A 57671-nucleotide genomic window follows, 5' to 3' on the forward strand; every position below is an offset into this window, starting at 1 on the left:
AGCAGAGTTTATAACAAGGTGGTCAATGGGACGCCAACTATGCTGTGCTCCGTTGCCGCCCATTACCACTGGCGTTAGGTGAATGTCGTAAATCTATACAAAGAGGTTAAAAATGAGAAAAATATTATTGCTTCCTGTAGTTCTCTTTATGGCATCTTGCGCATCCACAGATATGTCAGATGCACTACAAAACGGTAGGGGAGCAATACCTACGCATCAGTTTTCGGATGCAAATACCGTTGAAGAAATTAGAAATTTAAGGCCACAAGCCCAGCCTCCGATTAACGTGGCTGTAATTCCTCCTTACAGATGGAATTCTGTAGGTATTGAAGAAAGGAAAATAATAGAAAAATGGGGTGAAAAATTAAAAGATATTGGTTTTGTTAAATCTTTAGAAATAGTGCCGCAGTCCTTGAGGCCGACTTGCAATTACCGAGCAGACAGTGGGTGCTATTTAAAAGAATCTAGATTAGCGGGTGCGCGCCTTGGGGCGGACGCAATACTATTTTTGAATGACAGTACCGTAACAGACCAGTACGTTAACCCAGCCAGTATTCTAAATCTAACTATTGTTGCAATGTGGTTTGTGCCTGCCCACCACAGGGATTCATATTCTATTTATGAAGCGTCCCTTTTTGATATAGATAATGGTTATCTCTACACTGTGGCTGAGGGTTACGGTGAATATAAAACTGTTCGGCCTTACATGTACACCGATTGGAGCACTGGACAAGAAGAAGCTCGAATAGAAGCTCTCGAGAAACTGGGAGAAAAGCTATTTACTGTTGCGCAAGAAGCGGTCAATAAAGACAAATCACCTAACAAGTAAAGCAAGCCGACGCTGAAAAGCGCGCGGCTTCTTTAGGCGTTATGGGTAATGCGAGATATGCAATTCGAGCGGTCAAAATCCCTTTTAGTTCGGCGAATAGAAACTGTGATCCTGCTGCTATTCGGCGCCCTTGTGATTTTGAGTGTCTCAATGCTCGGAGGTTTCTGGTGGCTGTTTGAAGGCGGGAGCGAGTTTGAGGGAACCTGGTGTTTACTGATGATTACTGCTTTCGCTTTCAATCGCGTCCCCGTCGAAGGCGCTCGATGGTTTCATCGAAATGAGGTGAAGTATCTCTATCTCCCCGTCTGGGGTATAAACGCAATTGCCTACCTCGCAGGGATGCTTATTGACCCATAACAAATCAATTAAGTTCGTTCCCGGCCTGGCGGCCGTCCACCGGACGCCCTAGTCGGGCGCCGCTTATCATTGGCGTTAGAGGCTATGACTGAATACAGTATTTACGACATCATCGACCGTATTCGTTCCAGAACTGGAATGTATGTTGGTGAAGTAACGCTAAGCTCCATCAATGTATTTTTGACAGGCTACTGCGTCGCGATGAAAGATTCAGGTATACCTGATACGACGTCGCCAGCGTTTTTTCCCGATTTTAATATTTGGGTGAAAAATAAGTTGGGGTTTGATAGTTCCTGCATTGGCTGGTGCAGCATGATCCTTGCTTTTTCTGTTAACCCGGAAGCGCCAATACTCAGAGATTCAATCGACGAGATTTGCCGAATGGCAAAGAAGCCAGAGCATGACAAATCCGTCGACCTTTTCTTTTCTCTAGTTGATGAATATAAGCAAAAAAATATCTCTAACAATTTGTTGTAGGTCGTTCCGGCCTGCGGCCTCCACCGGACGCCCCTGGCGGGGCGCCGCTAAACAACAGCGTTAGAGTTTTGAGTGGTAATAATGAAAAATAGTAATTTTCGGCCTATTGGTATTCGCTGGCTGGAAGCTCTACCAAGAAAAATTCGCTGCTCATGAGGCCCGATGGGGAGACTACGAAGTAGAGAAGGTTGGTCGTTCTGTAGATGGCATGGAAACAATCAAACTTTCTCCATCCAAGGAGCCAGTGAAATCCAGCCCGGCTTCATATCAAAAATTTAAATGTGATGGCCGGCAGCATTGTAGCCAAATGACATCCAGAGAAGAGGCGGTTTTCTTCATAAGAAACTGCCCTAATACAAAAATGGATGGAGACAATGATGGTATTCCCTGTGAGAACGATTCCAGGTTCTGAGTCCGCCAACTCTAACAATCACAGGCAGTATGCTACGGCCCTTCGGGCCTCCGCGGGACGTCTTACCTTGTGCGCCCCTGCTGTGGGCGTTAGGGCTCTTGGCTATGAATCGATACTTTCTAGCATCGATATTGCTCATTTCACATTCTTCTTTATCTGCAGATATAGCTCGAATTGAGTCCTTATTGGCACAAGGGAATGCGGAAATTGGAAAAGGTAAGTATGAAGTGGCTTACCATATCTGTACGCAAGGCATCGTTGATTTGGGCAACGCGTATGTAAGCCCAAGTGCCATTGACGATACAGGTCAAAAGCTAGTCCTTGCTGAGGTGAGCGCTGAAGAAGGAAATTATAAAGTGGCTTCAGCTGTAAGCTGTAGCTCACTGAATAGCAGGGTATCCCTACATAAAAGCAACAAAGAACGCAGCAGTGATATCAAGCCCTAACAAGCGCAAGCAGTATGCTACGGCCCTTCGGGCCTCCGCGGGACGCCCAACGCTATGCACGTTTTGTGCGGGTCGCTGCGCTCCCAGTTTCGCACAAAATGTGCATAGCATTGGTCGCCCCTGTTACGGGCGTTATGTATTCGAGAAATGACTGAACTTCAACGAGCTATTTATGCTTTGGCTTTAAGCCCAGAAATCCAGCTGGGGCTGTTTCGTGATTTCGTATGTAAAGGAGAAGAGCTGGTTCTGGATTTTGAGGCAGCTTATGCAGAAGGATTGTCTTTGAGTTTAGCCTCAGCTTCGCAACGCTTAGCATTTGACGAGCTTGATAAATATTTAGAGAGCCACTCTGGCACGCAGTTTCAAGAACTTTACATGGATGATAGTCAACTATTTGATAATGTATTTTGGAGGCGAGTCAGGGTTCTGGCTAATCAGTGCATTTCATCAATGGGGTGGGAGTACCAAGCTCCGCCCAAGAGCGCCGCTATCTATGTCCGTGGGTAACATACATAACAAGGCGAGGCATTTCGTTCCGGCCCTGCGGGCCTCCACCGGACAGCTTACTTTGTGCACTTTATGCGCAGGTCGCTTCGCTCCCATTTTTGCGCATAAAGCGCCCAAAGCAAGCTGCCGCTGCTCGCGGCGTTAATGTTAAGACTTACCCACGTTTAAAGATGATTGACAGAAAACCTGGTGTTCGCCGATTCCTAGCTGAATGCTCAGGGAAGTCGGCAATTGCCGGACAGGTATGCATTCACGAAATTTGATATTGGTGCGATCCAGTAAGAGTTCCAGGTAGAATCTTAGGATTCAATGTACGATTGTTACGAGATAGAGCCGCCGCACCTTCGCTTTCTGGAGCCATACTTGGTGCAGGTTCCTGAGCGGGATTTTTAGCCTAGTTCTTATTTTGTGGAATCTCATGCCGGATAACAAGGCCATCGAATTCGTTACGGGCACGTAAGGCGTGGCCTGCACTGAACTTCCTGCGCATTGCGTCGGCCGACGTCTATAGCGTCACCATAAGGGTTGGGGGGCAGTGCGTTATTATTAATAACCAGAAGTTAATTCTACTTGTAATTATTCAGTATATTTTCACCTTGATACACATAGATCTGTGAAAAAATATTGTTAAGGAGATATAGTAACCTTGGCCTCTGGATTCCACGGCTACCGGGTGCTGGCCCTTTGGGTGCGCTCTATCGCTTCGGTGTAGTCTGTGTAGGGCCGGGCAGGGCAGGGCAGGCTGCCAGAGGTGTCAGCGCCTTTGATATAAGGCTGCGAGAGAAGAGCTGCAGCAAATGTGGAGCAAGTTTGAGTGTTGAGCCCTATAGCTCTCGCAGGCAGATTGCGCCGGCTCCTTGAGGTGCCTCTCGGGGGTGCATGTGCTACTCTCGGCGCACAAGAACCGGACGAAAACCCCAAGCAAGCGGCGTTAAAAAATATCTATTCATTAGGCAGAAATTCTTGTATGAGTGAGAAAGGCCATTGGGAACATGTTTATAAGACCAAGGCGAGTGATGAGGTGAGCTGGTTCCAGCCACATGCGAAGACGTCTTTAGATCTTATAAAAAAACTTGAGCCTGATCCTGAAGCGCACATTATGGATGTGGGTGGCGGCGCTTCATTGCTCGTGGATGACCTGATCGCTTCGGGATATCGTAATTTAAGTGTTCTGGATATATCCTCATCCGCTTTGGAGGTCACCCAAAAAAGGTTGGGCGTAGCGGCGAACAAAGTCCGTTGGATAGTGGAAGATGTTATACGGCTGAGTTTGCCTAAGCATTCTATTGATGTATGGCATGACCGGGCTGTGTTTCATTTTTTGACAACATCGGTGCAAAGGGATCAGTACGTAAAAACCGTATTGAATTCAGTAAAGCCGGGTGGGCATGTGATTGTGTCAACGTTTGCCACGGATGGCCCCGAAAAGTGCAGTGGATTACCCGTTCAGCGCTATAGCGCTGGATCCTTGCACGATCAATTTGGAGAGCCATTTGTGCTGCTGGGCCATGAATACGAAAATCACCGAACGCCTTTCGGCACTGATCAGCATTTTATTTATTGCTACTGCCGGGTTGTAGATGCCTAACCGCCAGTGTGTCACTGACATAACCGTTGGCGCTCGGTTATTTAACCCAGCTTTATGCTGAGTTCCAGCGCAGGGACGCGCTCGCGGGCATGTGCTGCCAGGCCGGATAGCACCGCCCGCAGATCTACTATCCAGCGCGCTCGAAATTAGCAAGTGCAGTGGTTTCAGCAAAGCTTGGCCTTATGTGTTGTCGTCTTGATACTGGAGGGCGACCCGAGCGGGAGCAGAGAGGCACAGGCGCAATTAGGTGTAAAGGCAGGCCTGGCAGAGAGGCTGCGGGGCATTCCGCTTCCCGGGGCGTGATATGCAAGAATTGCCGGGTCCATCAGGGATGATACGCTATGTTTGGGACAGCTCATATAATCTTCGCAGTCGCCGCTCTTGCGATCGGTGCCCTCGTTTTTCTGCAAAAAAAGGGTGGCGAGAACCACCGAATACTGGGTTACCTGTATAGCGCTGCACTGTTATTGGCGAATCTGAGTGCATTGCTGGTATACGAGGACTCGAAAGGCCCGGGTCCTTTCCATGTGCTGGCTTTGGTAAGCCTGGCGACTTTAAGCGCAGGGTTTGTTCCCGCGCTTTTGCGCAGCCCCCGAAATACCTGGATGTTGTATCACGCCTACTTCATGAGCTGGTCTTATGTGGGCCTGGTCGCGGTCGGGGTTGGGCAGTTCGCTACGATGCTTGCATTGTTTCCCGGTTTCGTTGCGGTTGGCCTGCCGGCTTTAGTAATCGCTGTTGGCGGGGGAGTGTTGATCCACAAGCAGGTGCCGCGTGCCCTGGTAGACCAAAGCAGACGATCAGTGAAGCCTGAATAGCGGCTACAATGTGAACCTCATGGTTACCCAGTGAAGCCATGTTGGCGTAAACGGGGCAGGGCGATGGCACTCAAAGAAGAAATAATAAGGCGAGAGAAAGCATTACTGCGCTTTGAGGTTAGAAGATCGCCTGGGGAGTTAACAAAACTGCTCTCAGCGGATTTCAGGGAAGTCGGTGCTGGCGGGGCCTATTTTGGTCTTGATGAAGTCCTGGCCTGCTTACCTGAGGGAAAAGGTTGGTCTGCCATGACCCGGGACTGGGAATGTCGCCAGCTGGCGGACGACATCGTGCAGACAGTTTATCGGGCTTTTATTGTCAATGACGGGGACGGCTCTGGAACCTTTTCCCGCAGAAGCTCACTGTGGAGGCTGGAAAACGGGTGCTGGAAAATGGTTTTTCACCAGGGCACCAGGGTTGACCCGTTTGAGCTCCAGCCTTCATGAGGTGGTACCGCACTGAGCTGGCCGGTAATTGTTCCGGGTGGAAGGCTACTGGCCGGATATGCTTGAATGCCCCTATATCATGATATCGCTGTAATTGTTTCGTGAGGATTTGTACAGGATGCCAGAATGCGGTTGCGGGGCGGGGCAGGCGGAGAAGCTCGAGAGAAGGACGCTGGTGCTGCTGTTGGTCATTAACGGCGGCATGTTTGTCATTGAGTTGCTGCTGGGATGGCTGGCGCAATCCACGGGTCTGATTGCCGATTCCCTCGATATGCTGGCGGATGCCGCGGTATACGGCTTGGCGCTTTATGCCGTAGGCAGGGGGGTGCTTCTGCAGGCAAGGGCGGCACAGGTCAGTGGTGTACTTCAGGTAATTCTCGGGCTGGGTGTATTGTTTGAGGTGTTGCGCAGGCTCCTGTTTGGCAGTGAGCCGCAAAGCCTGCTGATCATGTCCGTTGGTACCCTTGCCCTGCTGGCCAATATTACCTGCCTGGTGTTGATATCGCGGCACAGGGACGGGGGCGTACATATGCGCGCATCCTGGATATTTTCCACCAACGACGTCATCGCCAACCTGGGTGTGATTACTTCTGGAATCCTGGTGGCTGTTGTTGGCAACCGTTTCCCCGACCTGGTTGTGGGCACCATTATTTCACTGGTGGTGGTTCGCGGCGGGATCAAGATCCTGCGGGAAGCGAAAGAGGCACGGGACTCGGCGCTGTCCGCCCAAGGGGAGTAACCGGGTGCAAAGGCCGTTCAAAATCCGCCGGATAGCGGGCAGGTGCCTGCGCGGGCCTGCAGTGCCCTAGAAAGCGTAAGTGACTGCCCCGAAGCCCTTGATGAGCCGGTCATCATCGACAATGGGGCTGTCGGTAATATCACTGTCCAGGTTTTCCACCGCGATATTGAGTACCACGCGCCAGTTCTCGGTCAGTTCGTAAAAGCCACCCAGGCCCAGTTCGACGGTCACGGCGCTCCCGACATTGTAGGCGGGGCGGCCGGGCAGGGCGGCAGAGGCCGGTACACCGAAATCGTAATTCGCCAACTCGCTGCTGAGCCAGCTGACGCCGAGTTGCGGCGCCAGGCGCAGGTTGCCGAACTGAAAGCCCCGGGATACCCGGGCCACGGCGGTGCCGCCACCGATCTGGTCGAGCACGTCGTGTTCATAGCCCAGGTCGAACTCGAAGCCACTGGGGCCCTCGTAGACCAGGCCGAGCCCCGCCATCAATGTGCTGTCGCGGTCGCCAAGGCCCTTGAGAAAGTCACTGTCGTCTTCCTCGTAAGCACCCACCCGGTAGGAGGCGCTCAGCGCCACGCGCAGATCGTCACTGCCCAGTATCCCGTAGCGCAGGCTTGGGCCCACCCACTGCAGTCGCTCACCGAAGTAGGTGATGGCGGGTATGGGCTGGATGACGCTGGCATCCGACCCCACATAGGGGCTGCCGCGACCGATCACGCCAAGGCCCACGCCCCACTGGCCGGCATCGCCGAGGATGCTGTAAAGCGCGATATTGACGTTGTTGCTGTCGTTCCGCCGTACGGAGAAGCTTGCCTGCCGGAAGCTGGGCGGTCCCTTGGGCTGGTAGTTGTTGGACAGGCCCACCGGCTCACGGGGAATACCGATGAAGTTCCTGTCCAGGGCGCGGTTGTTGTTCTCGTCCAGGTAAGCGAGCACCGCCACTTCCCCGTCAGGGGCGTCCGGTATCACATAGGTTTCGCCGGGCTGGATGGTGTAGCGTACTTCCCGCGCGGCACCGCGGAATTTGCCGAATGCATCCGGGTCGTCGTAGACCTGCAACACCAGGGTGCCCGCCGGGGGCGGGTTCTGCAAACGGACCGTGATGTCAGCAGCGGCTGCGGTCCCGCACAGCAATAGCAGTGGCAGGGTGGCGGCAGTTGTTTTCATGGGCGTACAACGTCCCTGGATCAGTGGCCAATGCTTTCCTTTACGAGCATCGTAGATAAACAGATGAACCTGGCAAGGTGTGCCGTGCGGAAAGTTCAGTGACCCGCTGGCATGTTTCTGCCGTATGCATCCGTTGCCGCACCGGCGGGTGTTGGTCGCATGTATCCGACGGATGCAAAGGTGAACAGGCCGCAGTAAGCTGGGCGTTACGTTCGCCGATAATGACAAGAGACTACTGGAGATCCCTTGAATACAGCTGACGAAGGGCGCAGCCGCCCGTGCCGCGCGGCCATGACCAGCGCCGTACTCCTGGCCCTGACTAGTTTGTTCGGATGTGAACCGGCCAGCGAGGCAGCCGGGGCGCGGGGAGAGGGCCGGGCCCAGCCGGTGGTGACAGAGGCCGTGCTCTGGCAGCCACGACTGGTGCGGATTGAGGCCGTGGGCACCTCCCGCGCCGATAAAAGCGTCACCCTGTACCCGGAAGTGAGCGGTGAGGTGGTCGAGGTCACGCTGAAGGCCGGGGACCGGGTCGAGGCGGGCCAGGCCATTGTGCGGCTGGACGAGCGCGACCAGCGGCTCGCGGTTGAGCTGGCCCGGGTGGAACTGCAAGACGCAAAACGCCTCTACAGCCGTTACCGGCGGACGCAGGGGTCGGGTGCCGTCACCGAGAATGCCGTCGACGATGCCCGCAGCGCGGTGGAGCGCGCCAGGCTGAACCTGGATCGGGCCGAGGTGGCACTGGACCACCGCTCGATCGAGGCACCCTTTGACGGGTATGTCGGTATTACCAACATTGATCCGGGGGCCCGGGTCGATCCCTCTACGGCAATCACCACCATCGATGACCGCAGCACGCTGCTGGTGACGTTCCAGGTGCCGGAGCTGTTCCTGGGCCAGATCGACCAGGGGCAGGACATTGCCGTCGCCACCTGGGCCAACGGCGACCCGCAACACCGGGGGGAGGTCATCGATATCGACAGCCGGGTGAGCCCCGACACGCGGACCTTCACGGTCCGCGCGCGGGTCGATAATCGTGGCGACCGGTTGCGCCCGGGCATGAGTTTCCGGGTCACCATGAAGCTGGCCGCGGGCCGTTACCCGGTGGTGCCGGAGGTGGCCCTGCAGTGGGGCAACGATGGCGCCTTTGTGTGGGCCGTGGAGGGTGGCAAGGCGCGGCGGGTCCCGGCCACCGTCGTGCAGCGCCTCCAGGGTGCCATCCTGGTGGACGCGGACCTGCCCGAGGATATGGCGATTGTGACCGAGGGTACCCAGCGCATGCGTGAGGGAATGCCGGTAGCCAACATGGCGAGGTTGTAAGCCGTGGGCAGCGACAATACTCCCGGCGTCCATATTCAGCCGCACCGCAGTGACCTGGCCTCCCTGGCAATCCGCCGGCCGGTGTTGGTGCTGGTGCTCAACCTGCTGATTGCCATTGCCGGTATCGCCGCCTTCAGCGCGGTGGAAGTGCGAGAGCTCCCCGACGTGGATGTGCCGGTGGTGTCGATCCGCGGCGAAATGCCCGGCGCCTCCCCGGAAACCATGGATTCCGAGGTTACCAGCATTGTCGAGGGGGCGGTGGCCAGGGTATCCGGGATCAGGAATATCCAGTCTTCCAGCGAGGAAAACAACTTCCGTATCCACGTGGAGTTCAATGCCAATGTCGACCTGGATACTGCCGCCGCGGATGTGCGCGAGGCGGTGAACCAGGCCCAGCGGGACCTGCCCGAGGACGTGGAGCGGCTGGTGGTGGTCAAGGCCGCCGACCAGCCGGAGCCGGTGATCAACCTGGCGGTGACCAGTGACCGGCTGCGCGACGAGGCACTGACCTACATTATCGAGAAGGACATTGTGCCGGAGCTGATCTCGATACCCGGTGTGGCCGACGTGCCCATCTCCGGGCAGCGCCAGCGGGTGTTGCGGGTGGTGCTGGACCCGCTGCGCCTGACCAGCTTCGGCCTGTCGGTGAGTGATGTGGCGGCGGTGCTGGAGCAGGCGCCACTGGACGTGCCCTCGGGCAGTTTCCGCTCGGAAGACCAGCAGTTGCTGGTGCGTACCGACGCGTCTGCAGTGACCGAACAGCAGGTGCGGGATATCGTGATCAGCGGCAGTACCCGCATCGGCGATGTGGCGCATGTGGCGTTCGGGCCCGAGGATGTGCAGTCGCTGGTGTACCTGAACGACCGGCCGGTGATCGGCCTGGGCATCGTGCGCCAGGCCCAGAGCAACACCATCGATATCAGCGAACAGGTCCGGCGGGTGGTGGGGAACCTCAACCAGCGCTTCGACAACCTCGAGATCACCGTGACCGAAGACCGGGCGGTGTTTATCGAGGGTTCGGTGCGTGAGGTGGTCACCAGTCTCTGTTACACGGTTGCCATCGTACTCGCCGCCATCTGGCTGTTCTTCGGTAATATCCGCACCACCTTGGTACCCAGTACCGCTATTCCCATTGCCCTGGTGGGCACCCTGGCGGGCATCTGGCTGATGGGTTTTTCCATCAATATCCTCACGCTGCTGGCGATTGTGCTGGCCACGGGCCTGGTGGTGGACGATGCCATCGTGGTACTGGAGAACATCCAGCGGCACCGCGCCCAGGGGCTGGGCGCCCGTGCGGCGGCGGTGCTGGGCACGCGTCAGGTCATCTTTGCGGTACTGGCCACCACGGCGGTACTGGTCAGTGTGTTTATCCCCATCTCGCTGCTGCCCAGCACCGCCGGGCGCATGTTCCGGGAATTCGGCCTGGTGCTGGCCACGGCGGTGGCACTGTCCTCGGTGGTGGCTCTGACCCTGGTACCCGTGCTCACGGCGCGCATCGCCGGCAACCGTGGGGAGCACCCGCTCTACCATCGCCTGGCGGGTATTGGTGGGCGTATCGCGAACGCCTACCAGCGCAGCCTGGCCACCTGCCTGCGCTACGCGCGGGTCAGTTTTGGTGTGGCGCTGGCGCTCGCCGTCGGGGCGGGCGGGCTCTACCTGGTGCTGGGCAAGGAACTGCTGCCATCCGAGGACCGCGGGCTGATCCGCGTGGACGCCACCGGCCCGGACGGCGTGGGGCAAAACTATATCGCGCGTCAGGCCGAACATATCGAGGATGTGGTAAGGCCGCTGGTGGCGCGGGGCGATGCCACCGATATCATCACCTTGATCGGGCGCTATGACCCCAACCGCGCCCGGGTAACCCTGCCGCTGGCGAACTGGGAAGAGCGGGAGACCTCACAGCAGGCCCTGGCCGCAGAGATTGCCGGGCCGCTGGCGCAAATCCCCGGTGCCCGTATCCGCGTCAGCAGCCCCAACAGCCTGTCCCTGCGAGGCGGTGGGGGCGGCATCGAAGTGGCCCTGGTGGGCAACGATTACGGACGCATTTACCAGGCATCCCGGGAAATGGCCCGGGCCATCGAGGACCGCCTCCCGCACCTGAGCCAGCCGGATATCAGTTACCGGCCCACCCAGCCACAGCTGTCGATCGAGATCGATCGCCGCCGCGCGGCAGACCTGGGCGTGCCGCTGCAAAATATCGCCGTTACCCTCAGGGCGGTGGTCGACGGGCTCGATGTGGTGGACCTGAACGTGGGTGACCAGGCCGTGCCGATCATGCTGGAGGCTGCCAACAGTACGGTCTCGTCGCCGGAAGACCTGGTGAACCTCTACGTGAAAAGTGAGAGTGGCAGCCTGCTGCCGTTGTCCAGCATGGTCAGCCTGCGCGAGGAAAGTGTGGCCGCCGAGCTGGACCGCCACGGCCAGCGCCGCGCGATCGAGATCGATATGGGCCTGGCCCGGGGTTATCCGCTCGCCAGCGCGGTCGAAGAGCTGCGCGCCCTTGGCAGCGAGATACTGCCGGACGACGTGGGCATCCTGTTCTTGGGCGAGGCCGATACCCTGGAGGAGAGTTCCCGGGAAGTGGCGATGACCTATGCCATTGCCGCGCTGGTGGTGTTCCTGGTGCTGTGCGCCCAGTTTGAAGGGATCAGCAGCGCCCTGATTGTGATGACCACCGTGCCGTTCGGGTTGGCGGCGGCGGTGTACGCCCTGTTCCTGACCGGCACCACTGTGAATATCTTTTCCCAGATCGGCCTGGTGATGTTGATTGGCCTGATGGCCAAGAACGGCATCCTGCTGGTGGAGTTTGCAGACCAGCTGCGCGACCGCGGCCACAGCGTATACGACGCGATTACCGAAGCGGCGCGGGTGCGCCTGCGGCCCATTGCCATGACCATGCTTTCCACGGTGCTCGGTGGGCTGCCGCTGATTCTCAGCAGTGGGCCTGGCGCCGAGGCGCGCAGCGCCATCGGTTGGGTAATGTTCGGCGGCCTGGGCCTGGCGGCGTTGTTTACCCTGTACCTGACCCCGGTGGTCTACCTGGGCCTGGGGCGGTTCCACCAGCCGCGTTCCGTGGAGGGCAGCAAGCTGGAGGAGGAGCTGCAGGCGGCCACCGGCAATTGAGTTGGGCTCGGCATTTTGTTATCCGGCCGGCGGTGGTTCTCCTGTCGCCGGATTTTTTGAGCAGACCTGGATCCGCCGCCAGGAAAGGAACTGTCAGGATGATACCGGGAGGTGACCATGGCCAGTAAAAGCCCGGCCGGGCTGTCCGCGAATCGCTGGGTGACCTTCCTCGCCCATTTCCTGTTTATCCTCGCGGCCTGGACCGTTTTCATAAAATATCTCTTTCCCATCGGCTATGCGCTGGCGATCGGTGAGCCCTGGATGCGCTACATATACTGGGATTTCTGGCCGGTAGTCCATGTATGGCTGGGCTGGGCATTACTGGTGCGGCCCACTTACCTGTATCGCCTTGCGCTGGGGATAGCGGTGCTGGAGATACTGATTATCAGTATCAAGTTTGCCCACTTCCTGGTGCAGCCTGAGTGGACCATCTGGCGCACCAACTGGTTTGTGAACAAGGTGTTCGTCCTGGCCTGTTTTATCCTGCTGTTAACAACCGTCGTGCTGCGCCCGGGTCTTCTCAGGCCCGGGCGGCACTTCAATCCGGGAGGCAACACGCATGAAGGGAAACACGAAAGTGCGCACTGATCGCCGGCGGTTCCTTAAACTGCTGTCCTCCGCGCTGGCTGCCATGGCAATGTTGCCCGTGCTTTCACGGGCTGCAGCCGAAGGACTGGTTCGCAAGCCAATCCGCGCGACGGGCGAGAAGCTGCCGGTAATCGGGCTGGGTACCTGGCGGACATTCAACGTGGGCAGCGACCCGGAATTGCTTGATGCCCGCACGGAAGTCGTGCGGGCATTTTTCCGCCACGGCGGCGGGCTGGTGGATTCCTCCCCCATGTATGGCTCGGCACCGGATGTGATGGGCTACGCGCTGAAAAAGCTGGGTGTCCCCGAGTCCCTGTTTTCCGCCGAGAAGGTCTGGAGCCCGGCGGGTGGCTCTGCCCGGCAGCAGTTCCAGCAGCTCGCGGCGCGCTGGGGCCTGCCGGAATTCAACCTGCTGCAGGTGCACAACCTGGTGGACTGGCAACAGCAGCTGGAAGCCCTGCGCGAGCTGAAGGCCGAGGGCAAGATCCAGTACATCGGCATCACCACCTCCCACGGGCGCCGCCACCGGGAGTTCGAGCGGGTAATGGCATCCGGGGATATCGATTTTGCCCAGCTGACCTACAACATTACCCACCGGGAAGTGGAGAGCCGTCTGTTGCCGCTGGCCCGGGAGCGCGGGATCGCGGTCATTGCCAACCGGCCCTACGACGGCGGTCGCCTGATCAAGGGCCTGAAGCGCAGTGAAAAAGTTCCGGCCTGGGCGAGGGAAGAATGCGGCTGCCGGACCTGGGCTGATTTCCTGCTGAAGTTTATTGTCAGCCACCCAGCGGTGAACTGTGCCATTCCCGCCACCACCCGGGTCGATCACCTGAACGAGAATATGCAGGCGGGCCACGCCCTAATGCCATCCCCGGGCTGTCGACAGAAAATGGTCCGGCATATCGAGTCGCTATGAGTGCATGGTCCAGCTATCGGCTGGAGGATTTCATCCCGTTTACGGCGGATGTCTATTATCGCCTGCTGGAACGGATGGGAGAGGATTTCTGGCCGCTGCACCTGCTGACATTGTTGCTGGGCGGCACGGTGCTGCTCCTCGCCCTGCGCGGTCGCGCGCGCCTTGCCTGCCTGCTGCTCGCCCTGCCGTGGCTGTTTGTGGGCGTGGCTTATTTCATGCAGCGCTATGGAGAGCTTAACTGGGCAGGGCGGGATATCGGCTGGGCTTTTGTGCTCCAGGGAACCCTACTCGCCGCAGCCGGGGCCAGCGGGTTCGGCATTGATCGCCCGGCGCGAGCCATTGCCCCGGCAGTGATGCTCGGCATGTTGCTGGGGCTGCTGGGGCTGTTAGGGATGCCGTTGATCGCCCCGTTAGTTGGCTTCGACTGGTTCCAGGCGGAAACCTTCGCCATCCACCCTGCGCCCACTGCAATAGTGACCCTGGGGGTGGTACTGGTGTTATTCCGCGGCATTTTCCTGTGGGCCGCGGGGATAATTCCGCTGGCCTGGATAAGTGTCTCGGGTCTGACCCTGCTGGTGCTCGACGCCCCCTGGACCCCGGTCATGTTTGCGGCTCTGGCTGCGGGTGTCCTGGGCCTGGCGGTGAAAAGTGTGGCTGCATATAGGCGGCCGCCACGGGGTGGAGCCGCCTAGGACATTTTCCAGGGCACCGTCTGGGTCTCTTTGCCTTACCGGTTGAACGCATTGGTTCCGCTGCTGATGGGCCCGCTTACGTTTGAAGCGTCCCGATACCGGGCTTTGCGGGACTGGCGTGAAGAGGTTTTTGCATGCCGTGGCGGGGCGTGCATAATCCGGTACAAGGGATGCGCCGTAATGATTGCTGCCGGACGGAAACAGCCGAAGCAAAGGAGGATGCAAATGAAATCAGAGCTAGTGCAATGGTGGGGAGGGGTTCCCGCACCTGAAAAGCGCGCCTTGATCACCCTGGGCGTGATTGCCGCGGGTATCCTGGTGTTCTGTCTGGGCCTGCAGGCCGGTAAGGCACTTGCTGTCGCCACCTCGCTGTTCTAGTTCCCATGTTGCTGCTGTGCGCAGGGGCCGGGCAGCTTCTTATATGCCGACTTACAGGGGCGCGGTTCCTTTTCGATGTGGCTGTCGGGATACTCCACCTTCGTTGTGACTCCATGCGTAATGTGCGGATGCCCGCTATGATGGCGTGGTGGATTTTTGCAAATTGATTCGCGCGCGGGTCAGGCCCGGCGTGGATGGGGGGAAGAAGCGGCGTCACTCGCGGGATGGTAATGGCCCGCCCTGTGCCACAGGGGGCGCCGTCATTTTGCCTGAAGATGCGCCAGTGGATCGGGCCGGGCCTGTCCGCGGTCAGGCGGCCTTCGCCTTTGTCACCTGTTTACAGCATAGGGAGCATTAAAGTGGAATTTATCATCCTGTTGATCGTGGTGGTTGCCATCCTGGTGTTGCCCCTGAAGATGGCTGCCGTCATGCTCGGCGCGCGCAACACCGGCGCATTCTATTGCCTGTTCGCGCTCTTGCTGGCCGTGATCATCCAGCGCTTCGTGGGCGGCATGATCCCCGGGGTGACGGCGGAATGGGGCATGCTGATCACGATCCCGCTCGCCGCCATTGCCTATATGCTGGTACTGGGCACCGGCTTCCTGAAAGCCATCCTGATTGCCATCGTCCAGGGCCTGATCATGATCGGTGCGGTCATCCTGTTCGGCGGTCTGCTGGCAGCCTAGCGTAACAACCGGGATTACGCTCATTGTGCTGCTGGCGCCAGTGCCAGCTTGACGATGTCGCTCTCCGCCAGCATTGACCTGACGCCCAGCATCCGTGCCTCCCGCGGGTGCAGGTCGAAATGCAACCGGAATCGGTTGTGTGCCAGCAGCCGCTCCTCCCGCCTGCCATCGCCCAGCTTGATTCGCAGCACGAAGGCGTCGTTACGCGGTGTTCGGTGTAATACAACCAGTCCCCTTTGACCTGCCAGCGATTCGGCTGTGGTGATGCCACAGTACCGAGCATCCGGGTTGAAGCGGATTGGAGCGGGCTGTCCGGTAACCAGGTGGGGATGCCGGTGATCGTGAACAGCCGTCGTATCGCGATGCCTGTGACCATGTTGCCAGCGGGTTTGGTTCCGCTATCGGCACGCGGGTGGCGGACAGGCAGGACGCCTTACCCGCTGGCATGCCACCGCGCTGGTGGTGCTCAATTTGGCGCTGGCGCTTTATGTTCTGAGCTGGGGGTGGTGGGGCCCAGGCTGTGGGGCTAATCCCTGGCAGCATGGTGCGCGTGGTGGCTCAGGGTTGCTGCCCCCGGATGATGGTCAGCACAATCTCGCCCACGTTGAAGCCCCATTTACTCAGGCTGGACTCGTTGATCAATACCCGGTCGGATACCAGGTACATGCGATCATCGACATCCACCTCGATGGTGTCACCTTTCCACGGTACCTGCAGGGTGTAGCGGATAAACATGGCGTTGCCGCTGACGCGCACTGCCGCCGGGCCGACCACATCACCCGCTGAGCCGGTATATGTACGCACGCCAGTACTGTCGGTTACGGTGGGTACCAGGTGCCAGTCGCGGAACTGTACTTCGCCGTCGTCGAACACAAACCGTTCCTGCAGCAGGCCCTCACCATTGTTCCAGCTGCCCTTAAGTTCCGCAGTGAACGTGCGCGTGACGCGACCCGAGCGATCCTTGACAATACCGTGCGCAGTCAGAGGGCCGCGAAAGAATTCCTCCGCCACAAGCTGTGGCTGCCGGTCGCGATATTCGGAGATATCGGTGCTGGAGCAGGCGGCCAGCAGCAGGCTGGCCGCGAGAAGCAGGATTACACGGGGTATTGCGGTTCCGGGCATCGGGCTTTTCCTTTCGGCCATTAGTAAAAGCACTCTACGCAGGGCCCGAATACCCGGATCAGGCGGGACCGGGATCAGTCGAGGGAAAGCCCTGCCTGCTCGAGCTTCTGGCGCAGTGGCGCCAGTTGCCCGGCAAATTTCCGCCAGCGTCCCACAGAGCGGGCGTGGAGGGGCTGGCGCACCTGGGCGGCACTGGCGGTAGCAGCGGCGGCCGCGGAGCGGTGGAATTGCAGGCATGCTTCCTCGAACGGCAGGCCCAGGTAGTCCAGCAGTTGTTCAGTCTGCCTGTGCTGGTCCACCACCAGCACATCGTAGTCCACGTTGTACAGGCGATTGCCCAGTAGCGCCTGCCAGTGGTCCATCAGGCGCCGGTACTCCACGTAGTAGTCCGCCAGCTCATCCAGCCGGTAAGAATAGGGATAGGCATCGGCGAACAGCTGCTTGTAGATGGCGAAGCAGCTGTCCATCGGGTTGCGGTGCACGTGGACGAAGCGAGCCTGGGGGAAGGCCCTGGCCAGCAGCCCCAGGTAGAGGAAGTTGCCCGGTAACTTGTCGGTGAAGCAGGGTTCATCACCGCGCAGGTGGCGGATGCTCTCCAGGTAAGTGTCAGCGGCTTCCGCCGGATTGATGCCGGCAGCGGCCGCGGCGATCTCGGCATTGACCAGCCCGGACACCGCGACACCGCAGCTTCTTTTTACTGCCAGCGGCCACTGGTGCAGTTCTCCCAGGGGCTGAACTTGTGAGTGGCTGCCGAGGATCTGCTCCACCAGGGTACTACCGGAACGTGGCAGGCCCACGATAAATATCGGGGTCGCATCGTTATCGGCGGTTGTTGCCCGGTCCGTGGAGTCAAGCCAGTCCCGGTCGAATCCCCGCCGCAGGGTTTTGAACAGGGTCCGGTCGGCGGCCGGGGCGTAGCCGATACGGCGGCGCTGGGCCTCGGCGCCGGCATGGTAGTGGGTCCAGGCGCTGTTCCAGTCTTGCAGGTCCTCGTATTCCTTGCCGATGGCATAGTGCAGGAACGGCCGGCCGGGGTGATTGGTGCCGAGCCCGGATACCAGCTTCTCCATGGCCTCGATATGCCCCCGGTCCGTGGCCCGATGGATTTTCGACAGCTGCCAGTGGCTGCGGTAGTGGCCGGGATCCTGCTGCAGCGCCTGTTCGAGGTAGGCGCGGGCGCGTTCCTTTTCGCCCAGGAAAACCTCCACCGAGGCGGCATTGGAGAGGATGGCCATATCCGCCGGGGCCAGCGCGGCGGCGCGGCGGAACAAGGGTGCGGCCTTGTCCTGCTTGCCGATATGGCTGTAAACCGTCGCCACCAGGTCGAGCAGCTTGGCACTGTCGGCCAGCTCGGGAGCGCAGCGGTCCGCTTCCTGTTCTGCCTCCCGGTGCCGCCCGGCCTGTACCAGGCAGCGGGCGCTCTGGGCGCGTGCGTCGTGGCGCCCGGGATCCAGCTGCAGGACACGGTCGAAGGCCTTGAGGGCCATACCCGGCTTGCCGCCTTCGGCAGCAGCGAGGCCCAGCACCAGGTGGGCATCCGGCTGGTCCGGGTCGCGCTGCAGCACCTCGATACTCAGGCGGGTGGCGGTGCGCCAGTCCCGTCTCTGCACGGCGTCACGCACCTGTTGCAGGCGCGCGGCGATATCGGTGTCGGGCATGGAATCTGTACCTCTGGTCTGGTGGCTGGCACAGGGCTGCGCATCGCCCGCGCTTCCAGCCGATGTTAGCGGTTTTTACCCGGCGCTGGAAAACGGGCACAAAAAAAACGGGGCCGGGGCCCCGCTGAATCATCCTGTGAGAGGTGGTTGTCAGAATTCGTAAGAGAAATTGACCCCCATGGTGCGCGGCTGGCCGACGTAGTAGAACTGGCCGCGCTCACCGTAGCGCTTGGCACTGCGCACACCGGAGAAGTAATACTCGTTGGTGGCATTGTCCAGGAACAGGGACGCGCGCCACTGGTCGAGACGGTAGTCCGCCGACAGGTTGAAGACCCGGTAGGCATCCAGGGTTTCGTTGTCGAAGTTGTCGCCCAGGCTGTTCAGGCGGCTCTGTACCTCGTCCTTGAAGTAGGCATTGCCGCGCAGGGTGAGCTCACCGGTGGGAACGGGAATAAAGTAATCGAACGCGATGTTCGCCTGCAGGTTGGGAACCCCCGGGAAGGCGTCACCATCGAAGCCGTCGATTTCCGGAGCGTCGCCATTCAGCGCATGGTCGTAGTAGGTCACCCAGCCGCTCAGGGTCAGGTTATCGGTGACGGCCGCCTGGGTGGACAGCTCGATACCATCAATCTGGCCCTCGCTGGCATTCTTGGTGATATTGATTGCCGCTTCCTGGGACTTGGTGGGAACCTGGAGGTCGGTCCAGTCAATCCGGAAGATGGCCCCGTTGAAGATCACCGCGCCGTCGGCCAGGGTGGTGTGCCAGCCCAGTTCGTAGTTCAGGGCCCGGTCGGAACCAAAGGTGCGTTCGCTGTCGAGCAGCTGCGGGCCGGCGTTGGTGCCGCCGCGACGGAAGCCCTCGGCGACGGTCGCATACAGCATCACGTCTGCGGTGACATCGTAGGCCGCATTGAACTTGAAGACGGTATCGTCGATCTCGCCGCTACCGGAGACACACTCGGGTTCTACAGCATCGCGGGTCCAGTACCAGTAAACCGGCAACAGGTTGCAGTCGTAGGCGAAGGTCTCCTCCTGCTCGAAATAGCGTGCACCCAGGGTCATCTGCAGTTGCTCACTGGCGTGGAAGGTGGCTTCACCGAAGAGCGCGCGTTCCTCGAATGTGCTGTCGGCGAAACGCCAGTACTCCAGCTCCCCGTAACCGGTATCGATGCCGGCCCAGTCCTGGTAGCCCGGGGTATATTCGCGGGCGTCCAGCAGGGTGTCGGTCTCCTCGTAATAAACGCCGGCGATCCAGTCCAGCCAGTCCGGTGAATTGGCTTCAGTGGACAGGAAACGGGTCTCATGGACCAGCGACTCGGAATTGTTGTCGTCCACGGTGTAGCCGGAAAACTCCGGGAAATCACAGTAGCCCGGCCAGATATCCACGCACAGCAGGTCGGTCTGGTCGCGGTTGCCGGTGCCCTCGTACTCGGCGATGGAGGTGGTGGAGAAGATTTCCACCAGTTCGGTGTTCAGTCCCACCTCGAGGTTGAACAGGTCATCGCGGTTCTCGCGGACTTCCTCGTAGCGCAGCGCGGAGCTGAAGTCACCGCCGGTAAATTCCGGGTTCACCGCCTGGCGGCCGCCGGCAGCCTGGTCCTGCACGTAGTAGCTGGCCTGGGCAAAGAAAGTGTCATTGGGCTCCCAGCGCAGGGCGGCGCGGACGGAGTTGGTTTCCTCGGTGTTGGCGTCCTTGATGGTGCGCTCGGCGTTGCTTACGCCAGGTTCGACCAGCACATTCTCGTAGTCGACAAAACCGGCATCGTCGACGCGGGTGCCGGATACGCGCAGGGCCAGGGTATCGGACAGCGGCAGGTTGAAGACACCGCTCATCTCGGTGGATACACCATCGCTTTCGCTGTTCCGGTAGAACTCGGTGCTCACGGAGCCCTCGACTGCCTCGGTGGTGGGCTTGTTGAGGATGTAGCGCAGGGTGCCGCCCATGGCGCCGCGTCCGTACAGGGTGCCCTGCGGACCACGCAGTACTTCCACGCGCTCGATGTCTACCAGCTTGAAGTCGATCAGCAGCGGCGTGTCGTTGACGTAGCGGGAGATAATGTCCTTGCCGCCCTGGTTCTCGGAGGCCTGCAGCCCGCCCACGTTCATGCCGCGCAGGGTCACCAGGCCGGTGCTGCGAGCGCCCGCATCGATCATCTGCATGCCGGGGATGAACTGCGACATCTTGGTCAGGTCGTCGGCGCCGACATTCTGCAGGTCCTCACCGGTAACGGCAGTGATGTTGTAGGGGATTTCCTGGATCGACTCGGAGCGACGACTGGCGGTAACCGTGATTTCCTCCAGTTGTGTAGCGTTGCTGCCGGCCTCCTGGGCCTGCAGCGCGGCCGGGGCCACATTAGCGGCAATGGCCAGGGCGATCAGTTTCTTGCTGTATCTCTTCATGGGCGCACCTTGGATTGTTGTGTAGTTATGAATTTTTGTTTTCGCTCACGCGGCTCCGCCGTACGGTTGACGCAGTACACCTGCGGCATTCCTGAAGGGAGGAGTGAGCTTTTCAGTGGGGGTTGGTCCCGCCGGCTTAAACACCAAATACAACTCGATGATTTTTTGTGGGCAGGTCAAGAGGGAAAATCGTGGGGTTCCGCTACCGTGCCCGATAGCGTCAACTCAATTATCGAACCATTCGCTGAGGTGGAAGTCGCTGGAGCGCGCACAGAGGGGGTCGCCCACAGCCGGGTTGTAAATCAGCATAGCCATGTGTTCTTGTTAGCAATGAAAACCGTTGTACATAAGTGACCGGGAAGTGGCAAGCGCAAAACAGGCCGGATCTGGTGGCCTGTCCACAATGTGCAAGTTGTGGCGAAAAAAGTCAGGAAAGGCAGTCTGTCGGTCTCGCTCCGGGCTATTTTGCGAAGCGGGGCCGGTGATGCATGTCATTGTCGTAAAAGAAGGGAGAGAGCAAGGTGCAGAAAATACTCGAGTTCCGTCGACGCAGCTTCTGGTCGAGCCAGGTGGACATCGATGCACTAAACGAGAAAGTGTTGGAACTGAACCGCGACAGCTGGCGGGTGACGCAGGTCTGCCCCAACCGCAGCTTCGGCGGCCTGGTCATGTCCTACACCCTGTTGCTGGAGCGGGATGATTAGAGTGTAGGAGCCGTCACTGCCCGGCCGGTGTCTCAGGTGAGGGAGACCGACTGCCCGGGCAGTGGCAGTTGTGGCAGGTTTGAAACTGCCTGGATCAGGCCTTCCTTGTAGAGCTCCGCCGCCGCCTCCCTTTCACCCAGGGCGTGCAGCAGTCGCGCCAGCTCCGCGGAAGTGGCCGGGTCTGAGCGCAGGATGAGGCTTTTTTCGAAGTGCTGCCGGGCCTTGCCCCACAACTCGTTGCGCAGGCACAGTCGCCCCAGGCAGGTATAGAGGTCGGCATTCTCGCCGTACTCTTTCAGCCAGCCGTCGGCCACTGTCAGCTGGGCGCCGGCATCGGCGCCGGTCAGGCAACCGTAGAGGCGGCCCAGGTCCGCGCGCCACTCGTGGTTGAGGATCCAGCGCAGATGCTTTTCCGCCTCTTCGTCCCGGTCGACCCGGTGCAGTTGCTCGGCGTAGAGTCCGCGCAGGTCCATATTGCGCTGCCAGCGGCCGCTGAAACTCTGCCAGATATCTGACAGTTTCTCTGCGTTACGGCGCGCGCCGGCTTCCAGCAGTTGGTGCTGGTAGACCTCCTGCTCCAGCTGCTGCATTTCCTCTTCGGGCATATTGGCGTGCTTTTCCAGGTCCGGCAGCAGGTCGCGCAGGTGGTTCCAGTCTTCCAGTTGGTAGTAGGCCTGCTTGAGCATCTGCAGCACCGCCGGGTGCTTGGGTTCCACCTGTTTGGCGCGCTCGAGGCTGGCGATGCATTGCTCGTAGTGCTTGTCCAGCAGCTGCATCCGCGCCTGGCTCAGGGCCACCGCCAGCCGCGTATCCTCGCCGCTGGCCTCGGCCTTGGCCAGCAGCTCGTTGGCCTCGTCCCGGTAGCCCAGTTCAAAGGCGCTGCGGGCGGCTGCGAGGTAGTTGATCAGTGGGGCGTCGGAGCGTGGAGCGGATTTCAGCAGCTGGCGCCGGGCCCGGGCCCAGTTGCCCTCCATAAATTCCACCAGTCCGTTGGTGAGCCGGCGTCGCGCCACCCGGGTACGGCCAAAACGGATGCGGCTGACCCCGCCCTCGACACCCCGGAACAGGCTGCGCAGCAACCAGAACACGAGAAACAGCAGCAGCATCGCCAGGGCGACAGCGCCCACTGCGACCCACAGGTTCATTTCAATGCGCTTGCCGCCCACGGCCAGCAGCATATAACCCGGGTAGGTGCGGATCATCTCGGTCAGGAAGGCCCCGAAGAGCAGGAATGCCAGCGCGGAGAAGAGAAAGCGCTTCACGATGTTGCCCCCCTGTCCTCAGCTGGCCCCGGACTGGTGTTATGCAGTCGCTCGATATAGTCCTGCAGTGCTTTCTGGGAGGCATTCAGGTCGGGCAGTTGTGCCTCGATGGGCTCCTTGGCCAGTGCCTCGAGTTCGCGCACCAGGGCATCGCGGCGCTGGTTGGCGATGCCGTAATCCAGCAGCAGCTGGCGCGCACTCTTCAGGGAGTCGCGGTAGACGGTGCTGTCTGCACGCAATACCGCCAGCTGGGCTTGCTCCATGTTCAGCCGCAGGCTCTGGCGGAAACGTGCCTCGCTCTGCGGCGATAGCAATACCGGATCGATATCGCCATCGCGAATGCGCACCGAGTCTTTCAGGAAGGAAGTAAAGTTGTCCCAGCTGCGTTCCCAGGCCGGCTGCGCCGCGTCTGCGGTTTTTTCCTCGGCCTTTTCGGTTGGGCTTCCCATCGCCAGGTCGAATTCAGGCTGGATGCTGGCTTTGACCATCTGTTCCTGCAGCGCGCCCAGGCGCAGGTACAGACCCTGCTGGTCGATATCTTCCGCCATTTTCAGCGCGGTAATATCCCGTGCCAGTTGCTGCCGGACGCCATACAGGTCAGGGCGGTCCACGCGGCGCAGGATCTGGTCCACCTCCTCGAGCAATCCCATGGCTGCGCGGCTGTCCCGCTCGAGCAGCAGGCGCTGGTTGGCCAGTCGCAGCAGGTAATCCGCCTCCGCCAGCTGCCAGTCGGTGCGGCTGACATTGCCCAGCTCGCCCAGGCGGCTGGATTGCGCGGACAGTTCCCGCTGCAACTGGGCCAGCTGCTGGCGCATCTGGGCCATGGCCGTGCGCTGCTGGTTTAACTCCTGGATCATATTGGCCATGGCCTGCTGGGTGGCCTGTGAATCGGTTGGCGAGCCGGACTGGCCCGGTGCTGGCGAGACCTGGCCCCCGGGGCTTACCGGCTGTGGTGGCGCGGTTTGGTCGGGGGTGGGAAGGCTGGCGTCGGCAGCGGGCGCGTTATCGGCCTTGGGCGCCTCTGCGGTTGCCTCCTGTTCACCGCTGTCGCCCCCGGGCAGCAGTTCCAGGGCCTGATACACACCCGACTGGAATTGCGGCCAGTTATACCAGGCCCAGGCGCCTACGCCGCCGAGTATCGCGGCGAACAGGAGCAGCCAGAGCCAGCTGGTGCCGCGACCGGAGCGGTCGGCTTTCTTGCTGCCCCCGTCGCCGTTTTTCTTGTCCGCGGCCGCCTTGGCAAAGTTGCTCTTGGGCTCCGCCTTTTCCGTGACCACGGGCACATCTTTGTGATCCCCGGACTTTTTTGAGTTGTCGTCAGTCATGAGCTGGCAGGCACTGCAGTGAAAAATGTCGTGAAATTATAGCGACTCGCGGCATCGTTTATACGATGTCTGACGCGGATTTGAAATTTTTTACCGCTATCGGGGCGGCGAGCACCGCTCAGCGGGAAAAGATCGCTTCCAGGGCGCCCAGCATGGCGCGGTCGCCGGCGTTGGCAGCGGCTGTGGCGTCGGTAAATCCCAGTTCCCGGGCGTGTCCTGCCACCCGAGCGCTTGGGCAGACCAGGGCGACCTGGTAGAGCGCTTCGCGCCCGCTGGCGCGGATGCAGTGGGCCAGGTTGTCCAGTGTCTCGCCGCTGTGGACAGTGATGGCGTCGGGCCGGTGACGATAGTCCGCCAGTTGTGCTGTAGCCGTCGTCGGGAGCGTGCGGTGGTATAGCTCGCAGTAGTCGACGCGGGCACCGCGCTCGCGCAGGGTGTCGCCGATCAGGGTGCGGCCGCCGGCGCCGCGGAATACCAGCACCCGCTGGCCATCCACCTGCTGAAGGGACGGCAGTGCCAGCAGGCTTTCAGAGTCCATGCCGCCACCGGCACTGCTGCAGCTGACGCCGTGTTGTTCCAGGTCCCGTGCGGTGGCGGCGCCAATGGCGTAGTAACTGGGCCCGACGGGCAGCTGTGGCCAGTAACTGTCGAGCCAGTCGAATGCCAGCCGTACCGCGTTGCGCGAGACGAAAATGGCGTGCTCCACCTGGTCGAAGTCCAGGATCTGGTCCTTGATGCGCTGGTGCGCCGGGCCGGCTTCGACCGGTTCGATGGCCAGCATGGGAATGGTGTCTACCGTTGCTCCGGCGGCGGAGAGCTGCGCACACCAGTCCCCAGACTGGTGTGTCGGGCGGGTAGTGAGTACGCGCATACCGCGCAATGCACCGGTCATGGGATCAGAGTGCGGCGAGGATCTTGTCTGCGCCGCCCGCCAGCAGTTCCTCGGCCAGGGCAGTGCCGAGTACGGCGGCATCGGTGCGCGGGCCGCGGGTTTCTGCACTGACAATTTCGCGGCCGTCCGGATCACCCACCAGGCCGCGCAGCCACAGCTGGTCGCCCTCCAGTTCGGCGTAACATCCGATGGGGATCTGGCAGCTGCCATTCAGGCGCGCCACCAGCGCCCGCTCGGCCGCCAGGCGATCGGCGGTATCCGGGTGATGCAGTGGTGCCAGCAGGCGGTCGAGTTCGGGGTCCAGGCGGGACTCGATGCCCACGGCGCCCTGGCCGCCCGCCGGCAACATGATCTCGGGAGCGATAAAGTCGCGGATGCGCTCGCGCATCTCCAGGCGCAGGAGGCCGGCGGAGGCGAGGATAATGGCATCGAACTCGCCTGCATCGAGTTTGGCCAGGCGTGTATTGACGTTGCCGCGGAGGAACTTCACCTGCAGGTCGGGGCGGCGGGCGAGCACCTGGCACTGGCGGCGCAGGCTGGAGGTGCCGACCACGGCGCCCGCGGGCAGCTCGTCGATATGGGCGTAGTGATTACTCACATAGGCGTCGCGTGGATCCTCGCGCTCGCAGATTACCGGCAGGTGCAGGCCCTCGGGAAACTCCATCGGCACGTCTTTCATTGAGTGCACGGCGATATCGGCCCGGTCGTCGAGCATCGCTTTTTCCAGCTCTTTCACGAACAGGCCCTTGCCGCCCACCTTGGCCAGCGGGATATCCAGCAGCTGGTCGCCGCGGCTGGTCAGTGGCAGCAGTTCCACCGCGAGGCCGGGGTGGTGGAGCTCCAGCTGGTCCTTGACGAAATTGGCCTGCCACAGGGCAAGGGCGCTCTGCCGGGTGGCGATGCGGATGCGGTCTATAGCCATACTGCCTGGTTCGGTTGGGGAATGGGCCGGCAATTCTACCAGACGGCGGCGCTGGTGCGGGAAACCACGCGGCTCAGTCTGACGCACTCCGGGCGCGCAGCCAGTCCTCGAGGAATATGCGCGCGGCGATGGAATCCACCGGGTCTTCGGCGTAGTTGCCGCGGTGGCCGCGCTCGAACGCCTCCTCCTTGGCGGCGCGGGTGCTGAGGCGCTCATCCACCAGCTCCACCGGCAGGCCGGTGCGGCCGTGCAGCCGCTGGGAAAACTTGCGAGCGCGGGCGCAGAATTCGCTCTCGCTGCCATCCATGTTCAGTGGCAGTCCCACCAGCAGGTAGTGGGGCTGCCATTCGGCGATGACTTCCTGTACCCGGTCCCAGTCCGGCTTGCCGTCCCGGGCCGGCATTGGGGCGAGTTCGCGGGCGCTGCCCGTCAGGCTCTGGCCAAACGCCAGGCCAATGGAGCGGGTGCCGAAATCGAATGCCAGCGCGGTGACGGTTTTATCCGTACGGCCCATCAGGCGTGGCCCGCCTGCGAGCCGATACCGGAAAGGTCGATGCCGTGCCGGGCGGCGGCGGTTTCCCAGCGCTTGTGCAGTGGGGTCGCGAACAGGATTTCCGGCTCTGCGGGCAGGGTCAGCCAGGCATTTTCCACCAGTTCCTGCTCCAACTGACCGGGGCCCCAGCCGGCATAGCCCAGGGCCACCAGCACATCGTCCGGGCCGCGCCCGGTGGCGAGTGACTCGAGGATATCCCGCGAGGCAGTGAGGCTGATATCGGAGCTGACCTCGACAGTGGAGTCGAAGTGGGTGCCGGTGCCGTGCAGCACAAACCCCTGTTCCGGTGAAACGGGTCCCCCCAGGAGTACGATCTCGTCCCCTCGCAGGCTGGCGTCCTCCAGGGAGAGCTGCTCGAAGACCTCCTTCCAGTGCACCTTGCTCGGTACATTGACCACGATTGCCATGCTGCCGTCCGGGTTGTGCTCGCAGACGAAGGCGATGGTGTGCCTGAAGCGAGGGTCCTGCATACCGGGCATGGCCAGCAGGAACTGGCCCTTCAGGCTGGAGTGGGTCAGGTCGCTGTCGATGTTGTCTCGGGGCATAACGTCAGTCTAGTCGGAGTGTGCGGTGGCGCCGAGGCTCAAGCCTAGCCCCGTGAGGGCATCTTGCCGGCCGCGGTGGAAAACCCGGTCATTTCGAAGCGCCAGGTGCGGATGATTTCCAGCCGATCTGCTTCCTTGCGGATTTCCGTGGGGAAAGGGGCAAAGGGCGCGGCCAGCCGCACGATCTGCTGGGCGGCATCATCGAGCACGCGTTCGCCCGAGGATTCGAGGATTATCACCTCCTCAACTGCGCCCGTAGGCAGCAGCCGCACCATCATTCGCAGGCTGCCGGTAATCTGTTCCTGCAGCGCCTCCTCGGGAAAGTTGCTGTTGCCCACGGATTCCACTTTCTCGCGCCAGTCGTGCAGGTAGGCAGCGTCGGCGGACGCCTTGGTGGCTACCGAGGTGAGGCGACGCACCCGCGGCCGCTGGGCAATGGTCTGCCGGATCTTGTCCAGGCGGGCCTGCAGGCTGGCGATCTCAGGGTTTACCTGCGGCAGGTCGGTGGGTGCGTCGCCGCGCTTTTCGTCAGAGCGCTTGTCCTCGGCCGGGAGCTCCGGTGCCTCGCGGGGACTGTCGCCGACGGTGGTGATGAGCTGGCGACGCTGATCCGCCGGGCGCGCGGCCTGCTGCTGTGGCAGGGGGTTAACCTCCTGGATCCGGGTGTCGGCAATGTCCGCACGGCGGTTACTCGACAGTTCCCTGGGCGTGTCGGCAGTACCGCTGGCCTGCTGGTTGTGCTGGGCCAGGTAATCCGCATCCTCTGGCGCCTGGGCCGTGTGGTGCTGGGCCAGGGTCACTTCCAGTGTCGGCGGGGCCTGGCGACCTTCCGGTGCAGCAAATGCCACACCAAAGATGACCACGGCGTGAAACGCACAGGCGAGGAACAGGGCGAAGACAAAACGCTCGCCCTGGGGTGCCTGCGGATTGTTGTTACTGGCGGTCGAGTTCATACCGGTGATTGTGTACTGCTTATTATTTGCCCGCTGTTTTTCTCGGGTATCCCGGGTGCGGCGATCGCTGTTGTACAGCAATGGTGCCGGCAAGCGTGGCCGTCGGCGCCCAGCGCAAGGGCGATTTTGCCGGGGCGCACTCAGGCCGGCGGCCAGTTTATCCCTTTTTCTTCAGCTGGTCTGTGATCGCGTCCATCAGTAAGCCGCCGATATCGGTGCCGTAAGCCGCATCGATTTCACGGACACAGGTAGGGCTGGTGACATTTATTTCGGTCAGGTAATCGCCGATTACGTCCAGGCCAACGAACAGGAGGCCCCTCTCTTTCAGTGCCGGTGCCACCTGTTCGACAATCCAGCGGTCGCGGTCGGTCAGCGGCCGGGCCTCGCCGCGTCCCCCTGCGGCCAGGTTGCCGCGGGTTTCCCCCGCTTCCGGGATGCGGGCCAGGCAATACGGGACCGCTTCGCCGTTTACCACCAGGATGCGCTTGTCGCCGTTCTTTATTTCGGGGATGTAGCGCTGCCCCATGATCTGGCGCCGCCCATCGTCTGTCAGTGTCTCCAGAATCGCGCCGAGGTTGCTGCCATCCGGCTTGACGTGAAAGATGCCGGCGCCGCCCATGCCATCCAGGGGCTTGAAGATTACATCCCGGTGTGTGGCGTGGAAGTCTCGCAGGCGCTGGATGTTGCGGCTGACGATCAGGGGCGGGCAGCACTGGGGAAAGGTGGTGGCAAAAATCTTTTCATTGCAGTCGCGCAGGGATTGCGGGCGATTGACCACCAGGCATCCCTCACGCGCGGCACCCTCGAGGATGTAGGTGGAGTAGAGGTATTCGTTGTCAAAAGGGGGGTCCAACCGCATCAAGAGGGTATCGAGCTCTCCCAGCGGCATATCCTCAACGTCGCCAAGCGTGAACCAGTTTTCGGGGTTGTCGAAGACTTCCAGGGGCCTCCCGCGGCCCATGGGGCGGCCGTCCTCCAGGTAGAGGTCGCCTTGTTCGAAATAGCAAAGCCGGAAGCCGCTACGCTGTGCTGCAAGCAGCAGGGCGAGAGTGGTGTCTTTCTTGAACTGGATTTTGGCGATGGGGTCCATCACCACGCCGAGGGTCTGGCTCATAGATAGGGAGTTCCGTTGCTGGTCATCTGTGCCCGTGGTTAAAGTAAGGTTTGATCAGGGGAGTGGCAACCGTTTCGCGCGAGAATTGCCCAAAATGGCCCTGGAAGAAGGGTTGGCGATTAAATGTGCAGGCTGTCGGAACCCGCTTTGGACCGGTGGATTGTGCGTTAGTTCTATGTTAAAAGTTCCCCTTGGCGTGCGACCCTGGCGGTGAATGTGGATACTGCCAGGCCGCCCAGACCCTGCGAGTGGTTCGAAGAAACGGCGCGGCAGCAAATTAAGAGCGGTTACCAGTGCCGAAAATAAATATTCAGGGGAAACAACAACACTATGGAGCTGAACTGGGAAAGCCTGACGGTAATGGTGATCGATGACAGCAAGACGATCCGCCGCACCGCAGAAACTCTACTGCAAAAAGCGGGTTGTACCGTCGTCACGGCCACAGATGGCTTCGATGCACTGGCAAAAATTGCCGATTCCCGTCCGGATATCATCTTCGTCGATATCATGATGCCGCGGCTTGACGGCTATCAGACCTGTGCGCTGATCAAGAACAACAGCGAGTTCCGCGCTACCCCGGTGGTAATGCTTTCCAGTAAGGATGGATTATTCGACCGGGCGAAAGGACGGGTGGTTGGTTGTGATCAATATTTGACCAAGCCGTTCAGCAAGAGCGAACTGATGGGGGCCATATCCGCTCATGCGAAACCCCATCATGCGGCGTAAGGCTGGCGGGGACTTGTGTCTTCGGATGCTCAGCTGGCGTAACATAATCGGTTTGCCGGTTGCCCGCTGCGTCGGCGGTAAGTTGAAAGCGGGATAAGACAGCAATAAAAAATTAACGGGATGAGTGGCTGCCGGTCTCCGGTATCCTGTTCACCCACCAAGACCAGAACGACCGCTGCAGGCACTATGCACTTTTTGGGGAAGGTGACTTGCGCGGCCAGAGAATGTCACGGGGAAGAAATGGCTAAGGTATTGATTGTTGACGACTCTCCCACAGAGACGCACAAGCTGACGACCATCCTGGAGAAGAATGGGCACTCTGTGCTTACCGCGACCAGCGGTGAAACAGGCGTGGATGTGGCGCGCGAGCAGCGTCCCGACGTGATCCTGATGGATATTGTTATGCCGGGACTCAACGGCTTCCAGGCTACCCGCCAACTGAGCAAGGACGACCATACCACCGGTATCCCGATCATCATGGTCACCACCAAGGACCAGGACACCGATCGCGTATGGGGCATGCGCCAGGGCGCGCGCGCCTACCTGACCAAGCCCGTAGCCGAGAGCAAGCTGCTGGGTGTGATCGAGGAGGTGTTGGCTTAAGCCAGCGACAATCCGGTGCAGTCTGAACAGTCCCCCTATCTCGCGCTGGTTGATATTGCCAACCGCGCAAAGGCGCAGGCCGCAGGCCTGCCCGGCCGCCAGGAAGTAAAACCCTACTGGAGTGGTATCGGCTTTTCCCTGTTGGGGCACCGCTTCGTGGCGCCTATGGATGAGGTGGTGGAATTGCTTGAGGTCCCGCAACACACGTTTATCCCCGGCGCACAGCCGTGGGTGCGCGGTGTTGCCAATGTGCGCGGGCGACTGCTGCCATTATTTGACCTGGCGATGTTCTTTGGTGGCCACCTGAGCAGTAACCGGCAGCAGCGCCGGGTACTGGTGGTCGAGCACGGGAAAATTTATGCCGGGCTCATCGTTGATGAGCTGCACGGGATGCAGCATCTGGCGCTGGAGTATGCACGCCGTGCGCCGGGTGACCTGCTGGAACCTTTCGCACCCATGATCAGCGGGCAGTTCGTGCGACAGCAGGATCGCTGGCTGGTCTTCGATATGCTCGCTTTGATTAATGATTACCAGTTTATGGATGCCGCGGCCCACTAGGTGCCGCGGTATTTCTGTTTGTCCCGCAGGGGATTCATTCGCAACAGGTGTCGCCGGCAGGTTTGGCGTTTACTGCCGGGATACCAATCGATTTTCGGTTCAACAGTGGTGAAAATAAGTCGGTCCCAAGCCTAGCGGGGCCCGCCAGGAGTAAATTATGAAAACAGGCTCCCAGAGTTCCTTTTCCGCGCTGCGCCGCAACCCGGCAGCGCTGTTCTTGGGTCTACTGGTGCTCGCCGCATTGGCGGGCCTGATCGTCAGTATTTACCTGGTGCAGTCCCAGGGTGACCGGGACAAAGAGTACCTGCAGCAGGTGGCCGAACTGCGGGCCCTGGCCTACCAGGTGGTGACTTATGCACCCGCCGCCACTGCCGGTGACGAACAGGCGTTCGTTGAGCTGGAGAGTGTGATCCAGGATATGTCGAACACCTGGAACCAGCTGCAGGGTGCCGATGAATCCACCCGCGAGGCACTGCGCAGCGAATTGGCGGAATATGGTGAAATTTGGCGCCAGGTACGGTCCCAGGCGGACACCATTATCGGCAACCGCGACACCATCATCTTCCTGAACGATGTCGCCAGCACCCTGAACGACTCCCTGCCTGAATTGCAGGCGGAGCACAACAATATCGTGGAGATCCTGCTGGCCAATAACGCCCCTGCCAACCAGGTTGAGCAGGCCCAGTTGCAGGTCTGGCGCGCCGAGCGTATCGGCCGGAACATCGACAAGATGCTGCAGGGTGGCGAAGACGCCGAATCCGCGGCGGACCAGTTCAACACCGATGCCAGCCTGTTCGGTAAGGTGGTTGAAGGCATGAAGGGCGGTGACGTGGTGATGGGGATCTCCCGGGTGACCGATGAAGAGGCCCGGGAATCACTCAACGAGATTACCGAGCTGTTCGAATTCGTGAGCTCCTCCGTGCGGGAAATCTTCGAGGCTACCCCGGCGCTGTTTGCGGCACGCCAGGCCGCCGATGGTATCCTGGCCTCCTCGCCGCAGTTGCTGGAGTCCCTGAACTCGCTTAACGACCGCATCGTCAACCTGTCCGCGGAGCGCCAGCCGAATAACACGACCATCGCCATCCTCGCCGGTGTCTTCGTGCTGTTGATCTTCGGCATGATGATTACCGCCTTCTCCGGTACCCGCCGTAGCCTGCGTGAGGAATCCGAGACCAATGAACGCAACCAGCAGGCAATTATGCAGCTGCTGGACGAGCTCGCTGACCTGGCCGACGGTGACTTGACCACCAGTGCCACAGTAACCGAAGCGTTCACCGGTGCGATTGCCGACTCCATCAACTATACGATTGACCAGCTGCGGGTCCTTGTATCGCGGATTAATGGCACCGCACAGGAGGTATCCGGCCTGTCCGAGGAGACACAGCAGACCGCCCTGCATCTGGCCGAGGCCTCCGAGCACCAGGCCCAGGAAATCGCCGGCGCATCAGCGGCGGTGAACGAGATGGCCGTGACGATTGACCAGGTATCGGCTAACGCCGCCGAGTCTGCCCAGGTAGCCGAGCGCTCGGTACAGATCGCCAGCAACGGTGCCAAGGTGGTACAGAACACCATCAAGGGCATGGACAACATCCGCGAGCAGATCCAGGACACCTCCAAGCGGATCAAGCGCCTGGGTGAATCCTCCCAGGAGATTGGCGATATCGTAAGCCTGATTAACGACATTGCCGACCAGACGAACATCCTCGCCCTTAACGCCGCGATCCAGGCCTCCATGGCCGGTGACGCAGGCCGGGGCTTCGCGGTGGTTGCGGACGAAGTTCAGCGTCTCGCCGAGCGCTCCGCCGGTGCCACCAAGCAGATCGAGGGCCTGGTAAAGGCGATTCAGTCCGATACCAACGAGGCGGTTACCTCGATGGAGCAGACCACCACCGAGGTGGTGCGTGGTGCCCGCCTGGCACAGGACGCGGGTGTTGCCCTGGAAGAAATTGAGGGCGTATCCACGAACCTGGCCGCGTTGATCCAGAACATCTCCAATGCTGCCCGGCAGCAGGCCTCTTCCGCTGGCCACATCTCCAACACGATGAACGTGATTCAGGAGATCACCTCGCAGACTTCCGCGGGTACCCAGGCCACCGCACAGTCCATTGGTAACCTGGCGAAAACCGCCACCGCGCTGCGTGAGTCCGTTGCCGGCTTCAAGCTCCCGGCCGAGGATACCGGCGTGGACACCGGTGACGAGCTTTACGATGTGGACCTGCCGGACATGGGCGAGGATGACTTCCCGATGCTCGACGGTGAGGAAGAGGGCGCGACTGAGCGTGAGGACCGCGCCCTGGCCTGACGCCCGGGGCCGGCGGCCCGGCCGCCGCACACAGCCGGCGCCGGACGAAATACAGAATTACTGAGGACTTGGCGTGAGTCACGACAATCCGAATTTCCAGGCCCTTGACTGGCTGACCGGGGAGATCAACGAGACGCTGGCACAGGCCCGTCATGCCCTGGAAAGTTACGCGGGTGAGGGCGCTGCTGACCCCTCGCTGCTGCAGAATTGTCTTGAGCTGATTCACCAGGTCCACGGCAGCCTGCACATGGCCGAACTGACCGGTGCAGCCATGCTTGCCGAGGAAATGGAGCAGCTGATCCAGGCGCTGGCGGCCGATGAGGTGGAAAACAGCGAGGAAACGCGTGAGTTCCTCATGCGTGCCCTGCTGGAGTTACCGCTGTACCTGGACAAGGTTGCTTACCAGCGCCGTGACAATGCAGTGCTGTTGCTGCCGCTGCTCAACGACCTGCGCGCCGTCCGGCGCGAGCGCCTGATTACCGAGGGGGGGCTCTTCTCCCCTGACCTGTCCGCCCTGGATACGGTCGCCGGCGCACGCCAACCATTGCTGTCGGACAATGCCCGACTCCAGGACCTGGTTTCCAAGCTGCGGAAGATGTACCACGTCGCGGCCGCAGGCCTGATCCGGGATGTTAACAGCGGTGACAACCTGGCTTACCTGCAGAAAGTCGCCAGCAAGATGCAATTGCTGTACAGCGGCAGCGTGCGCCAGCCTCTGTGGCAGATCCTCGACGGGTTGCTGGAGGCGATTGGCGAACACCGGGTCAATGTACTGCCGGCATTGCGACAGTTGCTGCGGCGGATCGATGTGGAGTTCCGCCTGTTGCAGGGACGTGGGGGGCAGGTGTTGGATGCGCCCCTGGACCAGGGCCTGGTACGAAACCTCCTGTTCTACGTCTATATGGCCGGACCGAATGGCCCGCGCTGCGAGCAGCTGTACCGCACTTTCTCCCTGGACCGGGCTGTCCCGGGCACGCCCCGCCCTGATACCGGCGAGGCACTGGCCATGGGCCCCGATGCCATGGGTACCGCGGTAGGCGCCCTGCGGGAAGAGCTACAGAGCGTGTGCGAGGCGCTGGAGCCGACAGGGGCGGGCGACGAAGCGGCCTCACTGACCGATATCGCCACCATTGCCCAGCGTGTCGCCGATACGCTGGGCGTGTTGGGACTGGAGAAGCAGCGGCTGCGTGCCCGTGGTATTTACGAGAACCTGCGGGATGCTTCCCGCAGTGAAGACCCGCAGGATTTGCTGCTCCAGGCGGCCGGTGAAGTGGTCCAGCTGGATTCATCGCTTGGCGCCGTAGTCAGTCGCCAGCACCAGGAACATGCCGAGCAACCCCTGATGGGGGATGCGACGGATTCGGTGTTGCGGGAGGCCCGCACAGGACTCGAGTCGGTCAAGGAGTCGGTAGTCGAGTTCATTGCGAGTCACTGGGATGTGCGACACCTGGATACCGTCCCGGAGCGTTTGCAGGAAGTGGGCGGTGGCCTGGAGATGGTGGGTTATCGCCGCGCCGCGGATATCGTCTCCGCCTGCACCCGTTATATCCGCGAACGCCTGATCGATGCAGCCGAACAGCCGGAGTGGAAACTGCTGGATACACTGGCGGATGCGATTACCAGTGTCGAGTACTACCTCGAGCGCCGTGCAGATGGAATCGAGGATGCGGACATGCTCCTGGCGCTGGCCGAGGACAGTGTCACTGCGCTGGGCTTCCAGGTCGCGGGACCTGAAAGTGCCGGTAATGAGACGGGCAAAGTAACCGGCGAAACCGTGCCGTTCTCCGAGACGGCGGATGTCCCGGCAGCCGGCCTTGATGAATATGAGGCGCCCGCCGCGCCCGTGGCTGAAACGGAAAGTGCCACGGAGATTCCTGTGGCCGAGGCGACTTTCACGGGAGAGCCCCAGGCCGCCGAGGTCCCGGCCGAGCCTGCCGAAGCGGATGCCCCGACGGCGCCAGCGGCTGCGACCGCTTTTGCCGACGATGACGACGAAAGTTTCATCGACGACGAAATTATCGAGATCTTTCTCGAGGAGGCTGCCGAGGTTCTTGAAACCATCGGTGAGTACTTCCCGCGCTGGGCGGCGGACTTTGCCGACCAGGATGCGCTGATCGAGTTCCGTCGTGGCTTCCATACCCTCAAGGGATCAGGCCGAATGGTCGAGGCCCTCGATATTGGCGAGCTGGCCTGGTCAGTTGAGAACATGCTCAACCGGGTTATCGATGAAACGATCAAGCCGCAGCGCGCCCATGCCCACCTGATTGAACACGTCTGCGCCAAGCTGCCCTCAATGATCGAGGGGTTCCGCCGCCAGACCGGGGATCCGGAGCCGGAACGCACCAGCCAGTTGCAGGAGTGGGCGAGCCAGTTGTCACGGGGCGAGATCCCCGCGGACCTGCCGGCGCCGGAGCCAGCCGCTGGTGACAGCCCTGCGCAGGATACTGGCGCGGCGGAACTCCTTGATAGCGATTTTGACGACAATGCGCAGTTGTGGGAGATCTTTGCCCAGGAAACCGAGACCCATCTCGCTACCCTGGACGAGTATCTCGCAGCAATGCAAGAGGCTGCGCCGGTCTACGATGTGCCTTCGGATCCACTCCACCGTGCCTTGCATACCATGAAGGGTTCAGCCCACATGGCAGAGGTAACCCCGGTCGCGGAGCTGGTCGCGCCACTGGAGCGGTTTGTAAAGGAGCTGCGGACTTACCAGGTTCGTATCGATGAGGATATTTATGAGCTGCTCGAGGACGCTGCGGCCTACGTGCGCACCGTACTTATGCAGATTCGCGGGCAGCAGCCGATCCACATAGAGAAGTCTGAGCAGTTTCTCGCCCGTACCGCTGAACTGCAAGAGCGGTCCGTAGGCCACCTGATCCGGGAGCGGGAAGCCAGTGAGCCCCGCGAGGTCGATCCGCAGCTGCTGGCCGTGATCATGGCCGACGGCATGAAAGTGCTGCTGGACGCGGACGAGGTGTTGAAGGCGTGGCGCGCCGAGCCGGATAACATCACACAGCTTGAACCGGTTGCAGAGGAGCTCAGGATACTCGAGGAGGCAGCTCGCCGTGCACAGTTGCCCACACTGGCGGAGCTTTCCCAGCTGCTGCTGGAAGTTTATAGCCGCGTCCTGGACCGTCGGCTGGAGGGTGAGCCTGCACTGTGGTCAACCCTTGACCAGGGGCATAGTGAGCTGCTCGACCTGGTGGACGCAGTGGCCGCGGCCCAGGACCTTCCGGATGTGAGCGATGCAGTTGGTGAGGCGTTGCGCTCACTGGCGCACGATGCTCAGGCCGAGAGCCCCGCAGAGGACGACGATTTTGACTGGGCAGATCTGGGAATCGACAGCGCCGACCTGCCGATAGGCGGTGACACAGGGACCGAGTCTGGTGTCATTAACAGCAGTAACGATGTCGATAAAGAGGCGGTTGCGCGGTTTACAGGGCCCGAAGGCGCTGACAGCGAGCTGGCCGAACTGGGAATCGACAGTAATGACCTGCCGACTACCGGCGGTGCGGAGCAGGATTACGACCTGGCCGGCCGGGAAGATTTCAGTGACCTTGGGCTCGACCCGGAACTGCTGGGGGAGAGAGCCAGCGATCCTGCGCCTGATGCCGCCGGTGAGAACCAGCGTCCTGCCCCTGAGGCAGGGCAGCCTGCTGCAGCAACTGCCGATAGCGGGATTGAAGGCGGGCATTCAACTACCCTCCTGGCCGACATTGATCCCGACGTGGTCGATGTATTTATGGAGGAGGCCGGCGACCTGGTCGACGAACTGGAAGAGTTGATCCAGGGCTGGGAAGCGGATCCCGCGGACTATGGCCGTGCCGAGGCCCTCAAGCGTGTGCTGCACACGTTCAAGGGGGGTGCCCGTATGGCCGGCCTGATGGGGCTGGGCGAGGTGGCACACCGCTTCGAGACAGTCATTGAGAGCATGCCACCCCGCGAGCATCCGTCCGCCGGATTCTTTACTGACGCACATGGAATCTACGATCGCATCGCTGCCGGTGTGGATACCGTGCGCGCCTGGATGGGCGGTGACGCTCTGGAAGAGTTTGCCCTGCTGCTGGATACCAGGTGGGCCGATGACCAGGTGGCCGAGCTGCCGCAGGTTGCGGAAGTCATCGAGGGTGAAAACACCGGTTCACCCGATGCGGGCGAGCCGGAAGAAATGCAGGCCCCTGTGAGTGAGGGCCCGGAAACTTCAGCACCTGTAGCGGAAGAGGCGCCGGTGCCGGCATTGCTCGGTGCCGTCGAAGGGGGGCCGTCGCCTGCATCGGTGGCCGAATCGGCCGGCAACGTCCTGCCGTTTGTACGCAAGAAGGACAGCCTGAGGGACAACGACCAGCGATCCGGTAACCGGGGCCAGCCGCAGGAAATGGTGCGGGTCGCGGCGGAGTTGCTGGAGGAGCTGGTCAACCTGGCCGGTGAGACCTCGATTTCCCGTAGCCGCCTCGAGGAGCAGGTCAGTGAATTCGGTTTCGCGCTGGACGAGATGGATTCAACCATCACGCGCCTGAACGAGCAATTACGCCGTCTGGATATGGAAACAGAGGCGCAGATCCTGTTCCGCCAGGAACAGCTTGCCGAGCAGGATGACAACTTTGACCCGCTGGAAATGGACCGCTATTCGTCCATCCAGCAATTGTCGCGTTCCCTGCTGGAGTCCACCTCGGACTTGCTTGAGTTGCGCAATACGCTTGGCAACAAGGCGCGTGATACCGAAACCCTGCTGTTGCAGCAGTCCCGTGTGAACACCGAGCTGCAGGAAGGGCTCATGCGCAGTCGCATGGTGCCGTTCTCGCGCCTGGTGCCGCGCCTGCGCCGTATTGTGAGACAGGTCAGTGCCGAGCTGGGCAAGCAGGTGGACCTGGTGTTTTCCAACGTCGAAGGCGAACTGGACCGCTCCATGCTTGAGCGGATGGTCGCGCCGCTGGAGCATATGCTGCGCAACGCCGTCGACCACGGTATCGAATCCCCTGAATTACGCACCCAGTCGGGCAAGCCCGAGCGAGGCCGCATTACTGTGGCCCTGGAGCGAGAGGGCAGTGAGGTGGTGCTTACCATTTCTGATGACGGCGCCGGTATCAATCTGATGAAGGTGCGGGAAAAGGCCATTGAGCGTGGCCTGATGCGTGCCGACGCGGAGTTGTCCAACAACGAGATCCTGCAGTTCATCCTCAAGGCCGGTTTCACCACCGCCGAGCAAGTGACGCAGATTTCCGGCCGTGGCGTGGGTATGGATGTGGTGTCTGCTGAGATCAAGCAGATTGGCGGTACCGTCCATATTGAATCGCAGTACGGTAACGGCACCAGTTTTACTGTGAGGCTGCCCTTCACCGTGTCGGTCAACCGTGCACTGATGGTGAGTGTCGGTGATGATACTTTTGCCCTGCCGCTGAATACTATTGAAGGTATCGTGCGCCTGAGCCCATACGAGCTGGAGCACTATTACAAATCACCTGATGCGCGTTTCGAGTATGCCGGTGAACCCTACCAGGTGAATTACTTTGGCACCCTCCTGCAGTCCGAGGCGCGCCCCAAGCTGGGCCTGGACGAGTCGCAGTTACCGGTACTGCTGGTGCGCTCTGAGGGCCATGCCATGGCGCTGCAGGTGGATGCGGTGCTCGGCAGCCGTGAGGTCGTGGTGAAGAGCCTGGGACCGCAGTTTGCCACCGTACAGGGCGTGTCGGGCGCCACTGTTACTGGTGACGGTACCGTGGTGGTAATCCTGGATGCCCACGCGCTGTTGCGCCAGCAGGCTGCATTGCTGGCACGTCCGCCGGAGCCGACCCTGGCCCTGGCCCCGCGCGTCCGGCCCGAACAGGAGGAGACCCAGCAGCGGGTCATGGTGGTGGACGACTCGGTGACCGTGCGCAAGGTAACCACACGCTTCCTGGAGCGCGAGGGGTATCTGGTGAATACAGCCAAGGACGGGCAGGATGCAGTTATCCAGTTGCAGGATATTCTGCCGGACGTCATCCTCCTGGATATCGAGATGCCGCGGATGGATGGCTTTGAAGTGGCGCGGCATATTCGCGGCAACAGTCGCCTGCGGGACATTCCCATCATTATGATCACTTCGCGGACCGGGCAGAAGCACCGCGAGCACGCCCTCACCCTGGGCGTAAACCATTACCTCGGCAAGCCTTACCAGGAAGAAGTACTGCTGGACGCGATCCGCGAATATACCGCAGAGTCGGCCAGCCAGTGACGGGGACAGAGACGATCGTGAGAGAGGTGGGTGTATGAGTGGAACAGAAGCGCTCTCGCTGGAAATGCCCCAGGAGGTCAGTAGCCTGTTGTTGCCCCTGGCCGATGGCCAGCTGCTGGTGCCGGTGGATATCCTGTCCGAGGTGATCGCCCTGCAGGCGCCGGTGTCCGCTTATGATGCGCCAGACTGGTACCTGGGCGAGATTAACTGGCGGGAGCAGCGCTTACCGGTCCTGTCGTTCGAGGTGATGCGTGGCCAATCACTGTCGTCGATGGACGACAGCGGTCGCATCGCGGTACTGGCCACTGGTAACCCCAGCGGGCGGCTGCCATTCTTTGCCATGGTATTGCGGGGTACGCCGAGATTGGTGCGTGTGACCCCCGACCAGCTGGCGGGGCGCAACCACCCCTGTGCAATGGGAGAGCTGATGCACGTCTCCGTGGCAGGGGAGGAGGCGGTGATTCCTGATTTCAGCGCTCTCGAGCGTGCCTGCCTGGAGTACCGCAAGCGGCAGTAGAGGCCGTGTTCACGCATCCAGCACAATAAAAAACGGGGCCCGCTGGCCCCGTTTTTTATTGTGCTGGAAAAGCAGGCCCGTGCGAGCCTGCCAGGATTTCAGCACTTCAGGTCAGAACAGCTCCTCGGGCAGGGACTCCTCTTCCTCCTCGCTGTTACCGGAATTGTTCCCGGCAGAGGGGTAGCCTGGCCGGTAGGAGCTATAGGATTCGTGCCCGGGCACGCGATCTTCGCGGAACACCTCAAACATACCGCCCCGCGAGGTACGCAGGCCGGTACGCGGGTTGATCCGCACAGTGACTATGTTGTCGGGCTGCGGCAGGTGCCGTTCCGGCAGTCCCTCGAGAGCCGTGGACATGAAGTCGATCCAGATCGGGAGTGCCGCCGAGCCACCGTACTCGTTCTTGCCCAGTTCATTGTTGGAGTCGAAGCCCACCCACGCGCTGGTTGCCAGGTGGGGACTGTAGCCGGAGAACCAGGCGTCCCGGGGGCCATTGGTGGTGCCGGTCTTGCCGGCGATATCCCCGCGCTTCATGGACAGGGCCTTGCGGCCGGTGCCACGCTTGACTACGTCCTTCAGCATCGAGTCGATGATAAACGCGGTTTCCTCGGACATGGCCCGCGGCGCCCGCGGCAGGGCCTGCGCCGTGGGGTCGGCGTTGAGCGGATTGACCTGCAGTGTGCGCAGTTCAATCGGTTCCTCGTCAGGCAGGGGCGCTTCCTCCTCTGCCCGCGCATCACTGAGATCGATGGGCTCCGCGGCTGTCCCGCCTTCCGCAGGCGCTTCACCGAGGTCGCCCGGCTCGTCGCAATCGCGACAGACGGTCAGGGGCAGTGCCTCGTAGATGGTTTCCCCGTTGACATCCAGCACCCGGTCAACCAGGTAGGGTTCTACCCGGTAACCGCCGTTGGCGAAGGCGGCGTACCCCCTGACCATCTCCAGCGGGGTCAGTGCCGAGCTGCCCAGGGCGATGGTGAGGTTGCGGGCCAGCTTGCTGCGCTCAAAACCGAAGCGCTCGGCAAAGTCGAGCGCATAGTCAATACCGAGTGCCTGAAGAAGCCTGATCGACACCATGTTCCGTGACCGGTACAGGGCCTTGCGCAGGCGGGTGGGGCCCAGGAAAGTGCCGGTATCGTTCTCGGGGCGCCAGACATCCTGCATGTTGGTCTCTTCGAAGATGATCGGCGCATCGTTGATCATGCTGGCTGCGGTATAGCCCTTTTCGATTGCCGCCGCATAGATGAAGGGCTTGAAGCTTGAGCCCGGCTGGCGTGCGGCCTGGGTGGCGCGATTGAAATGGCTCTGGCGGAAGTCGTAACCCCCGACCAGCGCGCGGATCGCGCCGTCCTCCGGCGCCAGGGACACCAGGGTGCCCTGTGCCGCCGGTACCTGTGCCAGGTGCCATTCGACCCGCACCTCCGGTTCGTCCAGGACCGCCGCAGGTTCGCCGGGATCGGCAAAGGGATCGGCGACAGGCTGGCGCTCACCGCTGCCCGCCAGTTCTTCCTCGGCGTCAACTTCGACTTCCCCCTGTCCCTGCGGGGTGATTTCCACGCGCCGAAGCCTGATGACGTCTCCGGGTGCAAACATCTCCTCCGCGGACTCGATTCGTGCCCCGCGGGCGTTCTCGGAAATATACGGGCGGATGCCGCTCAGGCCGTTCTCCCACAGGACCTCCACCACACTGCGGTCCCGAAGTTGCACCTGCAGGCGTTTGGGTTCCACCGTGGTGACCACAGCCGGTTCCAGCCCGCCCAGTACCGGGATCTCGTTCAGCAGGTCGACCATCTGGTCGCTGTCGTCCAGCAGCTCTTTTTCGAGGCGCTGCTCCGGGCCGCGATAACCATGGCGGCTGTCATAGGATTCCAGGCCCTTCTGGAGCGAGTCCTGGGCGGCCTCCTGCAGCCGGCTGTTGACTGTGGTGATGACCTGGTAGCCCTCGGTATAGGCACTGTCCCCGAACAGGTCGACTGCCTCCTTGCGCGCCATCTCGGCAATGTAGGGTGCATTCAGGTCGAGATCGCGGCCATGGTAACGGGCCGTCACCGGCGCTGTAATGGAGTTCTTGTAATCGGACTGGCTGATGTAGCCGAGGTCCAGCATCCGCTTCAGGATCCAGTTGCGGCGTACCAGGGCGCGGGTGGGGTTGGCGATAGGGTTATAGGTCGAGGGTGCCTTGGGCAGACCGGCCATCATGGCCCACTGGGCCAGGCTCAGCTCGTTGATGTCGCGCCCGTAATAAACCTGCGCGGCGGCCTGGAAGCCGTAGGCGCGGTTGCCGAGAAAGATCTTGTTGATATACAGCGCAAGAATCTGGTCCTTGCTGAGCTCCTGCTCGATCTGGAGTGAGAGCAGGATCTCGTTAAACTTGCGCAGGAAGCGCTGCTCCCGGCTCAGGAAAAAGTTGCGGGCCACCTGCATGGTGAGGGTGCTGCCCCCGGATTGAATGGAGCCGGTTTGCAGGATTTGTGAGGCAGCTCTCATTAGGCCTTTAATGGAAACGCCCTTATGGGAGTAGAATCCCGCGTCCTCTGCCGCCAGTACCGCCTTGACGAACATTTCCGGGGTCTGCTCGATAGTGATCGGTGTGCGGCGCTTTTCGCCGAATTCGCCGATCAGCTTCATATCCTGCGAGTAGACGCGCAATGGGGTCTGCAGGCGAATATCGCGCAGGCTCTCAATGGAAGGCAGGCCAGGCTTCAGGTAGATAAAGATGCTGGAAAACGCCATGCTGGCGGCGGCGATCCCGGCCAGGGCGAGCCAGAGCAACGAAAGCAGGCGGTTGCGGGCTTTTTCGGTCATGAAAGTACTTCTGTTCAGTCTGTTCAGGTCTTAACCGGGTCAGATTAACAATTATACGAAGATTGTGCGCTAATACCTATGCAAATCCTGGTTGCAGCATTAATTTAAAGTGCTATAACATCAAACCCTCATAACCCACGGAAAAGATAAGAAAAATGGGGATGCTCCCTTTTCTCAACAAAGGCCCCAGGGCCATGCTGGGCCTCGATATTAGCTCGACCGCGGTCAAGTTGCTGGAGCTGAGTCGCAACGGCAGCAAATACCGGGTCGAATGCTATGCAGTCGAGCCCCTGCCGCCCAATGCTGTCGTCGACAAGAATATCAATGATATCGAGGCGACGGCGGAAGCAATCCGCAAAGTTGTACGTCGCTCGAAAACCCGCTTGCGCCGCGCCGCCGTTGCCGTGTCAGGGTCGGCGGTAATCACCAAGACCCTGGAAATGGCTGCCGACCTCAATGACGACGCGCTCGAGGCGCAGATTGCGCTGGAGGCAGACCAGTACATTCCCTACCCGCTGGACGAGGTAAACCTCGACTTTGAGGTGCAGGGGCCTGCCAGTCGCGGTGAGGGGCAGGTCGAAGTACTGCTGGCCGCATGCCGGAGTGAGAATGTCGACCAGCGGGTCACCTCTCTTGCTGCCGCTGAGCTGCAGGCAGCCGTGGTGGATGTGGAAGCTTATGCCATCGAGCGTGCCTATACCCTGCTGGAGCGACAGTTTCCGCCCCAGGAGCAGCTGGTGGTGGCGGTGATGGATATCGGTGCGACCATGAGCGCGTTGTCCGTGCTGGTCGATGGCAAAACCGTGTATACCCGTGAGCAGCTGTTTGGCGGTCGCCAGCTCACCGATGAAATCCAGCGGCGCTACGGCCTGTCCGCCGAAGAGGCGGGGCTGGCCAAGCGGCAGGGCGGCAGCGGCCTGCCGGATGACTATTACCCGGAAGTGCTGGAGCCTTTCCGCGATGCTGTGATCCAGCAGGTGACCCGCTCGCTGCAGTTCTTCTATTCATCGACATCCTACAGCGACGTGGACTACATCCTGCTCGCCGGCGGTGTTGGGGCGATGGAGGGGCTGGCGGACCTGGTCAGCGAGAAACTGGGCAAGCCCACGGTGGTGGCCAATCCTTTCCACGATATGGCAGTGGCCTCGCGGGTCAACCGCCAGGCGCTGGCGAGTGAGGCGCCGTCATTGATGATTGCGGCTGGCCTGGCAATGCGCGAACGGGAGTTCTAACCATGGCAAATATCAACCTGTTGCCCTGGCGCCAGGAATACCGCGAGCAAAAGCAGAAAGAGTTTACCCAGGTTCTGGTGGCTGTGGTCCTGGCTGCGGGGGCGGCGTCCTTCCTGTGGATGAAAACCGTCGACGGCCAGATCGCCAACCAGAATGAGCGCAACCAGATACTGCAGGCTGAAATCAACGTGCTCAACAAGCAGGTAAGCGAGATCAAGGACCTGAAGAAGCGCCGCCAGGAGTTGATTGACCGCATGCGCGTTATCCAGGAGTTGCAGGGCAACCGTCCGCTGTCAGTGCGTTATTTCGATGAGATGGTGCGCGCAACACCGGAGGGCCTCTGGCTGGACAGGCTCAAGCGCAGTGGTAAAACCATCGAGGTCGCCGGCGTGGCCGAGTCCAATAACCGTGTGTCTTCCTTCATGCGCAACCTGGACAGCTCCGACTGGTATGAATCACCCAACCTGACAGGGGTTACTGCCCGTCCTGAATTCGGTGAGCAGGCCAGCGCTTTCGAGCTGACAGTCGATGTGACCGGGCGCAAAAAAGACGGCGACCAAGAGCCGGAAGAAGAACAGAACGCGCAAGCGGGCAAATAAAGGAACTGGCTCATGGCATTGGAGGATACCCTCAAGCAGCTTAACCAGCTCGATATCAACGATATCGACTTTTCCCGCGTTGGCGTCTGGCCTCTGGCGGGTCGTGTGGCGCTACTGGTGATTGTGTCGGCCCTGATCGTCGGAGCCGGGTACTATTTCCTTATCAGTGACCGCTACCAGCAGCTGGAGTTCGCCCAGAACAAGGAAAAAGAATTATTTGTCGAGTTCGAGAAAAAATCTTTTGAGGCTGCCAATCTTGACGCCTACCGGGAGCAGCTGGCCGAAATGGAAGAGACTTTCGGTGCGCTGCTGCAGCAGTTGCCGAAGGACACCGAGGTCCCGGGGCTGCTCGAGGATATCGATGAATACGGTCGTGGCAGCGGCCTCACTATCCAGGAAATCGCGCTGGAGGAGGAGCAGGTAGGGGAGTTCTACGTGGAGCTGCCGATCCGCATCGAGGTGCAGGGTGGCTATCACGAGTTTGGCGCCTTTGTAAGCGGTATCGCGGGAATGCCCCGGATCGTCACCCTGCACGATTTCACCATAGAGACCAGCAAGGATGGCGGTGCCCTGCTTAATATGGCCATCAACGCCAAGACCTACCGCTACAAAGAGCAGGAGGGCGAAGGATGAACAGGCATTGGATCCCCTTGCTGGGATTGATGGCGCTGGCAGGCTGTAGCCTGGATGGCGGCCACAGTGATCTGCGCCAGAAGATGACGCAAATCAAGCAGAAACCCAAGGGCCAGATTGAGCCGATTCCGACCTTCACGCCTTATAGCCCCTATGTATACAGTGCGGCAGCGGAGCGTAGTCCATTTTCTCGCCCGATGCTGGAGTCGGATCAGCGCCTGGTCGGGCGCCGCCTTGATGTGGCGCCGGACACGGACCGGCAGCGGGAGCTGCTGGAGCAGTTCAATTTCGATGCGCTGACCATGGTGGGAACACTGTCCCGCGGCGGACAACTGTGGGCCCTTATCGACGACGGTGACGGTGGTATCCACCGCATTACCGTGGGCAACTATGTGGGCAAGAACCACGGCAAGGTGGTCAACGCCTCGCAATCACAGGTGGATGTACTGGAGATCGTGCCCGATGGCACCGGCGGCTGGCTCGAGCGGCCGCGCGCTCTGACTTTGGAAGAGAAGGACAACAACTAATGAATAACAAGCAGCTCGCCAAGGTATTGGCCCCATTGAAGGCGCTGTTGCTGGGACTGGCGCTGTTTCCGATTGCGCTTCACGCTCAGACGAACCAGTTAAACGATATCCAGTTCTCGGAACTGCCGGGCAGCCGCTTGCAGCTACGCCTGTCTTTCTCTGACACCCCGCCAGAACCCACCGGTTACACCATCGAGGAGCCGGCGCGCATTGTGATGGATTTTGCCGGTGTGGAGAGTGCCCTGCCGCAGAAGAAGTACTCCCTCGGTGTGGGCGCTGCACGCAGTGCCGTTGTGGTATCCAGTGATGACCGCACGCGACTGATCGTCAATCTCGACGAGCTGCCGGTGTATACCAGCGAGCGCCAGGGCAACCAGGTGGTTATGGAGATCGGAGCCGACTCCGCCACTACCGCCAGCGTGGCCTCGGCACCGTCCCGCGCCGCCAGCCAGCGCTCCAGTGCTATCGATCTTGGCGGGCAGGAGCGTTTCCGCGCTGCCTCCAATGTCGCGATCAATAACGTGGATTTCCGTCGCGGTGAAAGTGGCGAGGGCAAGGTCATCGTCAGCCTGAGCAATCCCGCGGTAAATATCGATGTGGAGCGCACCCGTGGCAAGATCTACCTCACTTTCCTGGGGGCGGACCTGCCGGATTCACTCCGCCAGCGGCTCGATGTTACGGATTTCGCAACGCCGGTGAACGCGATTACCGTGGATTACGACGGTCGCAATACTGTCATCACCGTTGACCCGACAGATTCCGATTACGATTACCTCGCCTACCAGGCTGACAATGAATATGTTCTCAGCGTGAAACCGCTGACCGTGGCCCAGCAGCGCGAGAAGGCGCAGGAGTTCCAGTTTACCGGTGAAAAGCTGTCCCTGAACTTCCAGGATATCGAGGTGCGTTCGGTGCTCCAGCTGATTGCCGATTTCACCGACCTCAACCTGGTGGCCAGTGATACAGTGACCGGCCGTATCACCCTGCGGCTGGACGGGGTGCCCTGGGACCAGGCGCTGGAACTGATACTGCGTGCCAAGGGCCTGGACAAACGCCAGGAGGGCAATGTGGTCATGGTGGCCCCGGCCGCTGAGATCGCCGAGCGGGAACGCCAGGAGCTGGAGACCCGCAGGCAGCTGCAGGAGCTGGCTCCGCTGCGGACCGAATACATACAGGTGCGCTACGCCGACGCGAAGGAACTTTTCAGTCTGTTCCGGGGTGAGCGGCGTGGCGGCCAGGGTGGTGGTGCTGGTCAGGGCAACTTTGCCGGCGGCAGTGACGATGAAGGCGAGCGCAGCATTCTCTCTGCCCGCGGCAGTGCCATCGTCGATGAGCGCACCAACACTATTATCCTGACCGATACCGAGGAGAAGATCGCCCAGTTCCGCCAGCTGATCGAGGCGATTGACGTCCCCATTCGCCAGGTGATGATCGAGGCGCGTATCGTCAATGCCAATACGGACTTTATGCGCGAGTTCGGTGTCCGCTGGGATTACACCGAAGACCACGACGTCAGCGACGATACCATCGGCATCGGCTCCGGTCGCCAGGCCTCCGGCTTCCGTACCGGCGACGGCGCAGTCCCGGACGTCAATGCTCCGCAGGCAGCCTTTAACCCCGTCATCTCCGACCTGAGCATAACCAATCCCGCTGGCAGCGTGGCGTATGCCATCCTGAAGGAAGACTTTTTCCTGGGCCTCGAGCTGTCAGCCCTGGAAGATGTCGGCAAGGCGGAAATCGTTTCCCAGCCCAAGGTGGTAACCGGGGACAAGCAGCAGGCCAGTATCCAGTCTGGTGTCGAGATCCCATACCTTGAGGCGACTTCTTCCGGTGCGGCCTCGGTAACCTTCCGGGAAGCGGTACTGGAGCTGAATGTGACACCGCAGATCACTCCGGACAACAACATCATCATGGACCTGGTGATCGACCAGAACAGTGTGGGTGAGTTGTTCCAGGACCTGGTCAGCGGCAGCGCAATCCCGGCGATTAATATCAACTCGCTGCAGACGAAGGTGTTGGTTCGCAACGGGGAAACCATCGTCCTGGGCGGTATCTTTGAGAGCCAGACCATTGAGAGCGAGACCAAGATCCCGCTGCTGGGCGACATCCCTTACCTGGGCAACCTGTTCAAAACCACGCGTCGCAACGAAGACAAGCGCGAGCTTCTGATGTTCATCACCCCGCGCATCATGGAAGACGACCTCTTTTTCTCGAAGTAGACCAAGGTGATCAACCGCGCCATCTTCCTTGTCGGCCCCATGGGGGCCGGCAAGTCCACCATTGGCAAGCTGCTGGCTGCCGAGTTGCAGTTGCCCTTCGCCGATTCTGACCGGGTGCTGGAAGAGCGCACCGGGGCGGATATCCCCTGGATTTTTGATGTTGAGGGGGAGGAGGGCTTTCGCCGCCGCGAGAGTGATGTGTTGCGGGAACTCGCCAGTGGCCCGGTACAGGTGGTGGCCACCGGCGGCGGTATTGTCCTGGCGGAAGAGAACCGGCGACAGTTGCGCAAGCACGGGCTGGTGGTTTACCTGCAGGCGAGTGTCGACCAGCTGCTCGAGCGCACCAGCAAGAACAGCAATCGTCCCCTGTTACAGGTGCCGGATCCCCGTGCGCGGATCGAGGAGCTGCTGCGGGAACGCGACCCCCTGTACAGGGAGGTCGCCGATATCATCTGCGATACCGATCACTGCACGCCCCGACAGGCGGCGCTGAAGGTTGCTGCCCGCCTGCACGCCGGGCCTTCACTGCGCGACTGAGCCGACAGCACCCCCCGTGCCGGCTCAACCCTTCCCTCCCTGGCGTGCTAAAGTGCCCGTCGCCGCAATCTGCTGATACAGACTGGTAACCCGATTTACGCCCCGGCCCAGGGGCTTTTCCGTCGCCAACCGGAGGGCGCCATGCACGAATTGAATGTTGAGCTGGGTGAGCGCAGCTACCCCATCGTGATCGGATCAAACCTGCTGGGTAAACCCCGGTGTCTTGCCCCCTATATCCGTGGCCGGCAGGTCTGTGTTGTCACCAACGAGACAGTGGCGCCACTTTATCTGGCACAACTGCTGGAGAGCCTGCCCGAATGCGACCTGCTGGATACGATCGAACTGCCGGACGGTGAGGCATTCAAGACCATGGATACCGTCAACCGTATCTTTGATCGCCTGCTGGAGCGGCGCCATAACCGCAGTACCACGCTGGTGGCGCTGGGCGGCGGCGTGGTGGGAGATATGACAGGCTTTGCCGCCGCCTGCTACCAGCGGGGGGTGGATTTTATCCAGGTGCCGACGACCCTGCTGGCGCAGGTAGACTCCTCCGTCGGTGGCAAGACGGGTGTCAACCACGCCCTGGGCAAGAACATGATCGGGGCCTTTTACCAGCCCCGCCTGGTGTTGGCGGATATGGATACCCTGGCAACCCTGCCAGCGCGGGAGCTGGCCGCCGGGATCGCCGAAGTCATCAAGTACGGGATGATCTGCGATGCGCCATTCTTCGAGTGGCTCGAGCAGAATATGGCGCGCATGCTGGCCAGGGATACACAGGCGCTGGCCTATGCTGTCGAGCGTAGTTGCCGTGCGAAGGCGGCAGTGGTGGCAGAGGATGAGCGGGAGGCCGGGCGCCGGGCGATACTCAATTTTGGCCACACCTTTGGCCACGCGATCGAGACGGTGCAGGGGTATGGTCGCTGGCTGCACGGGGAGGCCGTGGCTGCCGGAATGGTAATGGCCGCGGAGCTCTCGTGCCTGCGTGGCGATATCGGGGCGGATGCGGTCGAACGGCTGCGCAGATTGCTGGCCGAGGCGAAGCTCCCGCAGCGAGCTCCCAGGGAGATGACAGTGGGTCAATTCCTCGAGGCCATGGCCGTGGACAAGAAGGTGATCGACGGCCGGTTACGACTGGTACTTTTACGGCGCGTGGGTGACGCGGCTGTGATCGAGGACACCCCCCGTGAACTACTGGTCGAGTCATTGCGGGCATGCGGAGCGGTATGACAGCACGAGCCCCAAATCCCGGTAGCTGAGGACTGTTTAACAAAAGCGGATTTGAAAAGAAGATAAGTCGGTTTTTGCCTTTCTGTACAGAAGATAAGACTGCCAATTCTTGCAATTTCAGGAGGGCGCAAGTAATATTGCGCGCCCTTTGGAAAAAGTGGCCGAGAAAAATGCTAAGAAGAAAAAAGCCCCTAGCGAGGGCTTTTTTTGTCTGGGCCCGGTCGAAAGATAATGCGAGGAGATCTATGGGTAGCGGTCTTTACAGGTTGGACGAGTTCAAGGACAACTGTGGCTTCGGCCTGATTGCCCATTTAAAGGGCACTGCCAGCCACAAGTTGCTCGAAACAGCAATCGAGTCCCTGACCTGCATGACGCACCGCGGCGGTATTGCCGCGGATGGCAAGACCGGCGACGGCTGTGGCCTGCTGATCCAGAAACCCGACGCTTTCCTGCGCGCAGAGGCGCGCAGCGCCTGTGGCGTCGAATTGACTGATACCTACGCAGTCGGCGCTGTCATGCTTCCCCTGGACGATAAAATCGCCGGGGCCGGCCGGGAAGTTCTCGCCGCAGAGCTGGAGGCGCAGGGATTCCGCGTGGCCGGCTGGCGCACCGTGCCCACCAACGCCGACTGCCTCGGGCCCATCGCCCGCGAGTCGCAGCCCCGTTTTGAGCACCTGCTGGTCAATGATGCCGAAGAGCCCATGGGCGAAGCGCGTTTCAACGCCCGCCTGTTTGTCGCCCGTCGCCGCGCCGAGCAGAAGCTGGCGCAGCAGCAGCTGGACGAGGTCTACATCGCCAGCCTGTCCGCCCAGGTGGTGTCCTACAAGGGCCTGATGATGCCGGCAGACCTGCCCCGTTTCTTCCCGGAGCTGGCCGATCCGCGACTGGAGACCGCCATCTGTGTGTTCCACCAGCGCTTTTCCACCAACACCATGCCGCGCTGGCCGCTGGCGCAGCCGTTCCGCCTGCTGGCCCACAACGGTGAAATCAATACCATCACCGGCAACCGGAACTGGTCTGTCGCCCGCACGCCGAAATTCGCCAGTGAGCTGCTGCCGGAATTGGCGGAGCTGGCGCCACTGGTGAACCGTGAAGGATCCGACTCCTCCAGCCTGGACAATATGCTGGAAATGCTGACCATCGGCGGCATGGAGCTGCATCATGCGGTCCGCATGCTGGTGCCGCCGGCATGGCAGAACGTGGAGGGGATGGATTCCGACCTGCGCGCCTTTTACGAGTATGTCTCCATGCATATGGAGCCCTGGGACGGTCCCGCCGGACTGGTAATGACCGATGGCCGCTATGCGGTGTGTACTCTGGATCGCAATGGCCTGCGCCCGTCACGCTGGGTCATCACCAAAGACGACTTCATTACCGTGGCATCGGAAATCGGCACCTACGATTACGACCCGAAGGATGTGGTCGCAAAGGGCCGGCTGGGACCGGGTCAGATGCTGTCGGTGGATACCCGCGAGGGCAAGCTGCAACATACCGCAGATATCGACAACATGCTCAAGCAGCGCCAGCCGTACAAGCGCTGGTTGAAGGACAAGGCGCGCCGGATTCGCTCCACACTGGTGACCGCGCCGGTGGACAATAATTTCTCCTACGAGCAGTTCAAGGTTTACCAGAAGCTGTTCAGCTCCTCGCTGGAGGAGCGCGATTCCGTGGTTCGCCCGATGGCAGAGGCTGGCCAGGAAGCCGTCGGCTCCATGGGGGACGATACCCCGATGGCGGTACTGTCACGCCACAATCGCTCTATTTACGATTATTTCCGCCAGCAGTTCGCCCAGGTCACCAACCCGCCAATCGACCCGCTGCGCGAAACCATTGTCATGTCCCTGGAAACCTGCCTGGGGCGGGAAAAGTCCGTGTTTGAGGAGACCCCGGAACACGCCAACCGGGTGATCCTGTCCTCGCCGGTACTGTCACATATGAAGTACACGGCGCTGCTGGACGTCAACCGGGTGGGTTTCGAGTCGCGAATTTTTGACCTGAACTACGATCCGTCGAAGCTGGGGCTGAAGGCGGCGGTTGAACAACTCTGTGCGGATGTGGAAAAGGCGGTGCGGGATGACGGCATCGTGCTGGTGGTCCTCTCCGACCGTGAAATCGCCGATGACAAACTGCCGATCGACTCGCTGCTGGCCACCGGCGCCGTCCATCACCACCTGGTGCATGCCGGCCTGCGCTGTGACTCCAACATCGTGGTGGACACCGCCAGTGCCCGCGACTCACACCAGCTGGCCTGCCTGGTCGGCGTGGGTGCTACCGCGGTGCACCCCTATTTCTCCTACAGCATCATCAACCACCTGATCGAGACCCGTGAGTTGCTGCTGGACGCCGCCGAGGCGCAGAAAAACTACCGCAACGGGATCATCAAGGGGATGCTGAAGATCCTGTCCAAGATGGGCATCTCCACGGTGGCATCCTATCGCGGCGCCCTGCTGTTCGAGCTGGTGGGCCTGGACCGCGAGGTTGTCGACCTCTGCTTCCCCGGTGCCGCCAGCCGCATCCAGGGGGCGGGGTTCGCCGACCTGCAGGAGGATATGGCAGCGCGGGCGAAGAACGCCTGGAAATCGCGCAAGCCGGTTTCCCCCGGCGGCCTGCACAAGTTTGTCTATGGGCAGGAGTACCACGCCTTCAACCCGGACGTGGTCAAGTCGCTGCAGCAGGCCGTGCGCACCGGCGACTATTCCGCATGGCGTGACTATGCCGAGCTCGTAAACAAGCGGCCGGTTGCAACCCTGCGGGACCTGCTGGCGCTCCGCGACGATGTGCAGCCCGTACCGCTGGAGGAAGTGGAGCCGGCCGAGAGTATCCTGCGCCGGTTCGACAGCGCGGCCATGTCCCTGGGGGCGCTGTCGCCGGAGGCCCATGAGTCCCTGGCCCAGGCGATGAACCGCCTGGGTGGGCGTTCCAACAGCGGTGAGGGTGGTGAGGACCCGGCCCGTTTCGGTACTGACAAGGTCTCCAAGATCAAGCAGATCGCCTCCGGGCGCTTTGGTGTGACCCCGCATTACCTGGTCAATGCCGAGGTGCTGCAAATCAAGGTGGCCCAGGGGGCCAAGCCCGGTGAGGGCGGCCAGCTGCCGGGCGGCAAGGTCAATGAGCTGATTGCCCGCCTGCGCTACTCGGTGCCCGGCGTGACCCTGATCTCGCCACCGCCGCACCATGACATCTACTCGATCGAGGACCTGGCACAGCTGATCTACGACCTCAAGCAGGTCAACCCGGATGCACTGGTGTCCGTGAAGCTTGTGTCCCGCCCCGGTGTCGGCACCATTGCCGCGGGTGTGGCCAAGGCCTATGCCGACCTGATCACCATTTCCGGTTACGACGGCGGCACCGCCGCCAGCCCGATCACCTCGATCCGCTATGCCGGGTCGCCCTGGGAGCTGGGGCTGGCGGAGACCCACCAGACCCTGCGTGCCAACGACCTGCGGGGCAATGTACGGGTGCAGACCGACGGCGGCCTCAAGTCGGGTCTGGATGTGGTCAAGGCGGCCATGCTGGGTGCCGAGAGTTTCGGCTTTGGCACCGCACCGATGGTGGCGCTGGGCTGCAAGTACCTGCGTATCTGTCACCTGAACAACTGCGCTACCGGTGTCGCCACCCAGAACCAGCAGCTGCGGGACGAGCACTATATCGGCACCGTCGAGATGGCGATGAATTTCTTCAAGTTTGTCGCCGAGGAAACCCGTGAGTGGATGGCGCGGCTGGGTGTGCGCACCATGGACGAGCTGGTCGGGCGGGTGGACCTGCTGCAAGCGTTGGAAGGCGAGACCAGCAAGCAGAAAAAGCTTGACCTGTCACCGCTGCTGCACACAGACGAGCTGCTGGCAAGCAAGCCACAGACCTGCCAGGTTGCGCAGAACGATCCCTGGGACAAAGGGGAGCTGGCCGAGCGTATGGTGGCCGATATGTTGCCGGCCATCGACAAGCTCGCAGGTGGCGAATTCAGTTACCGCGTGACCAACTGCGATCGTTCCATCGGTGCGCGCCTGTCGGGCGAGATTGCGAAGCGCCACGGCAACCAGGGCATGGTCGAAGCGCCGGTGAAAGTGCGACTCGAGGGCGTTGCGGGGCAATCGTTCGGCGTCTGGAATGCCGGCGGCCTGGAGATGTACCTGGACGGTGATGCCAACGATTACGTGGGTAAAGGTATGGCCGGGGGCAAGCTGGTGATTCGCCCGCCTGTGGGCAGTACTTTTGAATCACAGAAAACCAGCATTGTCGGTAACACCTGTCTTTACGGTGCCACGGGCGGCAAGTTGTTCGCCGCCGGTCGCGCCGGTGAACGTTTCGCGGTGCGTAACTCCGGTGCCTTTGCCGTGGTGGAAGGTGCCGGCGATCACTGCTGTGAATATATGACCGGCGGCATGGTGGCGGTGCTCGGCAAGACCGGGGTCAACTTCGGCGCGGGCATGACCGGTGGCTTTGCCTATGTGCTGGACCTGGAGCGCGATTTCTTCGACAAATGCAACCACGAGCTGATCGAATTGCGCCGCATCAGTAGCGAGACCCTCGAGCCCAACCAGAGCCACCTGCGTGAGGTGATCGAGGAATATGTTGCGGAGACCGGCAGTGCGTGGGGTGAGGAGTTGCTGGACAACTTCGATGACTACCTGCATCGCTTCTGGCTGGTCAAGCCGAAGGCAGCGAGTCTCGCCGGCCTGCTGGCGGATGTACGCAAGCGCGGCGAATAAAGGGGTGATGAAAATATGAAAGAGCGATTGAATAACGACTTCCAGTTTATCGATGTGGGCCGTACCGACCCGCCGAAAAAAGACATCATCACCCGCACCAACGAGTTTGTGGAGATTTACCAACCGTACAGCGAGCGGCAGGTGGCCAACCAGGCGCACCGCTGCCTGGATTGCGGTAATCCCTACTGCGAGACCGGTTGCCCGGTACACAACTACATTCCCAACTGGCTGCGGCTCATCTCGGACGGCAATGTGATGGAGGCGGCCGAGCTGAGCCACCAGACGAATACCCTGCCTGAAGTGTGTGGCCGGGTATGCCCGCAGGACCGCCTGTGTGAGGGGGCCTGTACCCTCAATGACGGGTTCGGGGCCGTGACCATTGGCAACGCGGAAAAATACATCACCGACACCGCTTTTGCCCTGGGCTGGCGTCCGGACCTGAGCCATGTGGTGAAGACCGATAAGCGTGTCGCAGTGATAGGTGCCGGACCCGCGGGGCTCGGCTGTGCCGATGTGCTGGTACGCAATGGTGTGCAGCCGGTGGTGTTCGACAAATACCCGGAAATCGGCGGCCTGCTGACCTTTGGCATTCCCGAGTTCAAGCTAGAGAAGTCCGTAATGCAGCGGCGTCGCGAGATCTTCACTGAAATGGGGATTGAGTTCTGCCTCAATACGGAAATTGGTGTGGACATCAGCTTTGAGAAATTGCTGAACGACTACGATGCCGTGTTTATGGGCATGGGCACTTACACCTATATGAAAGGCGGCTTTCCCGGTGAAGACCTGCCGGGCGTGTACGACGCATTGCCGTTCCTGGTGGCCAATGTAAACCGCAACATGGGCTGGGAGAAAAATCCGGACGAGTTTATTTCGGTCGAGGGCAAGCGTGTGGTGGTGCTGGGTGGCGGCGACACCGCTATGGACTGCAACCGCACATCTATTCGCCAGCTGGCGCGCAGTGTTACCTGTGCCTATCGACGCGATGAGGAGAATATGCCCGGATCCCGCCGCGAGGTGGCCAATGCCAAGGAGGAGGGCGTGCGCTTCCTGTTCAACCGCCAGCCGGTGGAAATTGTCGGTGACGGCAAGGTCGAGGGCGTCAAGGTGGTGACCACCGAGCTGGGTGAGCCGGATGAAAATGGCCGTCGCCGCCCGCAGGTGGTGCCCGGTTCCGAAGAAATCATCCCCGCCGATACCGTGCTGGTGGCCTTTGGCTTCCGTCCCAGCCCGGCGGACTGGTTCGGTGAGCACAATATTGATACCGCCGACTGGGGTGGTGTCGTGGCACCGGAGGAGCAGGAGTTCAAGTTCCAGACCTCCAACGAGAAGGTGTTCGCCGGTGGCGACATGGTCCGGGGCTCGGACCTGGTGGTGACCGCCATCTGGGAGGGGCGTCAGGCTGCTGAGGGCATCCTCGATTACCTGGACGTCTGACGTGTGTCAGCCGGCTGCCGCCGCCAGGATTGGCGCGGTGGTCGGTTTTCCGCAGTATCCACCCCCCCACTGTCCTAGTCCTGTAGTCCTCTGTACAATGGCCGCCCATTTTTCGACCGCGGCCTGTGTACCCATGTCCGACAGCAAGTTTCCCGAACTGAAGAACGACCGATTCCTGCGCGCCCTGCTGCGCCAGCCGGTGGATCGCACTCCCGTATGGATGATGCGCCAGGCGGGCCGTTACCTGCCTGAGTACCGCGCAACCCGCGCCGAAGCCGGCAGTTTCATGGATCTGTGCCGCAATACCGAGCTGGCCTGTGAGGTGACCCTGCAGCCGCTCGAGCGCTATCCCCTGGATGCCGCGATCCTGTTTTCCGACATCCTGACCATTCCCGACGCCATGGGGCTGGGGCTCTACTTCGAGGAGGGCGAGGGGCCCAAATTCCGCAAGCCGGTGCGTTCCAGGGCAGAAATAGAGGCGCTGGAGGTGGTCAACAGCGCCCGTGACCTCGACTATGTCATGAATGCCGTGGCCACCATTCGCCGCGAATTGAATGGCCGGGTGCCCCTGATCGGGTTTTCCGGCAGTCCCTGGACCCTGGCCACCTATATGGTGGAGGGCGGCTCCAGTCGCGATTTTGCCCGCTGTAAGGCAATGCTGTATTCCCAGCCGGAGCTTATGCACCACCTGCTTTCGGTGCTGGCGGATTCCGTGACCGACTACCTCAATGCCCAGATCCGTGCCGGTGCCCAGGCTGTACAGATTTTCGATACCTGGGGCGGCGCCCTGAGCCATGGCGCTTACCGCGAATTCTCACTGCAGTATATGGCGCGTATTCTGCAAGGGCTGATCAAGGAGGCGGACGGGCGTCCTGTCCCGGCAATTCTGTTCACCAAGGGGGGCGGTCAGTGGCTTGAAGCCATGGCAGACACCGGTGCCACAGCCCTGGGGCTGGACTGGACCACGGATATTGGTGCTGCGCGCCAGCGGGTCGGCGATCGCGTGGCCCTGCAGGGCAACCTGGACCCGGCGGTCCTGTATGCGCCTCCGGAGAAAATTCGCGCTGAAGTGACTGAGGTGCTGGAATCGTTCGGGCGTGGTTCCGGGCACGTCTTCAATTTGGGGCACGGGATTACACCGAAAGTGGACCCCGAGCACGCGCGCGCCATGATTGAAGCAGTCTGCGAGCTCTCACCGCGCTACCACCAGTAGCCAGTAGCCAGTAGCGCCGGGAACCGTAGATATCCTGGCGGGATAGTGGCTCTATCTGTCGCTATATGTACCCGGACCGTGCACCAAAGTGGATTCTCGTGCTATAAAGACGAACTGGTACGGCCATCAATGTGCGCCGTATCAATAAAATAATGTGAAACAAATAAAATTTGGCGGAAACCCTCACTAGCGTGGCGATCCAGCAGGTCAAGGTTTACACGGAACAGTTACAGCGCGGCATGTTTGTGTCCCGGCTCGACAGGCCTTGGACGCATACACCCTTTGCGTTGCAGGGTTTCTATATCCGTGATCTGGAGGAAGTGCGCCAGCTGCAGAAGTACTGCCGCTACGTCTATGTGGATATCACCAAGACGGTGGGGGATGTGGGTGCCAACTTGCGCAGGCTCAAGCGCCTGAACGCTGGTGAGGGCAGGGAGCCCGCAGCACTCTCATCGCGGAACCGCGCCAAAGCTCCTGCCAACATACCCTGCCGGCCAGTCCGGGTTTCCCACCAGGCCTATCCGCCACCGGTCTCTGCACGCAAAGTGGCGTCGCAGGCGCAAAAATTGTTCCGCCAGCTCGAAATATGCCTGCACGAAGTCATGGTTCAGGTCAGCAGTCGGGGGCCTTTGCCGATAACCCAGGTCACCGCGGTCGTGGAGGAACTGGTGGACAACGTGCTCCGCAG

48 protein-coding genes (1 of these 48 running past the window's edge) are annotated in these 57671 nt (G+C 60.9%); 34 read left to right on the top strand and 14 right to left on the bottom strand.

Going from position 1 to position 57671, the window contains the following annotated elements:
- The first annotated feature begins 112 nt into the window (after window positions 1-112).
- From LVD11_RS11335 to LVD11_RS11375, 9 genes are all read left to right on the top strand, one after another.
- Window positions 113-829, top strand: coding sequence for a hypothetical protein (locus LVD11_RS11335; protein ID WP_237059074.1), 717 nt, complete (start codon window positions 113-115; stop codon window positions 827-829).
- A gap of 441 nt (window positions 830-1270) precedes the next feature.
- Window positions 1271-1663: a hypothetical protein gene (locus tag LVD11_RS11340; protein ID WP_237059076.1), complete on the top strand. Its 393-nt coding sequence runs from the start codon at window positions 1271-1273 to the stop codon at window positions 1661-1663.
- 208 nt (window positions 1664-1871) lie between these two features.
- Window positions 1872-2075: an excalibur calcium-binding domain-containing protein gene (locus LVD11_RS17000; protein ID WP_369413318.1), complete on the top strand. Its 204-nt coding sequence runs from the start codon at window positions 1872-1874 to the stop codon at window positions 2073-2075.
- 104 nt (window positions 2076-2179) lie between these two features.
- Complete coding sequence (locus tag LVD11_RS11350; protein WP_237059078.1) at window positions 2180-2521, top strand: hypothetical protein; 342 nt, start codon at window positions 2180-2182, stop codon at window positions 2519-2521.
- A 147-nt stretch (window positions 2522-2668) separates the two neighbouring features.
- A complete protein-coding gene (locus LVD11_RS11355; protein WP_237059080.1) occupies window positions 2669-3028 on the top strand; it encodes a hypothetical protein in 360 nt (119 codons plus the stop codon).
- 967 nt (window positions 3029-3995) lie between these two features.
- Window positions 3996-4616, top strand: coding sequence for a class I SAM-dependent methyltransferase (locus tag LVD11_RS11360; protein ID WP_237059082.1), 621 nt, complete (start codon window positions 3996-3998; stop codon window positions 4614-4616).
- Window positions 4617-4957: 341 nt separating this feature from the next.
- Window positions 4958-5434, top strand: a complete 477-nt coding sequence (locus LVD11_RS11365) for a DUF2306 domain-containing protein (RefSeq protein WP_237059084.1) — start codon at window positions 4958-4960, stop codon at window positions 5432-5434.
- A 63-nt stretch (window positions 5435-5497) separates the two neighbouring features.
- Window positions 5498-5878: a nuclear transport factor 2 family protein gene (locus LVD11_RS11370; protein ID WP_237059086.1), complete on the top strand. Its 381-nt coding sequence runs from the start codon at window positions 5498-5500 to the stop codon at window positions 5876-5878.
- Between the two features lie 118 nt (window positions 5879-5996).
- The gene (locus tag LVD11_RS11375) at window positions 5997-6617 is read left to right on the top strand and encodes a cation efflux transmembrane domain-containing protein (RefSeq protein WP_237059088.1); all 621 of its coding nucleotides are present in this window, start codon (window positions 5997-5999) and stop codon (window positions 6615-6617) included.
- 66 nt (window positions 6618-6683) lie between these two features.
- On the opposite strand, the gene LVD11_RS11380 is transcribed toward LVD11_RS11375, so the two are convergent.
- The gene (locus LVD11_RS11380) at window positions 6684-7784 is read right to left on the bottom strand and encodes a MipA/OmpV family protein (protein ID WP_237059090.1); all 1101 of its coding nucleotides are present in this window, start codon (window positions 7782-7784) and stop codon (window positions 6684-6686) included.
- 246 nt (window positions 7785-8030) lie between these two features.
- Here LVD11_RS11380 and LVD11_RS11385 point away from each other — a divergent pair, with 246 nt between their 5' ends.
- The 7 genes from LVD11_RS11385 to LVD11_RS11415 all read left to right on the top strand — a co-directional run bounded on the left by LVD11_RS11385 (window position 8031) and on the right by LVD11_RS11415 (window position 15484).
- Window positions 8031-9101: an efflux RND transporter periplasmic adaptor subunit gene (locus LVD11_RS11385; protein WP_237059092.1), complete on the top strand. Its 1071-nt coding sequence runs from the start codon at window positions 8031-8033 to the stop codon at window positions 9099-9101.
- A 3-nt stretch (window positions 9102-9104) separates the two neighbouring features.
- Complete coding sequence (locus LVD11_RS11390) at window positions 9105-12224, top strand: efflux RND transporter permease subunit (RefSeq protein WP_237059095.1); 3120 nt, start codon at window positions 9105-9107, stop codon at window positions 12222-12224.
- A gap of 117 nt (window positions 12225-12341) precedes the next feature.
- The gene (locus LVD11_RS11395) at window positions 12342-12812 is read left to right on the top strand and encodes a hypothetical protein (RefSeq protein ID WP_237059104.1); all 471 of its coding nucleotides are present in this window, start codon (window positions 12342-12344) and stop codon (window positions 12810-12812) included.
- Complete coding sequence (locus LVD11_RS11400) at window positions 12784-13728, top strand: aldo/keto reductase (protein WP_237059106.1); 945 nt, start codon at window positions 12784-12786, stop codon at window positions 13726-13728. Before LVD11_RS11395 ends, LVD11_RS11400 begins: the two co-directional genes overlap by 29 nt.
- The gene (locus LVD11_RS11405; protein WP_237059108.1) at window positions 13725-14420 is read left to right on the top strand and encodes a DUF6064 family protein; all 696 of its coding nucleotides are present in this window, start codon (window positions 13725-13727) and stop codon (window positions 14418-14420) included. Before LVD11_RS11400 ends, LVD11_RS11405 begins: the two co-directional genes overlap by 4 nt.
- A 225-nt stretch (window positions 14421-14645) precedes the next feature.
- A complete protein-coding gene (locus LVD11_RS11410) occupies window positions 14646-14798 on the top strand; it encodes a hypothetical protein (RefSeq protein WP_237059110.1) in 153 nt (50 codons plus the stop codon).
- A 359-nt stretch (window positions 14799-15157) separates the two neighbouring features.
- Window positions 15158-15484, top strand: coding sequence for a hypothetical protein (locus LVD11_RS11415; protein WP_237059112.1), 327 nt, complete (start codon window positions 15158-15160; stop codon window positions 15482-15484).
- Between the two features lie 20 nt (window positions 15485-15504).
- Here LVD11_RS11415 and LVD11_RS11420 read toward each other — a convergent pair whose 3' ends face one another.
- The 4 genes from LVD11_RS11420 to LVD11_RS11435 all read right to left on the bottom strand — a co-directional run bounded on the left by LVD11_RS11420 (window position 15505) and on the right by LVD11_RS11435 (window position 20664).
- Window positions 15505-15675 carry a hypothetical protein gene (locus LVD11_RS11420; RefSeq protein ID WP_237059114.1) on the bottom strand — a complete coding sequence of 57 codons (171 nt, stop codon included), beginning with the start codon at window positions 15673-15675 and terminating at the stop codon, window positions 15505-15507.
- A 367-nt stretch (window positions 15676-16042) separates the two neighbouring features.
- Window positions 16043-16606: a DUF3833 domain-containing protein gene (locus tag LVD11_RS11425; protein WP_237059116.1), complete on the bottom strand. Its 564-nt coding sequence runs from the start codon at window positions 16604-16606 to the stop codon at window positions 16043-16045.
- 74 nt (window positions 16607-16680) lie between these two features.
- Window positions 16681-18264, bottom strand: coding sequence for a tetratricopeptide repeat-containing sulfotransferase family protein (locus LVD11_RS11430; RefSeq protein ID WP_237059118.1), 1584 nt, complete (start codon window positions 18262-18264; stop codon window positions 16681-16683).
- 150 nt (window positions 18265-18414) lie between these two features.
- On the bottom strand, window positions 18415-20664 hold the full coding sequence (locus LVD11_RS11435) for a TonB-dependent receptor (RefSeq protein WP_237059120.1): 2250 nt from the start codon (window positions 20662-20664) through the stop codon (window positions 18415-18417).
- A 521-nt stretch (window positions 20665-21185) separates the two neighbouring features.
- Between LVD11_RS11435 and LVD11_RS11440 the strand changes: the two genes are divergently transcribed.
- Window positions 21186-21368: a hypothetical protein gene (locus tag LVD11_RS11440; RefSeq protein WP_237059122.1), complete on the top strand. Its 183-nt coding sequence runs from the start codon at window positions 21186-21188 to the stop codon at window positions 21366-21368.
- Window positions 21369-21400: 32 nt separating this feature from the next.
- On the opposite strand, the gene LVD11_RS11445 is transcribed toward LVD11_RS11440, so the two are convergent.
- The 8 genes from LVD11_RS11445 to gshB form a co-directional block, all read right to left on the bottom strand.
- Complete coding sequence (locus tag LVD11_RS11445) at window positions 21401-22630, bottom strand: heme biosynthesis HemY N-terminal domain-containing protein (protein WP_237059124.1); 1230 nt, start codon at window positions 22628-22630, stop codon at window positions 21401-21403.
- The gene (locus LVD11_RS11450; RefSeq protein WP_237059127.1) at window positions 22627-23955 is read right to left on the bottom strand and encodes a uroporphyrinogen-III C-methyltransferase; all 1329 of its coding nucleotides are present in this window, start codon (window positions 23953-23955) and stop codon (window positions 22627-22629) included. Before LVD11_RS11450 ends, LVD11_RS11445 begins: the two co-directional genes overlap by 4 nt.
- Before the next feature lie 118 nt (window positions 23956-24073).
- Window positions 24074-24826: a uroporphyrinogen-III synthase gene (locus LVD11_RS11455; protein WP_237059129.1), complete on the bottom strand. Its 753-nt coding sequence runs from the start codon at window positions 24824-24826 to the stop codon at window positions 24074-24076.
- A 25-nt stretch (window positions 24827-24851) separates the two neighbouring features.
- On the bottom strand, window positions 24852-25769 hold the full coding sequence (hemC, locus tag LVD11_RS11460) for a hydroxymethylbilane synthase (RefSeq protein ID WP_237059131.1): 918 nt from the start codon (window positions 25767-25769) through the stop codon (window positions 24852-24854).
- Between the two features lie 73 nt (window positions 25770-25842).
- Entirely contained in the window at window positions 25843-26283 is a 441-nt protein-coding gene (ruvX, locus tag LVD11_RS11465; RefSeq protein ID WP_237059133.1) for a Holliday junction resolvase RuvX, read from the bottom strand.
- Complete coding sequence (locus tag LVD11_RS11470; protein ID WP_237059134.1) at window positions 26283-26867, bottom strand: YqgE/AlgH family protein; 585 nt, start codon at window positions 26865-26867, stop codon at window positions 26283-26285. The genes ruvX and LVD11_RS11470 overlap by 1 nt, the downstream gene beginning before the upstream one ends.
- Window positions 26868-26911: 44 nt before the next feature.
- Window positions 26912-27820, bottom strand: a complete 909-nt coding sequence (locus LVD11_RS11475; protein ID WP_237059135.1) for an energy transducer TonB — start codon at window positions 27818-27820, stop codon at window positions 26912-26914.
- A 157-nt stretch (window positions 27821-27977) separates the two neighbouring features.
- The gene (gene gshB / locus LVD11_RS11480; protein WP_237059139.1) at window positions 27978-28934 is read right to left on the bottom strand and encodes a glutathione synthase; all 957 of its coding nucleotides are present in this window, start codon (window positions 28932-28934) and stop codon (window positions 27978-27980) included.
- 330 nt (window positions 28935-29264) lie between these two features.
- Here gshB and pilG point away from each other — a divergent pair, with 330 nt between their 5' ends.
- The 6 genes from pilG to LVD11_RS11510 all read left to right on the top strand — a co-directional run bounded on the left by pilG (window position 29265) and on the right by LVD11_RS11510 (window position 39851).
- Window positions 29265-29660, top strand: coding sequence for a twitching motility response regulator PilG (pilG, locus tag LVD11_RS11485; RefSeq protein WP_091515145.1), 396 nt, complete (start codon window positions 29265-29267; stop codon window positions 29658-29660).
- A gap of 240 nt (window positions 29661-29900) precedes the next feature.
- Window positions 29901-30263, top strand: coding sequence for a twitching motility response regulator PilH (pilH, locus tag LVD11_RS11490; RefSeq protein WP_237059141.1), 363 nt, complete (start codon window positions 29901-29903; stop codon window positions 30261-30263).
- Window positions 30264-30278: 15 nt separating this feature from the next.
- Window positions 30279-30821 (top strand): chemotaxis protein CheW, encoded by a 543-nt coding sequence (locus LVD11_RS11495; RefSeq protein WP_237059143.1) that lies wholly within the window; start codon window positions 30279-30281, stop codon window positions 30819-30821.
- A 157-nt stretch (window positions 30822-30978) separates the two neighbouring features.
- On the top strand, window positions 30979-33123 hold the full coding sequence (locus tag LVD11_RS11500; RefSeq protein ID WP_237059145.1) for a methyl-accepting chemotaxis protein: 2145 nt from the start codon (window positions 30979-30981) through the stop codon (window positions 33121-33123).
- Window positions 33124-33196: 73 nt separating this feature from the next.
- Window positions 33197-39334: a hybrid sensor histidine kinase/response regulator gene (locus LVD11_RS11505; RefSeq protein ID WP_237059147.1), complete on the top strand. Its 6138-nt coding sequence runs from the start codon at window positions 33197-33199 to the stop codon at window positions 39332-39334.
- A 34-nt stretch (window positions 39335-39368) separates the two neighbouring features.
- Window positions 39369-39851 (top strand): chemotaxis protein CheW, encoded by a 483-nt coding sequence (locus LVD11_RS11510; protein ID WP_237059149.1) that lies wholly within the window; start codon window positions 39369-39371, stop codon window positions 39849-39851.
- Between the two features lie 111 nt (window positions 39852-39962).
- On the opposite strand, the gene LVD11_RS11515 is transcribed toward LVD11_RS11510, so the two are convergent.
- Window positions 39963-42653 (bottom strand): penicillin-binding protein 1A, encoded by a 2691-nt coding sequence (locus LVD11_RS11515; RefSeq protein WP_237059151.1) that lies wholly within the window; start codon window positions 42651-42653, stop codon window positions 39963-39965.
- Between the two features lie 155 nt (window positions 42654-42808).
- On the opposite strand from LVD11_RS11515, the gene LVD11_RS11520 reads away from it, so the two are divergent.
- The 11 genes from LVD11_RS11520 to LVD11_RS11570 all read left to right on the top strand — a co-directional run.
- A complete protein-coding gene (locus LVD11_RS11520; RefSeq protein WP_237059153.1) occupies window positions 42809-43885 on the top strand; it encodes a pilus assembly protein PilM in 1077 nt (358 codons plus the stop codon).
- 2 nt (window positions 43886-43887) lie between these two features.
- The gene (locus tag LVD11_RS11525) at window positions 43888-44484 is read left to right on the top strand and encodes a PilN domain-containing protein (RefSeq protein ID WP_237059155.1); all 597 of its coding nucleotides are present in this window, start codon (window positions 43888-43890) and stop codon (window positions 44482-44484) included.
- A 12-nt stretch (window positions 44485-44496) separates the two neighbouring features.
- Window positions 44497-45117: a type IV pilus inner membrane component PilO gene (locus LVD11_RS11530; protein ID WP_237059157.1), complete on the top strand. Its 621-nt coding sequence runs from the start codon at window positions 44497-44499 to the stop codon at window positions 45115-45117.
- Window positions 45114-45644, top strand: coding sequence for a pilus assembly protein PilP (locus tag LVD11_RS11535; protein ID WP_237059164.1), 531 nt, complete (start codon window positions 45114-45116; stop codon window positions 45642-45644). Before LVD11_RS11530 ends, LVD11_RS11535 begins: the two co-directional genes overlap by 4 nt.
- Entirely contained in the window at window positions 45644-47863 is a 2220-nt protein-coding gene (locus LVD11_RS11540) for a type IV pilus secretin PilQ (protein WP_237059169.1), read from the top strand. The genes LVD11_RS11535 and LVD11_RS11540 overlap by 1 nt, the downstream gene beginning before the upstream one ends.
- Before the next feature lie 9 nt (window positions 47864-47872).
- Entirely contained in the window at window positions 47873-48400 is a 528-nt protein-coding gene (gene aroK / locus LVD11_RS11545; RefSeq protein WP_237059544.1) for a shikimate kinase AroK, read from the top strand.
- Window positions 48401-48541: 141 nt separating this feature from the next.
- Complete coding sequence (gene aroB, locus LVD11_RS11550) at window positions 48542-49627, top strand: 3-dehydroquinate synthase (protein ID WP_237059171.1); 1086 nt, start codon at window positions 48542-48544, stop codon at window positions 49625-49627.
- A 245-nt stretch (window positions 49628-49872) separates the two neighbouring features.
- The gene (gene gltB, locus LVD11_RS11555) at window positions 49873-54336 is read left to right on the top strand and encodes a glutamate synthase large subunit (RefSeq protein WP_237059173.1); all 4464 of its coding nucleotides are present in this window, start codon (window positions 49873-49875) and stop codon (window positions 54334-54336) included.
- A 15-nt stretch (window positions 54337-54351) separates the two neighbouring features.
- Entirely contained in the window at window positions 54352-55770 is a 1419-nt protein-coding gene (locus tag LVD11_RS11560) for an FAD-dependent oxidoreductase (RefSeq protein WP_237059175.1), read from the top strand.
- A gap of 133 nt (window positions 55771-55903) precedes the next feature.
- A complete protein-coding gene (hemE, locus tag LVD11_RS11565; RefSeq protein ID WP_237059176.1) occupies window positions 55904-56983 on the top strand; it encodes a uroporphyrinogen decarboxylase in 1080 nt (359 codons plus the stop codon).
- Between the two features lie 191 nt (window positions 56984-57174).
- A protein-coding gene (locus tag LVD11_RS11570; RefSeq protein WP_237059177.1) for a cyclic di-GMP phosphodiesterase crosses the window boundary here: on the top strand, window positions 57175-57671 show its start. It continues 877 nt past the right edge of the window; only the first 497 of its 1374 coding nucleotides appear in the window; its start codon is at window positions 57175-57177; the stop codon falls past the right edge of the window.

The sequence above is a fragment of the Microbulbifer sediminum genome (assembly GCF_021729035.1).
Lineage (GTDB): Bacteria > Pseudomonadota > Gammaproteobacteria > Pseudomonadales > Cellvibrionaceae > Microbulbifer > Microbulbifer sediminum.

Excerpts from the sequence above, each read along its gene's own strand:
- LVD11_RS11515 (WP_237059151.1), bottom strand. The coding sequence starts at position 42,653 with ATGACCGAAAAAGCCCGCAACCGCCTGCTTTCGTTGCTCTGGCTCGCC.
- LVD11_RS11370 (WP_237059086.1), top strand. The coding sequence starts at position 5,498 with ATGGCACTCAAAGAAGAAATAATAAGGCGAGAGAAAGCATTACTGCGC.
- hemC (WP_237059131.1), bottom strand. The coding sequence starts at position 25,769 with ATGGCTATAGACCGCATCCGCATCGCCACCCGGCAGAGCGCCCTTGCC.
- LVD11_RS11525 (WP_237059155.1), top strand. The coding sequence starts at position 43,888 with ATGGCAAATATCAACCTGTTGCCCTGGCGCCAGGAATACCGCGAGCAA.
- LVD11_RS11475 (WP_237059135.1), bottom strand. The coding sequence starts at position 27,820 with ATGAACTCGACCGCCAGTAACAACAATCCGCAGGCACCCCAGGGCGAG.
- LVD11_RS11450 (WP_237059127.1), bottom strand. The coding sequence starts at position 23,955 with ATGACTGACGACAACTCAAAAAAGTCCGGGGATCACAAAGATGTGCCC.
- gltB (WP_237059173.1), top strand. The coding sequence starts at position 49,873 with ATGGGTAGCGGTCTTTACAGGTTGGACGAGTTCAAGGACAACTGTGGC.
- ruvX (WP_237059133.1), bottom strand. The coding sequence starts at position 26,283 with ATGGGCCGTACGGATAAAACCGTCACCGCGCTGGCATTCGATTTCGGC.
- hemE (WP_237059176.1), top strand. The coding sequence starts at position 55,904 with ATGTCCGACAGCAAGTTTCCCGAACTGAAGAACGACCGATTCCTGCGC.
- LVD11_RS11355 (WP_237059080.1), top strand. The coding sequence starts at position 2,669 with ATGACTGAACTTCAACGAGCTATTTATGCTTTGGCTTTAAGCCCAGAA.
- LVD11_RS11540 (WP_237059169.1), top strand. The coding sequence starts at position 45,644 with ATGAATAACAAGCAGCTCGCCAAGGTATTGGCCCCATTGAAGGCGCTG.
- LVD11_RS11410 (WP_237059110.1), top strand. The coding sequence starts at position 14,646 with ATGAAATCAGAGCTAGTGCAATGGTGGGGAGGGGTTCCCGCACCTGAA.
- LVD11_RS11470 (WP_237059134.1), bottom strand. The coding sequence starts at position 26,867 with ATGCCCCGAGACAACATCGACAGCGACCTGACCCACTCCAGCCTGAAG.
- LVD11_RS17000 (WP_369413318.1), top strand. The coding sequence starts at position 1,872 with ATGGAAACAATCAAACTTTCTCCATCCAAGGAGCCAGTGAAATCCAGC.
- LVD11_RS11535 (WP_237059164.1), top strand. The coding sequence starts at position 45,114 with ATGAACAGGCATTGGATCCCCTTGCTGGGATTGATGGCGCTGGCAGGC.
- LVD11_RS11455 (WP_237059129.1), bottom strand. The coding sequence starts at position 24,826 with ATGCGCGTACTCACTACCCGCCCGACACACCAGTCTGGGGACTGGTGT.
- LVD11_RS11340 (WP_237059076.1), top strand. The coding sequence starts at position 1,271 with ATGACTGAATACAGTATTTACGACATCATCGACCGTATTCGTTCCAGA.
- LVD11_RS11425 (WP_237059116.1), bottom strand. The coding sequence starts at position 16,606 with ATGCCCGGAACCGCAATACCCCGTGTAATCCTGCTTCTCGCGGCCAGC.
- LVD11_RS11375 (WP_237059088.1), top strand. The coding sequence starts at position 5,997 with ATGCCAGAATGCGGTTGCGGGGCGGGGCAGGCGGAGAAGCTCGAGAGA.
- LVD11_RS11395 (WP_237059104.1), top strand. The coding sequence starts at position 12,342 with ATGGCCAGTAAAAGCCCGGCCGGGCTGTCCGCGAATCGCTGGGTGACC.
- LVD11_RS11335 (WP_237059074.1), top strand. The coding sequence starts at position 113 with ATGAGAAAAATATTATTGCTTCCTGTAGTTCTCTTTATGGCATCTTGC.
- aroB (WP_237059171.1), top strand. The coding sequence starts at position 48,542 with ATGCACGAATTGAATGTTGAGCTGGGTGAGCGCAGCTACCCCATCGTG.
- LVD11_RS11350 (WP_237059078.1), top strand. The coding sequence starts at position 2,180 with ATGAATCGATACTTTCTAGCATCGATATTGCTCATTTCACATTCTTCT.
- LVD11_RS11510 (WP_237059149.1), top strand. The coding sequence starts at position 39,369 with ATGAGTGGAACAGAAGCGCTCTCGCTGGAAATGCCCCAGGAGGTCAGT.
- LVD11_RS11430 (WP_237059118.1), bottom strand. The coding sequence starts at position 18,264 with ATGCCCGACACCGATATCGCCGCGCGCCTGCAACAGGTGCGTGACGCC.
- pilH (WP_237059141.1), top strand. The coding sequence starts at position 29,901 with ATGGCTAAGGTATTGATTGTTGACGACTCTCCCACAGAGACGCACAAG.
- LVD11_RS11560 (WP_237059175.1), top strand. The coding sequence starts at position 54,352 with ATGAAAGAGCGATTGAATAACGACTTCCAGTTTATCGATGTGGGCCGT.
- LVD11_RS11400 (WP_237059106.1), top strand. The coding sequence starts at position 12,784 with ATGAAGGGAAACACGAAAGTGCGCACTGATCGCCGGCGGTTCCTTAAA.
- LVD11_RS11530 (WP_237059157.1), top strand. The coding sequence starts at position 44,497 with ATGGCATTGGAGGATACCCTCAAGCAGCTTAACCAGCTCGATATCAAC.
- LVD11_RS11500 (WP_237059145.1), top strand. The coding sequence starts at position 30,979 with ATGAAAACAGGCTCCCAGAGTTCCTTTTCCGCGCTGCGCCGCAACCCG.
- LVD11_RS11405 (WP_237059108.1), top strand. The coding sequence starts at position 13,725 with ATGAGTGCATGGTCCAGCTATCGGCTGGAGGATTTCATCCCGTTTACG.
- pilG (WP_091515145.1), top strand. The coding sequence starts at position 29,265 with ATGGAGCTGAACTGGGAAAGCCTGACGGTAATGGTGATCGATGACAGC.
- LVD11_RS11360 (WP_237059082.1), top strand. The coding sequence starts at position 3,996 with ATGAGTGAGAAAGGCCATTGGGAACATGTTTATAAGACCAAGGCGAGT.
- gshB (WP_237059139.1), bottom strand. The coding sequence starts at position 28,934 with ATGAGCCAGACCCTCGGCGTGGTGATGGACCCCATCGCCAAAATCCAG.
- LVD11_RS11520 (WP_237059153.1), top strand. The coding sequence starts at position 42,809 with ATGGGGATGCTCCCTTTTCTCAACAAAGGCCCCAGGGCCATGCTGGGC.
- LVD11_RS11435 (WP_237059120.1), bottom strand. The coding sequence starts at position 20,664 with ATGAAGAGATACAGCAAGAAACTGATCGCCCTGGCCATTGCCGCTAAT.
- LVD11_RS11380 (WP_237059090.1), bottom strand. The coding sequence starts at position 7,784 with ATGAAAACAACTGCCGCCACCCTGCCACTGCTATTGCTGTGCGGGACC.
- LVD11_RS11365 (WP_237059084.1), top strand. The coding sequence starts at position 4,958 with ATGTTTGGGACAGCTCATATAATCTTCGCAGTCGCCGCTCTTGCGATC.